The sequence below is a fragment of the Streptomyces sp. NPDC048057 genome, assembly GCF_040653095.1.
GTDB lineage: Bacteria > Actinomycetota > Actinomycetes > Streptomycetales > Streptomycetaceae > Streptomyces.
The window spans coordinates 1-55,369 of record NZ_JBEZNF010000001.1 but is presented as its reverse complement, the minus strand read 5'-3'; the positions used below and the strand labels follow the sequence as shown (position 1 = coordinate 55,369).

The 55,369-nt window shown below is 72.1% G+C and carries 53 protein-coding genes, 1 rRNA gene and 1 pseudogene (1 of these 55 cut by a window edge); 26 read left to right on the top strand and 29 right to left on the bottom strand.

Features of this window, described 5'->3' with window-relative positions:
* Window positions 1-117 carry the 3' end of a Mut7-C RNAse domain-containing protein gene (locus AB0E05_RS00275; RefSeq protein WP_361956259.1) on the top strand. It extends 618 nt beyond the left edge of the window, so the window shows 117 of its 735 coding nt (coding positions 619-735); the start codon falls outside the window, past its left edge; it ends in the stop codon at window positions 115-117.
* Window positions 118-157: 40 nt separating this feature from the next.
* On the opposite strand, the gene AB0E05_RS00270 is transcribed toward AB0E05_RS00275, so the two are convergent.
* The gene (locus tag AB0E05_RS00270; RefSeq protein ID WP_361956256.1) at window positions 158-712 is read right to left on the bottom strand and encodes a hypothetical protein; all 555 of its coding nucleotides are present in this window, start codon (window positions 710-712) and stop codon (window positions 158-160) included.
* Between the two features lie 79 nt (window positions 713-791).
* Between AB0E05_RS00270 and AB0E05_RS00265 the strand changes: the two genes are divergently transcribed.
* Both AB0E05_RS00265 and AB0E05_RS00260 read left to right on the top strand, forming a co-directional pair.
* Window positions 792-1,127 (top strand): YnfA family protein, encoded by a 336-nt coding sequence (locus AB0E05_RS00265; protein WP_361530773.1) that lies wholly within the window; start codon window positions 792-794, stop codon window positions 1,125-1,127.
* A 131-nt stretch (window positions 1,128-1,258) separates the two neighbouring features.
* Window positions 1,259-2,032, top strand: coding sequence for an SDR family oxidoreductase (locus AB0E05_RS00260; RefSeq protein ID WP_361956250.1), 774 nt, complete (start codon window positions 1,259-1,261; stop codon window positions 2,030-2,032).
* Between the two features lie 24 nt (window positions 2,033-2,056).
* On the opposite strand, the gene AB0E05_RS00255 is transcribed toward AB0E05_RS00260, so the two are convergent.
* The gene (locus AB0E05_RS00255; RefSeq protein WP_361956247.1) at window positions 2,057-3,262 is read right to left on the bottom strand and encodes an RtcB family protein; all 1,206 of its coding nucleotides are present in this window, start codon (window positions 3,260-3,262) and stop codon (window positions 2,057-2,059) included.
* A 181-nt stretch (window positions 3,263-3,443) separates the two neighbouring features.
* Between AB0E05_RS00255 and AB0E05_RS00250 the strand changes: the two genes are divergently transcribed.
* The 3 genes from AB0E05_RS00250 (at window position 3,444) to AB0E05_RS00240 (ending at window position 7,049) form a co-directional block, all read left to right on the top strand.
* Window positions 3,444-4,250 carry a DUF3558 domain-containing protein gene (locus AB0E05_RS00250; protein WP_361956244.1) on the top strand — a complete coding sequence of 269 codons (807 nt, stop codon included), beginning with the start codon at window positions 3,444-3,446 and terminating at the stop codon, window positions 4,248-4,250.
* Between the two features lie 159 nt (window positions 4,251-4,409).
* Complete coding sequence (locus AB0E05_RS00245) at window positions 4,410-5,285, top strand: DUF3558 domain-containing protein (RefSeq protein ID WP_361956242.1); 876 nt, start codon at window positions 4,410-4,412, stop codon at window positions 5,283-5,285.
* A gap of 255 nt (window positions 5,286-5,540) precedes the next feature.
* Window positions 5,541-7,049, top strand: a complete 1,509-nt coding sequence (locus AB0E05_RS00240) for a DUF2637 domain-containing protein (RefSeq protein ID WP_361956239.1) — start codon at window positions 5,541-5,543, stop codon at window positions 7,047-7,049.
* 42 nt (window positions 7,050-7,091) lie between these two features.
* Here AB0E05_RS00240 and AB0E05_RS00235 read toward each other — a convergent pair whose 3' ends face one another.
* Window positions 7,092-7,679, bottom strand: coding sequence for a TetR family transcriptional regulator (locus AB0E05_RS00235; protein WP_361956236.1), 588 nt, complete (start codon window positions 7,677-7,679; stop codon window positions 7,092-7,094).
* Between the two features lie 93 nt (window positions 7,680-7,772).
* Between AB0E05_RS00235 and AB0E05_RS00230 the strand changes: the two genes are divergently transcribed.
* Window positions 7,773-8,813: an NAD(P)-dependent alcohol dehydrogenase gene (locus AB0E05_RS00230; protein ID WP_361956233.1), complete on the top strand. Its 1,041-nt coding sequence runs from the start codon at window positions 7,773-7,775 to the stop codon at window positions 8,811-8,813.
* A gap of 26 nt (window positions 8,814-8,839) precedes the next feature.
* Here the strand turns inward: AB0E05_RS00230 and AB0E05_RS00225 are convergent, their stop codons facing one another.
* Window positions 8,840-9,046: a hypothetical protein gene (locus tag AB0E05_RS00225; RefSeq protein ID WP_361956230.1), complete on the bottom strand. Its 207-nt coding sequence runs from the start codon at window positions 9,044-9,046 to the stop codon at window positions 8,840-8,842.
* Between the two features lie 133 nt (window positions 9,047-9,179).
* On the opposite strand from AB0E05_RS00225, the gene yhfZ reads away from it, so the two are divergent.
* From yhfZ to AB0E05_RS00185, 8 genes are all read left to right on the top strand, one after another.
* Window positions 9,180-10,127 (top strand): GntR family transcriptional regulator YhfZ, encoded by a 948-nt coding sequence (yhfZ, locus tag AB0E05_RS00220; protein WP_361956227.1) that lies wholly within the window; start codon window positions 9,180-9,182, stop codon window positions 10,125-10,127.
* Window positions 10,128-10,234: 107 nt separating this feature from the next.
* Window positions 10,235-10,648, top strand: a complete 414-nt coding sequence (locus tag AB0E05_RS00215; RefSeq protein ID WP_361956224.1) for a transcriptional antiterminator — start codon at window positions 10,235-10,237, stop codon at window positions 10,646-10,648.
* The gene (locus AB0E05_RS00210) at window positions 10,645-11,004 is read left to right on the top strand and encodes a DUF2620 domain-containing protein (protein WP_361956221.1); all 360 of its coding nucleotides are present in this window, start codon (window positions 10,645-10,647) and stop codon (window positions 11,002-11,004) included. Before AB0E05_RS00215 ends, AB0E05_RS00210 begins: the two co-directional genes overlap by 4 nt.
* Before the next feature lie 151 nt (window positions 11,005-11,155).
* Window positions 11,156-12,508, top strand: a complete 1,353-nt coding sequence (locus tag AB0E05_RS00205; protein WP_361957218.1) for a YhfT family protein — start codon at window positions 11,156-11,158, stop codon at window positions 12,506-12,508.
* 86 nt (window positions 12,509-12,594) lie between these two features.
* Window positions 12,595-13,605: a phosphotriesterase gene (locus AB0E05_RS00200; protein WP_361956218.1), complete on the top strand. Its 1,011-nt coding sequence runs from the start codon at window positions 12,595-12,597 to the stop codon at window positions 13,603-13,605.
* Window positions 13,602-14,729, top strand: a complete 1,128-nt coding sequence (locus AB0E05_RS00195; protein WP_361956215.1) for an aminotransferase class V-fold PLP-dependent enzyme — start codon at window positions 13,602-13,604, stop codon at window positions 14,727-14,729. Before AB0E05_RS00200 ends, AB0E05_RS00195 begins: the two co-directional genes overlap by 4 nt.
* 3 nt (window positions 14,730-14,732) lie before the next feature.
* Complete coding sequence (locus AB0E05_RS00190) at window positions 14,733-15,911, top strand: alanine racemase (protein ID WP_361956212.1); 1,179 nt, start codon at window positions 14,733-14,735, stop codon at window positions 15,909-15,911.
* A complete protein-coding gene (locus tag AB0E05_RS00185; protein WP_361956209.1) occupies window positions 15,908-17,086 on the top strand; it encodes a phosphopentomutase in 1,179 nt (392 codons plus the stop codon). Before AB0E05_RS00190 ends, AB0E05_RS00185 begins: the two co-directional genes overlap by 4 nt.
* Window positions 17,087-17,096: 10 nt before the next feature.
* Here the strand turns inward: AB0E05_RS00185 and AB0E05_RS00180 are convergent, their stop codons facing one another.
* Window positions 17,097-17,366: a DUF2087 domain-containing protein gene (locus AB0E05_RS00180; RefSeq protein WP_361956206.1), complete on the bottom strand. Its 270-nt coding sequence runs from the start codon at window positions 17,364-17,366 to the stop codon at window positions 17,097-17,099.
* An 85-nt stretch (window positions 17,367-17,451) separates the two neighbouring features.
* Window positions 17,452-17,775, bottom strand: a complete 324-nt coding sequence (locus tag AB0E05_RS00175) for a hypothetical protein (protein ID WP_361956203.1) — start codon at window positions 17,773-17,775, stop codon at window positions 17,452-17,454.
* Window positions 17,776-18,087: 312 nt separating this feature from the next.
* Here AB0E05_RS00175 and AB0E05_RS00170 point away from each other — a divergent pair, with 312 nt between their 5' ends.
* Complete coding sequence (locus AB0E05_RS00170; protein WP_361956200.1) at window positions 18,088-18,648, top strand: GNAT family N-acetyltransferase; 561 nt, start codon at window positions 18,088-18,090, stop codon at window positions 18,646-18,648.
* A gap of 46 nt (window positions 18,649-18,694) precedes the next feature.
* Here the strand turns inward: AB0E05_RS00170 and AB0E05_RS00165 are convergent, their stop codons facing one another.
* A complete protein-coding gene (locus tag AB0E05_RS00165) occupies window positions 18,695-18,937 on the bottom strand; it encodes a hypothetical protein (RefSeq protein ID WP_361956197.1) in 243 nt (80 codons plus the stop codon).
* A gap of 1,060 nt (window positions 18,938-19,997) precedes the next feature.
* Here AB0E05_RS00165 and AB0E05_RS00160 point away from each other — a divergent pair.
* Window positions 19,998-21,035: a tetratricopeptide repeat protein gene (locus AB0E05_RS00160; protein WP_361956194.1), complete on the top strand. Its 1,038-nt coding sequence runs from the start codon at window positions 19,998-20,000 to the stop codon at window positions 21,033-21,035.
* A gap of 62 nt (window positions 21,036-21,097) precedes the next feature.
* Window positions 21,098-21,522, top strand: a pseudogene (locus tag AB0E05_RS00155) (hypothetical protein).
* Between the two features lie 40 nt (window positions 21,523-21,562).
* Here AB0E05_RS00155 and AB0E05_RS00150 read toward each other — a convergent pair.
* Entirely contained in the window at window positions 21,563-21,982 is a 420-nt protein-coding gene (locus AB0E05_RS00150; RefSeq protein WP_361956191.1) for a hypothetical protein, read from the bottom strand.
* Between the two features lie 232 nt (window positions 21,983-22,214).
* Here AB0E05_RS00150 and AB0E05_RS00145 point away from each other — a divergent pair, with 232 nt between their 5' ends.
* The gene (locus AB0E05_RS00145) at window positions 22,215-22,658 is read left to right on the top strand and encodes a GNAT family N-acetyltransferase (protein ID WP_361957215.1); all 444 of its coding nucleotides are present in this window, start codon (window positions 22,215-22,217) and stop codon (window positions 22,656-22,658) included.
* A gap of 158 nt (window positions 22,659-22,816) precedes the next feature.
* On the opposite strand, the gene lysS is transcribed toward AB0E05_RS00145, so the two are convergent.
* Window positions 22,817-24,553, bottom strand: a complete 1,737-nt coding sequence (gene lysS, locus AB0E05_RS00140; RefSeq protein WP_361956188.1) for a lysine--tRNA ligase — start codon at window positions 24,551-24,553, stop codon at window positions 22,817-22,819.
* 212 nt (window positions 24,554-24,765) lie between these two features.
* Here lysS and argS point away from each other — a divergent pair, with 212 nt between their 5' ends.
* Entirely contained in the window at window positions 24,766-26,544 is a 1,779-nt protein-coding gene (gene argS, locus AB0E05_RS00135; protein ID WP_361956185.1) for an arginine--tRNA ligase, read from the top strand.
* A 143-nt stretch (window positions 26,545-26,687) separates the two neighbouring features.
* Here argS and add read toward each other — a convergent pair whose 3' ends face one another.
* The 4 genes from add to AB0E05_RS00115 form a co-directional block, all read right to left on the bottom strand.
* Complete coding sequence (gene add, locus AB0E05_RS00130) at window positions 26,688-27,653, bottom strand: adenosine deaminase (RefSeq protein WP_361956182.1); 966 nt, start codon at window positions 27,651-27,653, stop codon at window positions 26,688-26,690.
* Window positions 27,654-27,729: 76 nt separating this feature from the next.
* Window positions 27,730-28,920: an adenosylhomocysteinase gene (locus AB0E05_RS00125; RefSeq protein WP_361956179.1), complete on the bottom strand. Its 1,191-nt coding sequence runs from the start codon at window positions 28,918-28,920 to the stop codon at window positions 27,730-27,732.
* A gap of 318 nt (window positions 28,921-29,238) precedes the next feature.
* Window positions 29,239-33,459 carry a glycosyl hydrolase family 18 protein gene (locus AB0E05_RS00120; RefSeq protein WP_361956176.1) on the bottom strand — a complete coding sequence of 1,407 codons (4,221 nt, stop codon included), beginning with the start codon at window positions 33,457-33,459 and terminating at the stop codon, window positions 29,239-29,241.
* Window positions 33,460-33,582: 123 nt separating this feature from the next.
* Window positions 33,583-33,852, bottom strand: a complete 270-nt coding sequence (locus AB0E05_RS00115) for a DUF1876 domain-containing protein (protein ID WP_361956173.1) — start codon at window positions 33,850-33,852, stop codon at window positions 33,583-33,585.
* A gap of 184 nt (window positions 33,853-34,036) precedes the next feature.
* Here AB0E05_RS00115 and AB0E05_RS00110 point away from each other — a divergent pair, with 184 nt between their 5' ends.
* Window positions 34,037-34,930 carry an NAD(P)-binding domain-containing protein gene (locus tag AB0E05_RS00110; protein WP_361956170.1) on the top strand — a complete coding sequence of 298 codons (894 nt, stop codon included), beginning with the start codon at window positions 34,037-34,039 and terminating at the stop codon, window positions 34,928-34,930.
* 298 nt (window positions 34,931-35,228) lie between these two features.
* Window positions 35,229-36,146 (top strand): chitinase, encoded by a 918-nt coding sequence (locus tag AB0E05_RS00105; protein WP_361956167.1) that lies wholly within the window; start codon window positions 35,229-35,231, stop codon window positions 36,144-36,146.
* Between the two features lie 102 nt (window positions 36,147-36,248).
* Here the strand turns inward: AB0E05_RS00105 and AB0E05_RS00100 are convergent, their stop codons facing one another.
* The 3 genes from AB0E05_RS00100 to AB0E05_RS00090 all read right to left on the bottom strand — a co-directional run bounded on the left by AB0E05_RS00100 (window position 36,249) and on the right by AB0E05_RS00090 (window position 38,767).
* The gene (locus AB0E05_RS00100) at window positions 36,249-37,112 is read right to left on the bottom strand and encodes an NAD(P)H-binding protein (RefSeq protein ID WP_361956164.1); all 864 of its coding nucleotides are present in this window, start codon (window positions 37,110-37,112) and stop codon (window positions 36,249-36,251) included.
* A 98-nt stretch (window positions 37,113-37,210) separates the two neighbouring features.
* Entirely contained in the window at window positions 37,211-38,200 is a 990-nt protein-coding gene (gene hemB / locus AB0E05_RS00095; protein ID WP_361956161.1) for a porphobilinogen synthase, read from the bottom strand.
* Window positions 38,201-38,230: 30 nt separating this feature from the next.
* Window positions 38,231-38,767 carry a DinB family protein gene (locus AB0E05_RS00090; protein ID WP_361956158.1) on the bottom strand — a complete coding sequence of 179 codons (537 nt, stop codon included), beginning with the start codon at window positions 38,765-38,767 and terminating at the stop codon, window positions 38,231-38,233.
* 170 nt (window positions 38,768-38,937) lie between these two features.
* On the opposite strand from AB0E05_RS00090, the gene AB0E05_RS00085 reads away from it, so the two are divergent.
* Window positions 38,938-39,162 (top strand): hypothetical protein, encoded by a 225-nt coding sequence (locus tag AB0E05_RS00085; RefSeq protein ID WP_361956155.1) that lies wholly within the window; start codon window positions 38,938-38,940, stop codon window positions 39,160-39,162.
* 304 nt (window positions 39,163-39,466) lie between these two features.
* Here the strand turns inward: AB0E05_RS00085 and AB0E05_RS00080 are convergent, their stop codons facing one another.
* The 5 genes from AB0E05_RS00080 to AB0E05_RS00060 form a co-directional block, all read right to left on the bottom strand.
* Window positions 39,467-41,137 (bottom strand): uroporphyrinogen-III synthase, encoded by a 1,671-nt coding sequence (locus AB0E05_RS00080; RefSeq protein ID WP_361956152.1) that lies wholly within the window; start codon window positions 41,135-41,137, stop codon window positions 39,467-39,469.
* Entirely contained in the window at window positions 41,134-42,093 is a 960-nt protein-coding gene (gene hemC / locus AB0E05_RS00075) for a hydroxymethylbilane synthase (protein ID WP_361956149.1), read from the bottom strand. Before hemC ends, AB0E05_RS00080 begins: the two co-directional genes overlap by 4 nt.
* Window positions 42,090-43,733, bottom strand: a complete 1,644-nt coding sequence (locus AB0E05_RS00070) for a glutamyl-tRNA reductase (protein WP_361956146.1) — start codon at window positions 43,731-43,733, stop codon at window positions 42,090-42,092. Before AB0E05_RS00070 ends, hemC begins: the two co-directional genes overlap by 4 nt.
* On the bottom strand, window positions 43,730-44,473 hold the full coding sequence (locus tag AB0E05_RS00065) for a redox-sensing transcriptional repressor Rex (protein ID WP_361956143.1): 744 nt from the start codon (window positions 44,471-44,473) through the stop codon (window positions 43,730-43,732). Before AB0E05_RS00065 ends, AB0E05_RS00070 begins: the two co-directional genes overlap by 4 nt.
* A 440-nt stretch (window positions 44,474-44,913) precedes the next feature.
* Window positions 44,914-45,189 carry a glutaredoxin family protein gene (locus AB0E05_RS00060; RefSeq protein WP_361956140.1) on the bottom strand — a complete coding sequence of 92 codons (276 nt, stop codon included), beginning with the start codon at window positions 45,187-45,189 and terminating at the stop codon, window positions 44,914-44,916.
* Between the two features lie 162 nt (window positions 45,190-45,351).
* Here AB0E05_RS00060 and AB0E05_RS00055 point away from each other — a divergent pair, with 162 nt between their 5' ends.
* The 3 genes from AB0E05_RS00055 to AB0E05_RS00045 all read left to right on the top strand — a co-directional run bounded on the left by AB0E05_RS00055 (window position 45,352) and on the right by AB0E05_RS00045 (window position 49,065).
* Window positions 45,352-46,338, top strand: a complete 987-nt coding sequence (locus AB0E05_RS00055) for an HAD-IB family hydrolase (RefSeq protein ID WP_361956137.1) — start codon at window positions 45,352-45,354, stop codon at window positions 46,336-46,338.
* Window positions 46,339-46,690: 352 nt separating this feature from the next.
* On the top strand, window positions 46,691-47,548 hold the full coding sequence (locus AB0E05_RS00050) for an ECF subfamily RNA polymerase sigma factor, BldN family (RefSeq protein WP_361956134.1): 858 nt from the start codon (window positions 46,691-46,693) through the stop codon (window positions 47,546-47,548).
* A 293-nt stretch (window positions 47,549-47,841) separates the two neighbouring features.
* Entirely contained in the window at window positions 47,842-49,065 is a 1,224-nt protein-coding gene (locus tag AB0E05_RS00045) for a DUF5667 domain-containing protein (protein WP_361956131.1), read from the top strand.
* A 114-nt stretch (window positions 49,066-49,179) separates the two neighbouring features.
* Here AB0E05_RS00045 and AB0E05_RS00040 read toward each other — a convergent pair whose 3' ends face one another.
* The 8 genes from AB0E05_RS00040 to rrf form a co-directional block, all read right to left on the bottom strand.
* Window positions 49,180-50,262, bottom strand: a complete 1,083-nt coding sequence (locus AB0E05_RS00040; RefSeq protein WP_361956128.1) for a lysophospholipid acyltransferase family protein — start codon at window positions 50,260-50,262, stop codon at window positions 49,180-49,182.
* Window positions 50,263-50,296: 34 nt separating this feature from the next.
* On the bottom strand, window positions 50,297-51,379 hold the full coding sequence (locus AB0E05_RS00035) for an NAD-dependent epimerase/dehydratase family protein (protein ID WP_361956125.1): 1,083 nt from the start codon (window positions 51,377-51,379) through the stop codon (window positions 50,297-50,299).
* Window positions 51,380-51,607: 228 nt separating this feature from the next.
* Window positions 51,608-51,706, bottom strand: a complete 99-nt coding sequence (locus AB0E05_RS00030; RefSeq protein ID WP_003948845.1) for an AURKAIP1/COX24 domain-containing protein — start codon at window positions 51,704-51,706, stop codon at window positions 51,608-51,610.
* A gap of 143 nt (window positions 51,707-51,849) precedes the next feature.
* Window positions 51,850-52,062, bottom strand: coding sequence for a helix-turn-helix domain-containing protein (locus tag AB0E05_RS00025; protein ID WP_003958488.1), 213 nt, complete (start codon window positions 52,060-52,062; stop codon window positions 51,850-51,852).
* 128 nt (window positions 52,063-52,190) lie between these two features.
* Entirely contained in the window at window positions 52,191-53,006 is an 816-nt protein-coding gene (locus AB0E05_RS00020; RefSeq protein ID WP_361956122.1) for a phosphatase, read from the bottom strand.
* Between the two features lie 79 nt (window positions 53,007-53,085).
* Window positions 53,086-54,261 (bottom strand): acetoin utilization protein AcuC, encoded by a 1,176-nt coding sequence (locus tag AB0E05_RS00015; RefSeq protein ID WP_361956119.1) that lies wholly within the window; start codon window positions 54,259-54,261, stop codon window positions 53,086-53,088.
* A 111-nt stretch (window positions 54,262-54,372) separates the two neighbouring features.
* The gene (locus AB0E05_RS00010; protein WP_361956116.1) at window positions 54,373-55,023 is read right to left on the bottom strand and encodes an HAD family hydrolase; all 651 of its coding nucleotides are present in this window, start codon (window positions 55,021-55,023) and stop codon (window positions 54,373-54,375) included.
* Window positions 55,024-55,103: 80 nt separating this feature from the next.
* Window positions 55,104-55,220 (bottom strand): 5S ribosomal RNA (gene rrf / locus AB0E05_RS00005).
* Window positions 55,221-55,369: the final 149 nt, after the last annotated feature.

Sequence of the window (55,369 nt, the reverse complement as noted above, 5' to 3'; positions counted from 1 at the left end):
GACGTGTTCGCGCAGTGCTCGGCGTGCGAGCGGGTGTACTGGCGCGGGGCGCACCACGCGCGGCTGGTGAAGATCGTGGAGGACGCGGTGGCGGAGTTCGGCGCACCGGCGCAGTGAGCGCCACCGCGCAGTGAACGCGCAGCGGGCCCGGCAGGCGTCAGAAGACGTACGGGTCGCCCGTCGCCGGGGCGAGCACCTCGTGCTGGTTGTTGCGCGGATCGCCGTCCCGGGCGCCGCCGTTCCAGTGCGTGCCGACCGTCACGACGACCTCGTCCGGGGCGCCGGAGGTCCGCAGGTCCAGCTGGGTGACGTGGGCGTCGGCGCCGGCCCGCAGCGGCCCGGTCGCGCACAGCACCACCTGGTCCGAGCCCCAGACGCAGGCGGCGGGCAGTTCTTGGTCCGCGGCGAAGCGGGTGGAGAAGGCCAGCCGTACGGTCGCGTTCGGCAGGCTCGCCGGGCCGAGGCTGCGGGACTCGACGGTGACGGCGAGGCGCCCGTCGGCGAGGGTCACCCAGCCGTGGTGCGTCACATCGGCCACGGGCGAATCCACCGAACCCACGGCACCCACCAAACCGACCGAACCCACCAAACCCACCGAACTCACGGAGTCGGCCGAGCCAGGCGCGTCCGCCGCGCTGACGACACCGGCCGGGCCCACCGCGATCAGCGTCGCCACCGCGGCCCCCGCCACTGCGTTGCGCATCACATGCATGCCGATAAACATACCTTTTGCCCATATTTACTGCTGATTGCCCGTCAGTTCGGCGCGTCTCCCGTGGCACTCTGTGACCATGCTGATCGCCCGTTCCGTCGCCCTGTTCGCCGTCGCCGCGCTCTTCGAGATCGGCGGCGCCTGGCTGGTCTGGCAGGGCGTGCGGGAGCACCGCGGCTGGATCTGGATCGGCGCCGGCGTGATCGCCCTGGGCGCGTACGGGTTCTTCGCCACGCTCCAGCCCGACGGGGAGTTCGGCCGCATCCTCGCCGCGTACGGCGGCGTCTTCGTCGCCGGCTCCATCGCCTGGGGCATGGTCGCGGACGGCTACCGCCCCGACCGCTGGGACGTGATCGGCGCACTGATCTGCCTGGTGGGCATGGCCGTGATCATGTACGCGCCCCGGGCCCGCTGAGCCCGCCGGCAGGAACCGGCCGCCGAGCCCGCCCGCCGAACCCACCTGCCGAAACCTTCACGCGCCTGCCTATCCTGACCGCGCCCGACACACGACACCCGACGCCCACCGACGTACGAGGAGAGCCCCGCATGCCCACCCCCGCCGACAGCACCACCCCCGTCGCCGTCGTCACCGGGGCCAGCAGCGGCATCGGCGCGGCCACCGCCCGCCGGCTCGCCGCCGAGGGGTACCACGTGGTGCTCGCCGCCCGCCGCACCGAGCGGATCGACGCCCTCGCCGCGGAGCTGACCGCCGCGGGCCTCAGCGCCACCGCCCGCCCCCTCGACGTCACCGACCGGGCCGCCGTCGACGCGCTGGCCGCCGCGCTCGACCGCTGCGACGTCCTCGTGAACAACGCCGGCGGCGCGCTCGGCGCGGATCCGGTGTCCGCCGGCGACCCGGCCGAGTGGCGCTGGATGTACGAGGTGAACGTGCTCGGCACCCTCAACACCACCCAGGCCCTGCTGCCCGCCCTCACCGCCAGCGGCAACGGCACCGTCGTCGTCCTGACCTCCACCGCGGGCCACGCCACCTACGAGGGCGGCGCCGGCTACGTCGCCGCCAAGCACGCCGAACACGTCCTCGCCGAGACCCTGCGCCTGGAGATCGTCGGCACCCCCGTGCGCGTGATCGAGGTCGCCCCCGGCATGGTGCGCACCGACGAGTTCGCCACCACCCGCTTCCGCGGCGACGCGGCGAAGGCCGCGAGCGTGTACGACGGCGTGGGCGCGCCGCTGACCGCGGACGACGTCGCCGACACCGTCGCCTGGGCGGTCACCCGCCCGCCGCACGTCAACATCGACCTGCTGGTCGTCCGCCCCCGCGCCCAGGCGTCCAACACCAAGGTCCACCGAGAGCGGTGACCCCGGCACACGCCCCAGGGCGCGTCAGCCCTTCACGCAGACGACCTGCTTGAGCTTGGCGACCACCTGCACCAGGTCCGTCTGACGCTCGATGACCTGCTCGATCGGCTTGTACGCGGCGGGGATCTCGTCCACCACCCCGCTGTCCTTGCGGCACTCCACGCCCCGCGTCTGCTCCGCCAGGTCCCGCTCGGAGAAGCGCTTCTTCGCCTGGTTCCGGCTCATCCGGCGCCCGGCGCCGTGGGACGCCGAGTTGAAGGACTTCTCGTTGCCCAGACCGCGCACGATGTACGAGCCGGTGCCCATGGACCCCGGGATGATCCCCAGGTCCCCCGCGCCGGCCCGGATCGCGCCCTTGCGGGTGACCAGCAGCTCGACCCCGTCGTACGTCTCCTCCGCCACGTAGTTGTGGTGGCAGGAGATCACCGGGTCGAAGCCGACCGTCGCGCGGCGGAACTCCCCGCGCAGCACTTCCTGGAGCAGCCCCATCATCACGGCGCGGTTGTAGCGCGCGTACTCCTGCGCCCAGAACAGGTCGTTGCGGTACGCCGCCATCTCGGGCGTCCCGGCGAGGAAGACCGCGAGGTCACGGTCGACCAGGCCCTGGTTGTGCGCGAGCTGCTGCGCCGCGCCGATGTGGTGGTCGGCCAGCTCCTTGCCGATGTTCCGCGAGCCGGAGTGCAGCATCAGCCAGACGGCGCCCTCGTCGTCGAGGCAGACCTCGACGAAGTGGTTGCCCGAGCCGAGGGTGCCCATCTGCTGGAGCGCCCGCTCGCGGCGGAACTTCACCGCGTCGGCCACCAGCTCGAAGCGGTCCCAGAAGTCGCGCAGCCGCGCCGGCGACGCGGAGTCGCCGAACCCGTACACCCCGTCGGCGTCCACGGGCTCGGCGTGCATGCCGCGGCCCACCGGGATGGCCTGCTCGATCCTGCTGCGCAGCCGGGACAGGTCGCCCGGCAGGTCGTTCGCGGTGAGCGAGGTGCGCACCGCGGACATCCCGCAGCCGATGTCGACACCGACCGCGGCCGGGCACACCGCGTCCTTCATCGCGATCACGGAACCGACCGTGGCGCCCTTGCCGTAATGAACGTCGGGCATCACCGCGAGTCCCTTGATCCACGGAAGGGTGGCGACGTTCTGGAGCTGGCGCATCGCGACGTCCTCGACGCCCGCGGGCTCCGCCCACATGCGGATGGGCACCTTCGCACCCGGTACCTCTACATACGACATGGTTCCCCATTCCCCCGAAAGGCCCTCAAGATCAGTGAAGCGCAAAACTGGAACAAATGCCCGCGAAAGCCCCTGCGGGCCGGCGTTCCCTGCTGCGCGTGCGATACACATTGTTTCCGTCGGCCGTCATGGTGCGGCAATTGCTTTTCCCGTGGACCCCGTCCGGAAGGAGCCCGGAACCGTGCGACGCAGGACGTACGCCGCCCGCCTCACGGCGGCGACCACCGCGGTGACGGCGCTCTTCGCCGCCGGCTGCACCAGCGACGGCGCGGGGGCGACCGGCGCCGTGGACACCAAGGCGGGCGCGGGGACGACGGCCGCGGCCCAGCCGGGTAAGTACCGCACCCTGCCCGAGCCGTGCGGCTCCGTCGCGGGCTCCACGCTGAAGGATCTGCTGCCGGGCGTGACCGAGCTGGCCGACGAGCAGCAGAAGCAGCTGCTGCGCGGCCAGCCCGTGAGCACGTACGACACGGACCGCCGGGTGGGCTGTAGCTGGGAGGCGAAGTCGCCGGACGCCGCGCACTCGCTGAGCCTGGACTTCGAGCGCGTCGTCTCGTACGACCGGGCCGTCAGCGACGACAACCGTGCGCAGCAGGTCTTCGAGAAGAAGCAGACGGCGGCCGGTGTGCCGCTGGAGTCCGCGGCCGGCGGGCAGGCGTCGAAGCCGCCCACGACGTCGTCGGGCTCCCCGACGGGCACGGCCGGCACCTCGGGCGCGGCGGGTTCGACGGACGCCGGGGACCTGGAGCCGCGCGTGCTCGACGGCCTCGGGGACGCCGCGTTCCTCGATGACGTCGTCGCCACCGCGGGCGCCGGCTCGAACGCCCAGCGCCGCACCGTCAGCGTGGTGTTCCGCACATCGAACGTCGTCGTCACGGTCGTCTACGTGGCGCAGCCGGGCGTCGCCGCGGAGCCGCCGGACGGCAAGGAACTGCAGGAAAAGGCCCAGAGCGTGGCGCGCGGCCTGGTCGACGAGTTCGGCCGCTGAGGCCGCCGCGGCACCGGCAGCCCCGGTCCTGCGTCCTCCTGGGAGCGGCACCTCGCCCCGCTCGTTGCGCGTACGGTGGCGTGGTCGGTTGCCAGAGCGCGACCGTACGGCCGCGTGATGACCGTGCGACACGAACGTTGCCCGACCAATGAAGGAACCATGCACCGAACTAGCCCGCGACTCACCCGCATACTCGCCTGCGCCGCCCTTCCGCTCGCCCTCGTCCTCGCCGGCTGCTCGTCGGACTCCGGCGACGGCGACAAGAAGGCCAAGGACGACAAGGAGAAGGGCGCGTCGTCGTCCGCCTCGCCGGGCGGCGACTCGGCGGGCTCCGGCTCCGGCTCGGGCGTGGAGCAGCCGCAGAACGTGGAGGCGGCCAGGTTCGCGAAGCTGCCGGACGCCTGCGGGTCCGTCTCGAAGCGGACGGTGGGGAACCTGCTGCCCGCCGCGAAGCCGAAGGGCGGCACCCCCGGGAAGTCCTCCGACCTGCTGGCCCGGGCCAACTGCTCGTGGAACAGCCTGGACGACGACGGTGTGAAGGGCTCCCAGTACCGCTGGATGGACGTCTCCTACCTGCGGTTCGAGTCCGAGCAGGCGCTGAACCTCAGCGGTGAGCAGCGCGCGAAGGAGAGCCTCGGCAAGGAGCTCGCCAAGGCGCAGTCGACCAAGGGCGCCACGGACCTGAGGACCTCGGTGGCGAGCGGCGTCGGCGACGAGGCGCAGGCCGTGGTCTACAAGCTGCGCAAGACGGACGCGGACTTCTCGTACGCCACGGTCGTCGCGCGCACCGGGAACGTCGTGATCACGCTGACGTACAACGGCACCGGGTACGCGGGCGCGAAGAACCCGACGGTCGAGGACATCACCAAGGGCGCGGTCGAAGCGGCGAAGACCGCCGTGGCGTCGGTGGCCGCGGTCAACAAGGACGCGGGCACCGCGCCGAGCAAGGGTGCGAGCCCCAACCCCTCAACGAACGCGACGAAGGCGGCGAAGTCGTCCACGTCGTCGAAGTCGACGGGCACCAAGGCGAGTTGATCGATCGACCTGCCCGACGCCGGGGCGGGTCCGCAGAGTCCCGTCTGCCGCGCTTCCGGCCGGAGCCGCCGTAGCCCTGCGGAAGCGTTCGTCTCCACCGGCCGGTGGGTGGCTCGCCGCGCAGTTCCTCCCCTTGCGGAGCCCGTGGTCCCCCGAGGGACGCGGGCTCCGCGGTCATGTGCCACGCTGTGCCCCTGGCCCAACCGGTAGTCGTGTTCAGGCCAGTGCCTTGCGCACTAGGGAAGGAGATCGCGGGTGGCCGCGATGCAGCTGACACGGACACACCGCATACTCATCGGCACGGTCGTGGCCGGTGCGGTGGTCATCGCCGGCATCGGTTTCGCCGGTTCGTACGCCGCGGTGCGCGACCTGGCGGAACGCAAGGGCTTCGGCGATTTCGCGCTGGTCTTCCCGATCGGCATCGACGCGGGCATCTGTGTGCTGCTGGCGCTCGACCTGCTGTTGACGTGGATGCGGATCCCCTTCCCCATGCTGCGTCAGACGGCGTGGCTGCTGACCATCGCCACGATCGCCTTCAACGGCGCGGCGTCCTGGCCGGATCCGCTCGGTGTCGGGATGCACGCGGTCATCCCGGTGCTGTTCGTGGTGACGGTGGAGGCGGCGCGGCACGCCATCGGGCGGATCGCGGACATCACCGCCGACAAGCACATGGAGGGCGTGCGGCTGACGCGGTGGTTGCTGTCGCCGGTGCCGACGTTCAAGCTGTGGCGGCGGATGAAGCTGTGGGAGCTGCGGAGTTACGAGCAGGTCATCAAGTTGGAGCAGGAGCGTCTGATCTACCAGGCGCGGCTCCAGGCCCGGTACGGGCGCAGTTGGCGGCGCAAGGCGCCGGTGGAGTCGCTGATGCCGCTGCGGCTGGCGAAGTACGGCGTACCGCTGGCGGAGACCGCGCCGGCGGGGCTCGCCGCGGCCGGGGTGGATCCGGTGCTGTTGCCGCCGGCGCCGCGGGTGGAGGTCGAGGCCGACGCACAGGCGCCCGGCCCGGCGGCGGTGCCGGTGGTGCTGGAGAAGCGTCAGCTGACACAGGCGCCCCAGCCTCAACCCCAGCCGGAGCCGGAGGCGCAGGAAAAGCCCGTGGCGTCCACGGAGTTCGCCGACCCCCAGCCGTACGAACCGGAGTACGAGCCGGAGTACGAGGCCGACGAGCGGCAGCGCTACGAGGAGTACCAGCGCTTCCTGGAGTACCAGCGCAACGCCCAGGAGGGGCCCGAGACCAACCCCTGGTTCCGCCAGGGCGTGCAGCGCGGTGCGTACGAGGGCGGGTACGACCCGCAGCAGCAGGCGCAGGCCCCGCAGCAGATCCCCCAGCAGGCCCCGCAGCAAGTGCCGGCCCAGGTGCCCCCGCAGGGCGCCGAGCCCGAGGCGGAGCCGATCCGGATCCCGGCCGGCCCCGGCGGCCGTACGCGCATCCTCGGCGACCCGGACCACGAGCGGCCGGAGGAGCCCGAGGGCGAGGACCACGGGAACGCACCCCGCGGGGACGAGCCGCGCGCGGTGGAGCGGTTGGTGGAGCAGCCGGTGGGCGAGTCCTCGGACGTGGACGCCTTCTACGACGCGGCGTACCCCGTCTACGTCGCGTACGCGCACGAGCACGGCAACTACCCGAAGGCCGACGTCCTCGACATACACCTCGGTGACGTCCACGGCATCACCCACCCGCGCAGCGCGACCCTGCTGCGGCAGGTCATGCCGGCCTTCCGGCAGCGCATGGAGGCGGAGCTGGAAGCCGAGCACATCGCGTGACGCGTACGGGCCCGGGACCCGCGCGTCAGGGGCCGGTTCCCCTCAGTCGATCGCGGTGGCCCTTCGGACGCAGTCGCGCAGCAGGGCACGGCGCCGCTCGTGCACGTCTTCGGGTTCCTGACTGCTGGCCGTGTAGACGTTGCTGACCGGTGACCAGGCCATGGACATGGCGATGACCAAGGCCATGATGTCGAACGGGTCGCCCGCGCGGACCCGCCCGGCGGCCTGCGCCTCGGCGATCGCGGTGAGTTTGCGGTCGTCGTAGTGCTGGTGGGTCTCGACGAGGTGCCCGACGGGCCGGCGCTCCAGCCGCGTCCAGGTGGCGAGCCGGATGAGGTCGGGGCGGCGCAGGTATTCGTCGTAGAGGCGCACGGCCCAGTCCGAGAGGTCGTCGGCGTCGATGGGCACGACGTTGGTGATGCGCTCCAGCGAGCTGAGGAAGATCGCGTCGAAGAGCTGTTCCTTGTCGCCGAAGTAGGCGTAGAGCTGCGCCTTGTTGGTGCGGGCCGCCGTCACGATCCGTTCGATGCGCGCCCCGGCGATGCCGTGCCGGGCGAATTCCTCGGTGGCCGCGTTCAGGATGCGCTGGTACGTCGCGGCGCCGCGCGAGGTCTGGGGTTGTTCCGGCATGCCGGCAGGCTACCAAACAGAACAGTTGGTTTACTTGTCGCGCCGATGCCCCTACCCTCCAATAGACCGAACAGTCTGTTTAGGGAGTCGGCTGTGCGAACGACCACGGGATGGCAGGCGGACGGCCCGGGCACGCTCCGGCGCACTTCGTTGGAGCGCCGCGATTTGCGCCCGGACGACGTCGCGGTGCGCGTCGACCACTGCGGCGTCTGCTCCACCGATCTGCACGCCCTGAACGGCTACGACCAGCAGGCGAACGCCCCCCTGGTGCCCGGCCACGAATTCACCGGCGTGGTGACCGAGACCGGCCCCGAGGTGACCGCCTTCTCGGTCGGCGACCGCGTCGCCGTGGGGAACATCGTCGACTCCTGCGGCTCGTGCGCCATGTGCACGGCGGGACAGGAGAACTTCTGCCGCTCCTTCCCGACCCTGACCTACGGCGGCACCGACCGACAGGACGGCTCGACCACTCTGGGCGCCTACTCCCGCGAGTACGTCGTGCGCGCGGCGTTCGCCCACCCGCTGCCCTCCGGCCTGGATCCCGCCGAGGCCGCCCCGCTGCTGTGCGCCGGCGTCACCGTCTGGGAACCCCTGCGCGCCCACGGGGTGGGTCCGGGCAGCCGCGTCGCCGTGGCGGGGCTGGGCGGTCTGGGGCACCTCGCGGTCAAGCTGGCCGTGGCGCTCGGCGCCACCGCGACCGTCGTCAGCCGTACGCGGGACAAGCGCGAGGACGCCCACAGGCTCGGCGCCCACGACTTCCTCGACGCCACGGACCCCCGGGACACGGCCGCGGCGCGCGACAGCTTCGACCTGCTCATCGACACCGTCCCCGCGCCCCACGACCTCGCCCCCCACCTGAAGCTGGTGGCGATGGACGGCACGCTCAGCCTCCTCGGCCACCTGGGCCCGCTCACCGTCGAGGTCATGGACCTGCTCGTGGGGCGCAAGAAGCTCAGCTCCGCGGGGAGCGGCGGGCGCCCCGCGACGGCCGCGATGCTCCGGTTCTGCTCCGACCACGGCATCGCCGCCGACGTCGAAGTGCTGCCCTCGGCACAGGTGGCCACGGCGCTCGACCGCCTCGCGCGCAACGACGTCCGCTACCGCTTCGTGCTCGACCTGTCCGACCTGGACTGACGAGGACAGCGACCAAGTCGGGTCGTTCAGAGCTTGCCGCGCTTGCGCACGACCTCGGTGGGGAGCGCGATCGCCAGGCCGACGACCATGATCACGACATACGCGGGCACCGACAGGTCCCACAGCTTGTGGAGCAGCCCCCAGGGGCCCTCGCCCCAGATCTGGCCGCCCGCCCCCAGGGCGCCCTGCACGGCGGTGACCCATCCGACGACCGACAGCACCTCGTTCTTCATGCCTCCACGGTCCCGTGCCCGCCCGGCGAATGCGTCGTGCTCACGACGGAACGGCGGGTACGTCGAAAGATGCAGTCCCGCTCCGAGCTGCCGACCTCTTGTCAGTATCCAGAATCCTGGTTACTGTCCAGGCGTGAACCGTTTTGACGAGCGCTTCCTCACCCGGAACGGCCTCGCCGCCCGACAGCTCGCCGTCCTGCTGCTCCACCAGGAGGCGGACACCCGACTGCCGCGCGTGCGCGACTTCGCCGAGAAGCTGGGGTGCGGGAACGGCACCGTACAGGCGGCCCTCCAGCTCCTGGAGGAGGCCGGTGCGATCGAGACGACCGCCCGCGGCCACCTCGGCACCTTCCTGGTGCGCTCGGACCGCGCCGCGCTCTGGAGCCTGTCCGGCCTCGGCACCCTGCTGGCCGCGATGCCGCTGCCGTACTCACGGCGGTACGAGGGCCTGGCCACCGGGTTGCGCGGGGCCTTCGAGGCGGCCGGAGCGCCCTTCGCGATCACCTTCATGCGGGGCGCGGGCGCCCGGACCGCGGCGCTGCTCGAAGGCAAGGTGGACCTGGTGGTGCTGTCGCGGTTCGCCGCCGACCGACTGCTGGAGGACCACCCCGCCGGCTCCGTCGAGCTGGTGGCCGACTTCGGCCCCGCGACGTACGTCGGCGCCCACGGCGTCCTGCTGCGCGAGGGCGCGTCGCTGACGGCGCCCGGGCTGCGGGTGGCGGTCGACCCCTCATCGGACGACCAGCGGATTCTCACCGAGCGGGCGTTCGCCGGGCGGGACGACGTCCGGTGGGTGGAGTCCTCGTACATGCAGCTGCGCGACCTGCTCGCCCAGGACCAGGCGGACGCGACCGTGTGGAACCTCGACGAGGTGGAGGGCCTGATCGGGCCGGGCGTCGAGGTGCTGCCGCTGGGTGACGAGGTCACCCGCGACCTGGCCCTGCGCAACTCCAGCGCCGCGCTCATCGGCCGCGCCGGCGGCGCGACGGCGCTGGACGCGGTGCGCGACCGGCTGGACCTGTCGCTGGTGACCTCCCGACAAGCCGAGGTGGTACGGGGCGAACGCCTGCCCTCCTACTGACCCCGACCCCCGCCCTCCTTCGGACGCACCGTCAGCAGCCTTGCGGAACACACCAACTGACGGTCTGAAAATACAGAATCCTGTTTACTGTTGAATGAGAGGACCGCATGGACGACCAACTCGCCCGGCGCCTCGCCCTCTTCCGGGAGGGCGGTTCCGTACGGCCCGAGGTCACCGACTTCGTCGCCGTCGAGCTGGACGCGCTCGCCGCCGAGGGCCGGACCGTCACCGAGGCCACCGCCGGCATGCTGACCAGCCATCTAGTCATGGCGCTCACCCGGCTCCTCGACGGCGAGGCCATCGCCGCGTCCCCGACGGACGCGGCGGTCGCCGCCGAACTCGCCGACCACCCCGAGGCCGTGGGCCGCGCCCGCGCCGTCGCCGCCCGCGCCCACCGCGAACTGGGCGCCGCCCTCCCCGACTCCGAGGTGAACTTCCTCGGCATGCACCTGGCCGTCCTCGCCGGACGGCCCGCAGCAGCACACAACGCAGCAGCACACGACAAGGAGCAGCAGTCATGAGCAGGATCCTCACCGGTGGCGTCGGCAAGGTCGAGGTCGCCGACACGGTCAAGCAGCTCGCGCTCGACGGCGTCGAGGTCACCGTCTCCAGCGACATGGACGCGGCGATGAAGCTCCGCGCCGGCCAGGCCGACTACTACCTCGGCACCTGCCACACCGGCGCCGGCGCCTCCCTCGGCGTCCTCGTCGGCCTGCTGGGCAGGGACGCCTGTCACACCTTCGGCCGCTCCGTCCCGACGGCCGACCAGGTGGTCGCGCTGCTCGACGAGGGCAAGAAGGTCTTCGGCTTCGCGCTCGACCAGATCGACGCCGTCACCCCCGTGCTCGCCCGCGCGATCGCCGCCCGCGCGGCCTGAGGCCCGTAGGACAAGGCCCTCAACAGGCCCTGGACAGGCTCTTTAGCGCGCCCGCCCGCGCCGTACGCACCCCCCTGCGAGCCGCTCCCGCCGCCGTACGGGCCGGGCCGAACTCTCCCCCCGGGCACGAAGGAGTGACCCCGTGAGCACCATCCTCGCCGCCGCCCCGGCGAACGCCGGCAGCCTGGACTTCTCGCTGGCGCAGCAGCTGACCGTCATCGCGCTGTGTGCGCTGACCGCCTTCATCTCGCATCTGGCCCTCGCCGTCTTCAACGACGGCGTGCGCCCCTTCCTCCTCGACTTCATCCAGGGGCGCACCACCCGCAGCGCCACCACCGCCGTCTCCTTCGGGCTCTCCGCCGGCTTCATCTTCGGCCTGGGCGCCCCGATGGCGCTGTCCACCGGGGTCCTCAACCCCTGGCTGCTCTTCCTGCCCACCGACATCCTCGGCCTGCTGTCGCCGAAGAAGTGGCTCGCGCCGATCCTGGGCGGCGCGTGGGGCGCGGTCGTCGTCTTCGGACTGAACGGCGCGAACGACATCGCTGGCGACCTGCCGGTGGACTTCCTCACGGCGATGCAGCAGATGTCGACGCCGATCCTGTTCCTCTTCACCCTCTTCCCGGTGCTGGCGATCACCAAGCAGTTCGGGCGGGGTTGGGGCGCGGTCGCCGGCGTCCTGGAACTCGCCCTCGTCGTGACGACGATGAAGGTCTGGCCGAACATGTTCGCCGGGGCGCTGGCGATGGCGGTCGGCGTGCTGATGCTGATCGCGCTCGCCGTCTCCAAGGACCTCAAGCAGCGCAAGCTCGACGCGGAAGCGGCGGGGCACACCCCGCCCGTCGACCCCGCGGAGGCCGCCGACGACCCGATGGCGTCCCTCTTCAGCGCCAGCGCGGCCCGGCTCCGCCGCCATCTGCCGCTGTTCATGCTGCTGGGCGCGGGCGTCGCCGTCCTCGCGCAGAGCCACATACTCGGCGGCGGCGAGGCCACCAGCTTCCTGATCGCCAAGGGCGACTACGCGGAGGCGGCGCAGGTCGACTTCTACCGGGTCTTCGGCTTCATCCCGCTGATCGCGACGACGGCGCTGGCGTCGGGGGCGTACGGCATCGCCGGCTTCACCTTCGTGTACCCCATCGGCTATCTGATGCCGAACCCGTACGTCGCGGCGCTCGCCGGTGCCGCGGTCTTCGCGATCGAGGTGCTGGCGCTGTCGTACATCGGCCGGTTCCTCGGCAAGCTGCCGACGGTGCGGGACTCCTCGGAGCACCTGCGGAGCGCGATCACCGACACGCTCCAGCTCGCCATCCTCTTCGGCTCGTTGATGGCCGCGAACGCCATGGGCGGCGGCCTCGGGATCCTCGTCGTCGGCGGGCTGTACCTGCTGAACGAGGCGATGGGGCGGCCGGTGGTCCGGATGGCCGCGGCGCCGGCCGCGGTGCTCGTCGGCGGCGTCGTGCTGAACGTCCTGTACTGGCTGGACCTGTTCACCCCGATCAAGAGCTGACGGCCGGCGGGCCCGGCGCGCGCCCACCCGCGCGCGCCGTGCCCGCCCCCGTACCAGCGGAAGCGGAACAGGAAGGACCCCCGCCCATGCGGCCCCATCGGACCGAGCAGTCCGCGCTCCTCCCCCACCTCCAGACGGTCACCGGCCCGCTCCCCCACCACGCGGTGACGGGCCCCGTCCTCGCCCACGAACACCTCGTCCTCGACCTCGACCGGGCCGGCGACCGCGCCGCCGTCCTCGACGCCGAGCGCCACGGCCCGGCCGTCGTCACCGAACTCACCCAGCTGCGGGAGGAGTACGGCCTCGGCCTGGTCGTCGAGCTGACCTGCCGCGGCATGGGTCGGGACGCCCCCGCCCTGGCCCGCGTCTCGCGCGCCGCCGGCGTGCCCGTCGTCGCGGCCACCGGCTGGTACTACGAGCCCTTCCACACCCCCGACGTCGTCGGCAGCAGCGTGGAGCACCTCACCGGCGTCCTCGTCCGGGAGGTCACCGACGGGATCGCCGGCACGGACGTGCGCCCCGGCGTCATCGGCGAGGTCGGCAGCCACGGCGAGCAGCCCAGCGAGCCGGAGGTCCGGGTGCTGCGCGCGGCGGCCCGCGCCGCCGTCACCACCGGCCTGTCGGTGGCCACCCACGCCCACCTCGGGCGCGGCGGGGCGGCGCAGCTCGACGTCCTCACCCGCGAGGGCCTGCCGCCGGAGCGGATCAGCATCGGCCACCAGGACCTGCTGGACGACCCGCGCGTCCACCGCGAGTTGGCGGCCAGCGGCGCGTACGTCGCCTTCGACACCGTCGGCAAGGAGGGCTACCAGTCGGACGCGACCCGACTGCGCCTGCTGCTCGCCCTGTTGGAGGCCGGCCACGCCGACCGGGCGCTGCTGAGCTGCGACGTCTCGCGCCACGGCTATCTGCGCACCGAGGGCGGCCAGGGGTACGGCCACCTCTTCACCGGCTTCCTGCCCGCGCTGCGGTCCGCCGGTGCCGACGACGACCTGCTGGACCTGCTGCTGCGCCGCAATCCCCTGCGCTTCCTCACGGGCGGCGCCGAACCCCCACCGGGACCGCACGCCCCACTCCCCGCGGAGACCACCCCATGACCACCGCCCCCGCCCTCCCCCGTACCCACCCGCTGTCGACGGTCGCGCTGCCCGACGCCGTCGCCCGCCAGTTCCGGCTGCTGGAGTGCACCGCCGCCCACTTCGAGGGGCCACAGTTGTTCCGCGCGGACGCAGGCGTCGTGCCCGGGCTCGGCCGACCGCACACCACCGCCCGCGTGGAGGCCGTCCTCGCGGACTTCTTCGGCGGCGAGGACGCCGCCCTGGTGCAGGGCGCCGGCACCGGCGCCATCCGCGGCGCGCTCCAGGCGACCGACCTGGGCGCCGGCCCGCTGTTGATCCACCGCGCGCCCGTGTACCGCACCACCGCCGCCACCCTGCGCGCCCTGCGCACCGACGTCGTCGAGGTCGACTTCAACGACCCGGCCGCGCTGCGCGCCGCGCTCGCCACCGGCCGGTTCCGCTGGGCGTACGTCCAGCACACCCGTCAGCGGCTGGCGGACTCGTACGACCCGGCCGACGTGATCGCCGCCTGCGTCGCCGCCGGGGTCCGCACGGTCGTGGACGACAACTACGCCGTGCTGCGCGTCCCGGCCTGCGGCGTCGAACTCGGCGCCGACGCCTCGGCGTTCTCCCTCTTCAAGCTGCACGGCCCGGAAGGCGTCGGGGTCGTCGTCGGCGCCCGCGACCTGGTGGAGCGCATCCGCGGCGACAACTACTCCGGCGGCGGCCAGGTCCAGGGCCACCAGGCGCTGGACGCCCTGCGCGCCCTGACCCACGTGCCCGTCATGTGGGCGATCCAGTCGCAGGTCGGCGCCGAGGTCGCGGAGCGCCTCACGGCCGGCGAGGTCCCCGGCGTCGCCGAGGTGCGGATCGCGAACGCGCAGGACCGCTGTCTGCTGGTGCGCCTGGACCGGCCCGGGGCGCGCGAACTGCCGGCGGTCGCCGCCACGTTGGGTGCGGCGCCGTATCCCGTCGGTTCGAACTCCCGGTACGAGATCGCGCCGCTGGTGTACCGGATGTCCAGCTCCGCCCTGGACGACGCGCCCGAACTCGCCGACTGGACCGTGCGCGTGAACCCCATGCGCGCGGGCGCGGACCAGGTGATCGACCTGCTGCGACGCTCCGTCGGCCTGCTGAACGACCCCCCGCACCCCAAGGACTGACCCGTGTTCCTCGACACCGTCATCGCCCGCAACCCCGAGCTGGTCGACGTCGCGGCCACCCTCCATGAACGGGGCGCGATCCCGCCCGACACGTACGTCGTCGACCGCGACGCCGTCGCCGCGAACGCCGCCCTGCTCGCCGCCGAGGCGGACCGGCTCGGCCTGACCCTGTGGTTCGTCGTCAAACAGCTCGGCCGCAACCCGGAGCTGATCCGGGCGATCGCCCGCCACATCCCCGCGTACGCCGCCATCGACGCCGGCGAGGCCCGCACCCTGCACGCCACCGGCGCCGCCCGCCCCGGCAACCTCGGCCACCTGGTGCAGATCCCGCACCGCGCCCTGCCCGAACTGCTGGCCTGGCGCCCGGAGACGGTCACCGTGTACGACGCGGCCAACGCGCGCGCCGTGTCGGACGCCGCCGTGGACCTCGGGCTCGTCCAGGACGTCCTCGTCCGCATCGAGAGCGCACCCGGCGCCGGCTACCCCGGGCAGGAGGGCGGCGTACCGCTTCCCGCACTGGACGCCTTCGCCGCCGAAGCCGAAGCGCTGCCCGGCATCCGCATCGCGGGCGTCACCGCCTTCCCCTGCCTGCTGTGCGACCCGACGACCGGCGCCCCGCACCCCACCCCCAATCTGACCCTGGCGATCCGGGCCCGGCAGGCACTGGCCGCCCGCGGCCACCACGGGCTGAAGCTCAGCGCCCCCAGCGCCACCTCCGTCGCCGCCCTGCCGCTGCTCGCCGAACACGGCGTCACCCACGCCGAACCGGGCCACGCGCTGACCGGCACGACCCCGCTGCACGCCGTCGATCCGCACCAGCCGGAGAAGCCGGCGTACGTGTACGTCACCGAGGTTGCCCACACCCTCGCCGACGGCCGCCCCGCCCTCTTCGGCGGCGGCTTCTACCCACGGGCCCGCATCGACAGCGCGCTGCTGCCGCGCACCGGCCAGCGGCTGCACGTCGCCGACGCGCCCGCCGAGAACATCGACTACTACCGGCTGCTCGACGCCCCGCCGCCGCAGGCGCCCGCGCCGCGGATCGGCGACACCGCGGTGCTCTCCTTCCGCACCCAGATCTTCGTCACCCGCTCGACGGTCGCCGTCGTCGCCGGACTGTCGTCCGGCGCACCGCGCCTGACCGGCCTGTACGACGCGCAGGGCCGCGCCCTGGAGACCCCGTGACGGTCATCGTGCTGGTCATCGACGGTTTCGGCATCGGCGCGATGCCGGACGCCGGCGCCCTGCGCCCCGGCGACGTCCGCGCCGACACCTGCGGCCACGTCCTGGACTCCCGCCCGTTGCGGCTGCCGGCGTTCGGCGCCCTCGGCCTCGGCCTGGTCCGCCCGCACGCCTCGCTGGCGTCGGCCACCCCGCTCGGCGTCCGCGTCGGCCGCGCCGCCCTCGGCTACGCCGGCGCCGACACGTACGCCGGTCACCAGACCATGATGGGCGCGGACTTCGGCCGCGTCGCGCTCGCCCGGCTCGCGGACCACGTACCGCAGGTCACCGCGGCGCTGACGGCCGCCGGCCACCGGGTCGCCGAGCCCCGCCCCGGGGTGCTCCTCGTCGACGGCCGCGTCCTCGTCCACGACAACCTGGAAGCGGATCCGGGCGTGAACTGGAACGCGTCCGGCCGGCTCGCGGACGTCTCCTTCGACGGCGTGCTGTCGGTGGCCCGCACCGTGCGCTCGATCGCCCCGGTCGCCCGGGTCATCGCCGTCGCCGGCCACTCCCCTGAGCCGCTGACGGCGTACGTACGGGACGGCGACGGCGGCACCGTCGGCCTGGACACGCCCGCGTCCGGCTTCTACCGCGGCGGCGACCTCGCCGTGCGCCACCTGGGCGCCCCGCTGGACCACACCCGCCAACTCCCCGACGTCGCCGCCCGCGCCGGCGTCCCCGTCACCCTGGTCGGCAAGGCCGCGGACATCCTGGCCTGCGACGCGGCGGTACGGCGCCCCGCGGTGGCGACCGCCGACGTCCTCGACCACACGGCGAAGGCCGCCCGGGAAGGCGGCCTTGTCGTCGCGAACGTCCAGGAGACCGACCTCGCCGGCCACCAGCAGGACACCGCCCGCTACGCCCGACTGCTGGAACAAGTCGACGCGGGCCTGGCCGAACTGATCCCGGCGCTGGCCCCCGGGGACCGGCTGATCGTCACCGGCGACCACGGCAACGACCCGACGATCGGCCACGCGTACCACACGCGCGAGTACGTCCCCGTCCTCGTCCACGCCCCGGAGTCCCGAGACGTCGAACTCCTTTCGGACGCACCGTCGTTGGCGGACGTGGGCGCAACGGCGGCGGTCGCCCTGGGCCTGAACCCCGGGGCGCTGGCCGCGGGCCGCGCGCTGTAGCCGGCGTGCTTCAGGCCGCCCGCCAGTACGTGCACCCGTCCCGATGCCGCCGCAGCTTCCCGGCCTCCACCAGGTCCCGCCGCAACAGCGCGTAGTCGTCGTACACGGCCGACAGCCGCTCGTTGACCTCCGCCTCCCCGTACTCGGCGTCCGCCTCGAACAGCGTCTCCGCGAGGTGCGTCAGCAACTGCTCCCGCCGCGCCGCCTTCCGCGGCATGGTGACCAGCCGCCCCTGGGAGAAGAGGTCCTGCACGTCGCGTCGTCGTGGTGTCTCGTCCATCCGGCGACCCTCCCCCGCCCGCCGCGATCAGGGCAACGCGTTTTCGGAGCCGCCCGCCCGTCGGCCGGGCGGCTCCGCCCTCACCTCAGGGAAGGACCCGCACCGACTGCGGCCCTCCGCCGTAGGCCAACGCACGGCCCGGAGCCAGGTCCGTCACCCTGGTGTTGCAGTTCGTACCGAGATAGACGCGTACCGTCTTGTTCGTCTCGTTGGACACCAGGCTGGCCCGGATCTGGAGGGTGAGGCAGACGTTGTCGGGTGGGTTGTCGATCCGGAACTCGTCACCGTCGATGTTGAAGTACCGAATCGCCCCGGTGGCGGCCTCAGCGCTGCCGGACAGTCCGGTGACCAACACGGCGACCATCCCGGCGGCGAGTCCGACCTTGCGCAGGCGAGCGAGTACGGGCATGAGGAGACCCCTTTCCTTCGCGGAAGCCCCCGCGACGTGACGCGGGGGCTTTGTCCGCAGAGTCCTCCCGCCCCGGCCGCGCCCAGAAGTGGTGCGGCACGCGAATACCTCGGGTGGGTGAAGTAGTCACGCAATCTCATTTCCCGGCATGCGCCCCAGGCCACGCGCGCGTGCGACGCGGAGCGGCGCGCAGCCGCCGCGCAGGGGGCGGGCCGGGCGGCGCCCGTCCGGCCTGGATGCGCACCGACGGGAAGCCCTGCGAACCGTCCCAACCGGTCGATGGCACCGCGCTCCGTGGGTAGGGTCCCGAGCATGCATCCCGTTCGCCGCACCGGACCGCGCCTCGCCCTTCGTGAGCTGGAACCCGGCGACGTGGAGGCGGTGTTCGCGATCTACGGCAGCCCCGAGGCGACCCACCACCTCAGCTTCGAGCCCCGCACCCGCGACCAGGTCGCGGCGATCGTGGCACGGTCCATGGCGTCCGCCCTCGCGGACCCGCGCTCCGAACACGCGCTCGCCGTCGTCGAGCGGGCGGGCGGCGACCTCGTCGGCTTCGGCCGGCTCGCCGCCGACCCGCACCAGCAGCGGGCCGCCACCTTCGGCTTCGCCCTTCGTCCGGACGTCTGGGGAAGGGGCTACGGAGTCGAGACCGTACGGCTCCTCCTCGGCTTCGGGTTCGAGGAGTTGGGACTGCACCGGGTCTGGGGTGCCCGTTCACCACGGAACGAGGCGTCCGCCGCGACGATGGCCGCCGCCGGGTTGGTGGAGGAGGGCCGGATCCGCGAACACGTCCACAAGGCCGGTAGCTGGCGGGACTCCGTCGTCCACGCCATGCTCGACCGCGAGTGGCGGGCCGCGGGGCGGGGGGTGTGAGCGCGCCCGCGCTCTGTGCCGGGGGTACGCCGGGTGTCGGTGCCGGTCATGGTGGGTGTGGGGTCTGCTTGCCGGCTTCAAGCCGGCGTTCGGTGAGGCGGTAGATCCCGAGGGGCGGGAAGAGTTCGACGCGTACCGGGTTGCCCTCGGTGGCGCAGGTGTCGCACAGCAGGTCCCGGACGCCGGGTGCGGTGCGGATCGTGGTGACGCGCTGGCGCCAGCACGCCTCGCACGTCGTGACGTCGGTCGCGGTCAGCCTGGCGGCGCCGGCGGGGGTCAGGGTCAGCATGTGGTGCTCCTCCAGGTGGGAGGCCCCGGCCCTGTCGCGGGGGATCGGAAACCAGGGCCGGGGCCGGTCGGACCCGTGTGCCAGCGCGATGGCCCCTTGCCCGTGCGCCGACACACGGAGATCAAACGCTGTGCCGCGGCTTACGCCCCGTGTACATGAGCAGCGTCCTGACGAACTCGGCCAAGAGCAGCAGCTCCTCATCAACGCGTACGCCGGGCTCGACCCCGATCGCCGCCTTCCGCGCACTCGCGACACAGGCCAGCACGTGCTGCCCGTACCACTCGCCGCTCAGACTGCGCGTACGCCTCAGCAGGTACGACCAGCATGGCGATGTGCGCCCGCAACCGATCCCGGAGCGCTTCAACAGCAGCGCTCGGCGGCCGGCTCAGACACACCGCACCCGCGAGACGTACGTCACGGGTCACGTCCACCAGACTCACGCGCGGGCTCACCGGACCCTCCGCGCACAGCGCGGGCAGGTGCACAGCGGGAACTTCATCGGCTCGGCCGGCACGTCCTTCCCCGCCACCACACAGACCTCACGCTCCACCGGCCACCGCGTCCCATCCACACCGACGCGATACACCCGCATCGTCATCGCGGGCACGGGTCCTCGATCGGGGCTCACTTGGTCAGTCACACCTGCACTCCTCTCCCTCCCGCTGAGCGGGGTGGAATGCAGTCAAGTCCCTGACGGCGGTTCCGGGGAGGACCCACGATGTAACCCCGTGTAGTCCTCCGTAACCCATGAATCGGGAGGAGCCTCATGACCGACTCAGGCCCGCCCCTCGCGGACCTCATCCGCCAGGCATGCGCAGACCGAGGCTGGGGCCCCTCCAAACTCGCCCGCGAACTGGGCGTCGCCGCTGGGCGGGGCCCGGGAGGCATGACCCGGCAGTACGCACGCAAGCTTCTCAGCGGAGACCGTGTTCCCGGCCCTCAGTGGCGGTCCACCGTGATCCGCGTACTGGAGCTGAACTTGCACAGGGCACCTATGGGAGAGCCCGCCGGCGTGCAGATCGATACGGTGGCCTCAGTGCTGGCTCTCGGGAGGAGTGACGTGGATCGTCGGAGCTTCCTGACCGTCTCGGGCGGCGCCCTCGCCTTCCTCGGAGTGCCGGACGCCGAAGCGATCACCCGCCGCGTCCACACCGCGTCCCCCGACGCCGTTCGAGTCGGGCAAGGGGAAGTCGCAGCCATCCAGACCATGGTGAAAGCACTGGGCGACAGCGCGGCCGAATACGGCGGAGGCCACGTGCGGAGCCTCGCCGTGCGGTACCTCACCGACAACGTCGGACCGTGGCTCCACGGCCAGTACACCGAGCCCATCGGGCGGGCACTGTACGCGGCAACGAGCCAACTCGTGCACCTCATCGGCTGGATGGCCAGCGACGAAGGCGCCGACTCCCACACTCAGGCTCTAGCACGGCACTACTACGCACACGCCTGCCGACTCGCCGACGAAGCCGGTGAACCCGAGCTGGCGGCAACGGCACTCCGCGGGATGGCCGTCCAGGCGATCGCCCTCGGCCCCCGACACCGAGCCGAAGCAGTCGCCCTGGCAGACCGGGCCATGGGGTACGCCCAACATCTCAGCGACCCGCGAGCAGTGGCCTACTACCAGTCGACCCTCGCCGACGCGGCTGCGCTTGACGGCGACCACCGCCGGGCGACCAACGTCCTGTCCGCGTCCCAAACGCAGATCGAGCGGACCGCCAGCGCTCCGGCCGGCGAGTCGTGGGCGTCGCACTTCTCCATCGGTCGATGGGCGCACGCCTCCGGGATGACCCTGGCCCGCATGGGCGACCTCGAAGGCGCACAGACCCAGCTCGATCAAGCGCTGTCCGTCCACGGGCTCAACCGACGCCGCACCCGCGCCAACGTGCTCGGCGACCTCGGTGAGATCCGCCTGAGACAGGGCGACTTCGACGGCGCGCTGGAGGCGTGGACGGAGTTCCTGGACTGCGCCGAGGGCATCAGATCCTCCCGGGTCCGCGACGCCGCGGAGGACATGCAGATCCGCCTGGCCAGGTACCCCGGGGACGCACACGCACGCGACCTCTCAGCCCGGGCCGGACGGCTACTCACCCTGTCGTGACGTCTCAATGACGGACGGACACCACAGTCGCTGCACCAGGGAGTCACCGCGTGAAGGACGACATGACCACTGTGACCCTCGGCGTCGTCGTACTGACCATGGGCGACCGCGAGTCCGAACTGCACGCCCTCCTGGAATCCGTGGCCGCGCAAGAAGGCGACCCCGCCACCGTCGTCGTACTCGGGCAGGGCACCAAGCTGCCCCGACTCCCCACCGGGACGCACGGCGTCGAACTCCCGGAGAACCTCGGCGTCCCCGGCCGCAACCGCGTCTGACTCGCCAAACGCCACCTACCCGCATTCCTGGTGCCCCTGTACCTGACCACATGGGCTGCGTACACCATCAAACAGAGCCACCACTGAGCGGGCTCACAGCATGGTGGGCCGGCTTCCTCGAAGGACTGCGCGTCCCCTGCCCACCCAGGAGACCCATCCAATGGCGCACGGTCTGGCGCGTGACCCGACTGGGACGACCACCAGTGATCTGACCCGCGCTCAGCCCGCACCGCGCAGGAGCTGTGCGCCTGCTCACGGCGCGGGTGCCCCGCTCACCCGCCGCTGGCAAGCCGTCGGCCCGACGTCGAGCAGGGCCCACACCCGGCGCCCGTCCGGCGCCGCGTCCGTGCCGCAAGAAAGCACGCCGTTGATGGTGCCAATGCGGCGAAGGACCGCGGCTTGGTCGTCGGCGGGGGTGCCGGCGCGGTGGCTGAGGGCTGCGATCGCCGCCACCGCGGCCTCGTCGGCGACGTGGACGCTGACGCGCCGGCCGCCGTCGGCAACGGCAGAACCGACGAGGAGCGTCACGACCGCGGCCACGCTGTCGCCGTCGGGTCGATAGCCCCAGTCCCGGAGGGTTTCCGCCACGCGCCGGACCGCCGTCGCGGTCACCCAGGCGCCGGTCTCGGCCGGGAGGCTGAAAGTGGAAGCTCTCCGGTTGCGGATCTGCATGCGCGGACGCGACCGCACGGCCGGGGGCGCCTGCTCGTCGGGGCGCGGCAGTTCAGGAGGGCGCTTCGGAGGCGGAGGCGTCCGCGGCGGGTACGTGGGCGGCAGCCTCGGGCCCTTTGCTTCCATGCGCATCACCTTCGAGCGGCGCTCGGCCGGGCGCAATCCTCCGCACGGGTACCGTCGAGCACCGGAGTTCGACCGGGCCTTCCTCGAACGGGGGACCACGGGCGCCGTGGGTAGGTCCCGGGCATGCAGACCATCCACCGGTCCGGTCCGGCCCCGCCTCGCCCTGCGCGAGCTGCAACCCGACGACGTGAACGGGGTGTTCGCGATCTACGGGAGTCCCGAGGCGACCTTGCACGTCAGCTTCGAGCCGCGCAGCCGCGAGCAGGTCGGGGCGATCGTGGCGCGGTCCATCGCGTCGGCGTCCGCCGACCCACGGAGCGAGTACGCGCTCGGCGTCGTCGAGAAGGAGGGCGGCGGGCTCGTCGGGTTCGGGCGGCTCGCCGCCGACCCGCACCAGCAGCGGGGCGCCACGTTCGGGTTCGCCCTGCACCCGGACGTGTGGGGCCGGGGGCGGATCGGGGAGCACGTGCACAAGGGCGGTCGCTGGCGGGACTCCGTCGTCCACGCCGTGCTCGACCGCGAGTGGGAGCGGGCCGTGCAGGGGCGGTGAGCGTCAGCTGGGAACGACGCGCGGCGGCGGAGCCGCCGCGTGCAGAAGGGTCGGGGGACGGAGTCCCCCGACCCCCACGGGGCGGGCGGGAAGGGCCCGCGCCACGGGGGCCTCGGCAGCGGAGCCGCCGCGCAAAGCCGAAGCCCCAGCAGCGGCTCTTACACCGTCACCAGCTTGCGCACCCGCTCCGCGCCCACCGCCAGCAGCAGCGTCGGCAGGCGCGGGCCCGTCTCCCGCGTCACCAGCAGCCGGTACAGCAGCGCGAAGAACTCGCGCTGGGCCACCTTCAGCTCCGGCGTCGGCTTCGCCTCCGGATCCAGGCCGGCCATGACCTTCGGGACGCCGTACACCAGGGTCGTCAGGCCCTCCAGGGACCAGTGGGTGTCCAGGCCGTCCAGCAGCAGCCGCAGGGACTCACGGCCCTCGTCGTCCAGGGACGACAGCAGGTCCTTGTCCGGCTCGTCGCGCACGACCGTGCGCGCGTCCGCCGGGACCTGGGTGGTGATCCAGTTCTCCGCGCGGTCCAGCCGGGGCCGGACCTCGTCCAGCGAGGCGACCGGGTTCGCCGGGTCCAGCTCGCTGAGGATGCGGATCGTCTGCTCGTCGTGGCCGCCGGTGATGTCGACGACGGACGCCAGCGTCCGGTACGGCATCGGCCGCGGCGTGGTCGGCAGCTCGCCGGCCGCGGTGCGCACCGCGCGCCCGTACGCCGCCGCGTCCGCCGGCAGCACGGACCCGTCGGCCACCTTCGCGCCGAGCTTGTCCCACTCGTCGTACAGCCGCTGGATCTCCTGGTCGAAGGCGATCTTGAACGCCTGGTTCGGGCGGCGCCGCGCGTACAGCCAGCGCAGCAGCGGCGCCTCCATGATCTTCAGCGCGTCGCCCGGGGTCGGCACGCCGCCCTTGGAGGACGACATCTTCGCCATGCCGCTGATGCCCACGAAGGCGTACATCGGGCCGATGGGCCGCTCGCCGCCGAAGATCGGGCAGATGAACTCGCCGACCTGGAAGGAGGAGCCGGGCGAGGAGTGGTCGACGCCGGAGGGCTCGAAGACGACGCCCTCGTACGCCCAGCGCATCGGCCAGTCGACCTTCCACACCAGCTTGCCGCGGTCGAACTCGCTCAGCCGCACCGTTTCGGTGAAGCCGCACGCGCCGCACCGGTACGTCAGCTCGGTGGTCTCGTCGTCGTACCCGGTGACCACGGTCAGGTCGCGCCCGCAGCCGCCGCAGTACGGCTTGTACGGGAAGTAGCCGGCCGAACCCGTTCCGTCGTCCTCGGCGGCGGCGCCGGAGCCCTCCGCCGCCTCCAGCTCCGCCTCGTCGACCGGCTTCTGCGACTGCTTCTGCTTCGCGGGCGCCTTCTTCGTGCGGTAGCGGCCGAGGATCTCGTCGATGTCGGCGCGGTGCTTCATCGCGTGCAGCACCTGCTGGCGGTACGCGCCGGAGGTGTACATCTCGGTCTGGCTGATGCCCTCGAACTCGACGCCCAGCTCCGCGAGGGACTCGACCAGCGCCGCCTTGAAGTGCTCGGCCCAGTTCGGGTACGGGGAGCCCTCGGGCGCCAGCACCGACGTCAGGGGGCGGCCGATGTGCTCGGCCCACGCCTCCGGGTCGACGCCGGGCACGCCGGCGGGCACCTTGCGGTAGCGGTCGTAGTCGTCCCAGGAGATCAGGTGCCGCACCTCGTACCCGCGGCGCCGGATCTCGTCCGCGACCAGGTGCGGGGTCATGACCTCGCGGAGATTGCCCAGGTGGACGGGGCCGGATGGGGAGATGCCGGACGCGACGACGATCCGTTTGCCCGGCGCACGCCGCTCCGACTCCGCGATGACCTCGTCTGCGAAACGGGAGACCCAGTCGGTCTCGGTGCTGCTCTGAGCCACGGTCGGCACGTCCTTCTTCCTCGTTCGGATCACACCATTGTCCCAGACGGAAGGTCCCCCTCCGGGGTTGCCTGGCGCAAGCCGATAACGCACCCCGTCACGGAGCGCCGGTTAACCGGCGGAAAGGGCGCCCCTGCCCGTGGGACACTTGACGACCGGAACACCATCCGTCCGGATCCGCTCGAATCCCAGTCCGCTCGAATCCCAGAAACGGCAATTCCATGGCCTCGGTCCCCTCCCTCGCGTCGAATGTGCAGCAGCGCCTCGCGGACGCCCTCACGGCAGCCCTGCCGGAGGCCGGTTCCGCAGACCCGCTGCTGCGACGTAGCGACCGGGCCGACTTCCAGGCCAACGGGATCCTGGCGCTCGCCAAGCAGCTCAAGGGCAATCCGCGGGACCTGGCGATGCGGGTCGTGGCCGCACTGCCGGTCGACGGCGGCGACCTGCTGCGGGAGGTCGAGGTCTCCGGCCCCGGCTTCCTGAACATCACCGTCTCGGACGCCGCGATCGTACGGACCCTGGCCGCGCGCGCCGCCGACGACCGCCTCGGCGTCCCCCACGCGCCCGCCCCGGGCACCACGGTGATCGACTACGCACAGCCGAACGTCGCCAAGGAGATGCACGTCGGCCATCTGCGCTCGGCCGTGATCGGCGCGGCGATGGTCGAGATCCTGGAGTTCACCGGCGAGCAGGTGGTCCGGCGCCACCACATCGGCGACTGGGGCACCCAGTTCGGCATGCTCATCCAGTACCTGCTGGAGCACCCGCACGAGCTGGACCACGAGCACGCCGAGGGCGAGCAGGCCGGCGAAGAGGCGATGTCCTCGCTGAACCGGCTGTACAAGGCGTCCCGGAAGCTCTTCGACGCCGACGAGGAGTTCAAGGCGCGCTCGCGGGACCGGGTCGTGGCCCTCCAGTCCGGTGACCCCGAGACCCTGGCGCTGTGGCAGCGGTTCGTCGACGAGTCGAAGATCTACTTCTACTCCGTCTTCGACAAGCTGGACATGGAGATCCAGGACCCCGACATCGTCGGCGAGTCCGGCTACAACGACATGCTGGCGGAGACCTGCCGGATCCTGGAGGAGACCGGGGTCGCGGTCCGCTCGGACGGCGCGCTGTGCGTGTTCTTCGACGACGTGAAGGGCCCTGACGGCAACCCCACGCCGCTGATCGTGCAGAAGGCGAACGGCGGCTTCGGCTACGCGGCGACCGACCTGTCCGCGATCCGCGACCGGGTGCAGAAGCTGGGCGCGTCCACCCTGCTGTACGTGGTCGACGCCCGCCAGGCGCTGCACTTCAAGATGGTCTTCGAGACGGCCCGCCGGGCCGGCTGGCTGAACGACGAGGTGACCGCCGTCCAGCTCGCCTTCGGCACGGTGCTGGGCGCCGACGGCAAGCCGTTCAAGACCCGGGAGGGCGAGACCGTCCGGCTGGTGGACCTGCTGGACGAGGCCGTCGAGCGCGCCACGGCCGTGGTGCGGGAGAAGGCCGAGAAGGTCGGGCTGAGCGAGCAGGAGATCGGCGAGAACGGCCGGTACGTCGGCATCGGCGCGATCAAGTACGCCGACCTGTCGACGTCCGCCGTGCGGGACTACAAGTTCGACCTGGACCAGATGGTCTCGCTGAACGGCGACACGTCCGTGTACCTCCAGTACGCGTACGCCCGGATCCGCTCCATCCTGCGCAAGGCGGGCGAGGTCCGGCCGGTCGCGCACCCGGAGCTGGAGCTGCACCCGGCCGAGCGGGCGCTGGGGCTGCACCTGGACCAGTTCGGCGAGGTGATCGCCGAGGTCGCCGCCTCGTACGAGCCGCACAAGCTGGCCGCGTACCTGTACCAGCTCGCCTCGCACCTGACGACGTTCTACGACAAGTGCCAGGTCCTCAGCTCCGAGAACCCCCCGGAGCTGGTGGAGAACCGCCTCTTCCTGGTCGACCTGACCGGCCGCACGCTCCACCAGGGCATGGCCCTCCTGGGCATCCGCACCCCCGAACGCCTCTAGGCGCCCTGCGTCTGCCGCGGTTCCCGCGGGGTGCGTTGGTCTCCGCGGCCCGGTGGTGGGCTTGTCGCGCAGTTCCCCGCGCCCCTAAATACCTCCGCCTCGGCCCGCAGACAAAGGCGGAGGGCCCGCCGGATTGCGTGGGGCTACGCAGCCAGCGACCTGCCGTGAGGGGTGAACGCCGCTGTCGCCGCGTGGTGGGCGACGGTGCGGACGTCGGCGTCGCTGAGGCCGGCCTCAACCGCCGCCTTGTGGTACTCCGCAGACGTACGCGTCGCGCTGACCGTCGGGTTGTCGGTGTTGAGGGTGACCGGCACGCCGGACCTCAGGAGCAGCCGGACGGGGTGCTCGCGCAGGCTGGGGGCCGCCCGGGTGTGGACGTTGCTGGTGAGGGCGAGTTCGAGAGTGACGCCGTCCTCCGCGAGCTTCCGCATCAGCGCGGGGTCCTCCGCGGAGCGGACCCCGTGGCCGATGCGGTCGGGGCGGAGCGCGGTCAGCGCCGCCCAGACGCTCTCCGGTCCGGCGGCCTCGCCTCCGTGGATGGTGACGTGCAGCCCCGCGTCCCGGGCGCGGGCGAACGCGGGGGCGAACAGGTCGGGCGGGTAGCCCGCCTCGTCACCCGCGAGGTCGACGCCGCAGAAGTGGTGTGCCCGGCTGAGGATGCTGTCCATCTGGCTCCCCGCGGAGTCCGGGCCGAGGTCGCGCACGAGGATCCCGATGAGGCCCACGGGCAGGCCGAAGTCGGCGGAGGCCCGGCGAATCGCCTCCGACACCACGTCGATGACGTCGACGGGGTCGAGCCCGGTCTGGCTGTGGATGAACCAGGGGCTGAAGCGGAGTTCGACGTAGTCGAGGCCGTCGTTGAAGCAGTCCTCGACGGCCTGACGGGAGATCAGCGCCCAGTCCTCCAGCGCGCGTGCGGTGGAGCAGGCGACGTCGATGTGGCGCAGGTAGTCCAGCAGACCGGTCGTTGCCGACGGGTCGGTGACGACGACCCGGCCCAACGGGCGCTGCTCGGCGGCGAGCCAGTGGTCGTGCCGTCGGGCGAGGTCCAGGGCGGTGGAGGGGCGGATGGAGCCCTCCAGATGACGGTGCAGGTCGATCAGGGTCATGTGGGTGTCCTCTTGCTCTTGAAGAGTGTGGTTCTCGAAGCGTGTTGGTGTCGAAGCCCGTGATGCCGCGGGAGCGTCAGCGCCGTCCGCTGCGGTCCGAGCCGCTCAACAGGTCCACCAGGTCGGACGCGATGCGCTGCTCGATGTGCGTCGGGACGGACTGGACCCCGGCGGCCAGGTCACCGGTGCACACCGCGGCGAGGCTGCGCGCCTGGAGGGTCAGCCCCAGGTCCATGGCCTGGATGGGGTTGCCGTTCGCCGCGGTGAGGTTGAGCATCCGGCCGTCGTCCAGCAGGACGACCTCGCGGCCGTCGGCCAGCACGTGTCCGCGCCGCCGGGACGTGTCCCCGTACTCGACCGTGCGCAGCGTGCTCGCCGTCAGGGCGTCGCGGTCCAGCTCCCACGGGAAGTGGCCGACGCCCGCCAGGACGGTGCCGTCGGGCAGGGCGTCGAGCTCGGCGGTGCCGATCACCCCGGGATGGCCGGTCGCCATGAAGACGACCTGGGCGTCGGAGACGACATCGACGGACGAGCCCACGCGATGGCCGCTCATGATCGCGTGCAGCGCCCTGATGGGGTCGATCTCGCAGACCGCGACCCGGGCGCCCAGGTGGGCGAGGGTGTCGGCGACGCCCTTGCCGCACGGCCCGTAGCCGAACACGGCGGCGCGCACGCCCGGGATCATCAGGTTGGCCGCGTTCATCAGCCCCTGCACCACGGTCTGGCCGACCCCGAACTCGTTCTCCACCAGGAGTTTCAGCGCGGAGTCGTTGATCACCACGATGGGTTTGCCGGTCTGGTCGGGGCTCTGGCGCAACCGCAGTCCGCCCGTCGTGGTCTCCTCGGTGCCGCCGGCGTATCCGGCGGGGGCTCCGGTCGCGGCGAGGGCCAGGGTCAGGTCGCCGCCGTTGTCCAGCGTCAGGTCGGGGTCGCACGCCAGGACGTCGGCGATGTTCCGTGCGTGGTCGGCTTCGTCGTCGCCGCGCCGGCCGAAGACGGCCACGCCCTCGCCGCGCAGGGCGTCGGCCACGTCGTCGTGGGTCGTTCCGGGCGAGCCGGTGAGGGAGATCCGGGTGCCGGCTCGTGCGAGCAGCGTCACGAGGGCGGCCGTTTTGGGCTCGATGTGCAGGCACATGGCCAGCCGTTTGCCGGCGAGCACCGGCGCCAGTTCCTCGACGGCCCGTGCCGTCAGCGGCATGTGCTTGATGGCCCAGTTGACGTCGGGGTGGGGCAGACGGAGATCCGCCCCGGAAGGGGTTCCGGGCATGACGGAAGGTCCTCATTTTCGGGTGACAGCGGGCGCGTGGCCGACGGATGCCCGGTGTGGTCGCAGGCGGAAGCGGCCGGCCACGGCAGGGATGAGGAGGAAGGGCCCGCTCAGCGGGCGCGGCTGCTGTCAGCCGTAGAAGTCACACCGGTAGGAGTGGTCGCCGAAGACCGGCACCACTACCTCACTCCGATGAAGGGACATGCGGCCAAGGTAACCGGTGGGCGTGCCGGAGGGAAGATCCGGACCGGGATCCCCGGACGACGAGGGCCCGGGCCTCCCCCACGGGGGAGGCCCGGGCCCTGCGCGTGTCCGGGCTCAGCCCACCGGGCCGAGCTTCGTCCACGGGTTCTTCGGATCGGCCGCGTCCGGCCGGTTGCCCTTCGTCCAGAACTTCGCCCGCCAGTAGGAGCCGCCGTACGAGACGACGGTACGGGTGGCTCCGCTCGGGTCGCCGGCGACGAGCTTGCTGCCGGCCGTGGCGGCGCTGTTCCTCGGCTCCAGGACGTGCCCGTTCGCGGCGAGCAGCCCGTGGGGCTTGCCGTCGGCGGGGATGCCGGCGACCGGCGCGCCCTTGTCGTCGGTGAACCGCCACGACTGGCCCGTACTGCCGTCGCAGTCCTTCACGGACAGCTCGGCGAGCCGGCTGTCGGCGCCCAGGCACTGGGCGCGTCCGCCGCTGGCGGAGGTGATGGTGAAGCGGCCGGTGGCGCCGTCGGGGGCGATGTTCCACACCTGGTTCCTGTTGCCGTCCTGCGAGCCGACCAGGTGGGAGGTGGTCCAGGTGCCGGGGCGGTCGAGCACCAGGGAGCTGTTGACGTCCTGGACCTTCCAGCCGCCGTCGACCTTCCACAACTGGAAGGGCGCCCACGCCGGGTTGTACGTGCGCGCCGCGTCCCACGCCTCCGCCCGGCAGGCGGGTCCGCCGCCGGCCGTCGGGGGCTCGACGGTCTCGGTGCCCTTGCGGCGGTCCTGGGTGAGGCCGTACGTGGCGTCCCCGATCTTCATCGTGAAGTTCGCGGGCCCGGTGACCGGCAGGAAGTACTTGAGCCCGATGTCCCGGGTGCCGCCCGCCGGCACGCCCTCGCAGTAGCCGAGCTTGAGGGTGACCCGGTGGAAGTCACCCTTCAGGCCGCCCGCGTTGGGCCCGGTGTGGCCGGGCTTGACGGCGTCCTTCAGCTCCTGCCAGGTGTCGTCCTTCAGCAGCGGCGGGGCGCTGGTCGGGATGTCGAAGGACAGCTCGGTACCGGCCGGCAGGGGCTTGCCGCTGTTGTTGGTGATCCGCAGCTTGGGCTGCTGCGGCCACAGGTCCTTCTCGCCGGTCGGGTAGTCGGCGAACTCCACCGACACGTCCACGACCTGTGCGGGCGGTTTGACGGCACCGGCCCGCTCGTTGGCGTAGCCGCCGGCGCCGCTGAGGCCGCTGGAGATCCGGGTGGTCAGGTCGTGGCCCATGCCGTACGTGCCGTCGGGCCCGCGCGTCAGGTCGCCGCCCAGCTCCCACATCATCACGCCGCCGATGCCCCGCTCCCGTACGTAGCGCACCTTGGCGTCCACGGTCTGCTCGTCCTCGGCGGTGAGGAACACCTTCTTCTCCGCGTTCCACAGCCAGCTCGCGCCGAGCGCCGCGCTGTGCTTGCGCTGGTAGGTCCCGGTGAGCCGGTTCGCCGGCTGGTCGGGGTCGAGGCCGTACGCGCCCAGGTAGCGGGGCGCGGTGCCGTTCTGGAGGTTGCGGGCGTGCCACAGCGGGTTGGAGCCGGCGGCGACCTCGCGGCCCCGGCTGGTGTCGTGCCAGAGGTTGTCGATGCCGACGGCGCCGTTGCCGCAGGGGCTGCGGGTGCCGGTGCCGGGCTGGCACTGCCCCTGGTCGGGCAGCGGCGCGGTGCCCCACAGCCCGTCGGTACCGCCCTGCACGTCGCGCCAGCCGCGGGTGTAGTACGGGACGCCGAGGTTGATCCGGCCGGGCTGGAGCGCGCCCCGGTAGTAGTGGTAGGCCCAGTCGACGTTGAAGTAGCCCGTCCTGCCGTACTCGGGGTTCTTCGCGTCGTCGTACACGCCGGCGGCGGCGAGTTCGGCGTCCTTGCCGTCGTCGTACAGCGGTGCCTGCGGGCCGACGTACTGGTTCCAGGAGCCGTGCAGGTCGTACGTCATGACGTTGACGAAGTCCTGGTAGGCGAGGGCCACCCCGCCGTCGTGGCCGCGGACCAGGTGGCCGGAGGCGGACGCGGCGGACGTCAGCAGGTAGTACCGGCCGCGGGCGTCGCCGGCGCGGTCCAGCTTCTCGCGCAGGGTCTTCATCAGCGCGTTGTAGCCGGCCTGGAGGCCCTTGCGGCGCGGGTTGGCGAGCGCCCAGTCGTCCGGGTTGCCGCTGTCGGGCATCGCCGTGGGGTACTCGTAGTCGATGTCGACGCCGTCGAAGGCGGCCCCGTAGCGGTCGAGGAAGGCCACGACGGAGTCGGCGAAGGTGTCGATGCCGGCCTGGTTCACGCTGCCGTCGGCGTTCGTCGTCATGGCGTAGAAGCCCTTGGTGTCGGACCAACCGCCCACCGCGATCAGCGGTTTCACCTGCGGATGCCGCTTCTTGTACTTGGCCAGCTGGTTGAAGTGGCCCTTGTACGGCAGCCCGGGGTCCATCTCGGCGCCGTCGACGCCCGGCCAGGTCAGGCCGGTGGCGGGGTTGTTCGCGGCCCCTTCGTCCCCGACGGAGATCCGGTCGCCCTCGACGCGCGCGAAGGCGTAGTTGATGTGGGTGACCTTCGACCAGGGGATGTTCTTGACCAGGTAGCGCGGTTTGCCGTCGGTGCCGTTGCGGGTGGCGTTGAAGTAGCCGACCACGCGCCGGTCGGTGCCGTTGCCACCCAGCCACTCGCGGCCGTCGGCGCCGTACACGTCGCAGTAGCGGGCGTCGGTGCCGGCGGTGGGGGTCATGCCTTCGGGGCGGCACCCGGCGTGCGGGACGCCGGCGGCCGGCTTGGGGCCGCGGCGGTCGGGCGCGGTGTCGAAGGGGTCGCCGACGGGGGCGGCCGGGTCGGGCTGTTGCCCGTCGCCGGGCGCGGGCTGCGCCTGGTACCAGTACGCGTTCATCTTCTGGATCTGCGGGAAGAGGTCCCCGTCCTTGTACTGGTCGACGGCGACGAAGTTCGGCTTGCGGCGGGCGGCCGTGGTGCACACGCCTTCGGCGCGCTGCGTCATCTTCTGGTTGTCGGTGGTGTACGTCGGGGCCATCGGCACGTCGCGGAAGTGGTTCATGAAGAACAGCGGCCGGAAGTTCCCCGAAGGACGGGTGCCCAGCGGGCGCTCGCTCCAGCGCGAGTAGCAGGCCCAGTCGGAGTTGCCGAGCCCGAGCCCCATGCTCCAGTGGTTCTCCACCCGCCAGCGCTTGTCGGCGAGGAAGCCGATGGCCTCACGGTTGTTCTCCTTGGCGACCTGTCCGGAGAAGACCAGCAGCCGCTTGTTCTTCGCGACCATGTCCTTCAGCAGCGGCCAGCCGTTGACGTGGACGTTCCAGCCCTGTTTGAGGGCGGGGTCGGCGACGACGGCGTCGTCCGGGACGAACAGCAGGTCACGGATGCCCGGCACCAGGTCGAGGCCGTGCTTGGTGTAGTCGTCGTTCGTCAGGGAGCCCTGGTCCTCGATGAAGATCGAAACGATCTCGCCGGGGTTGGCGTCCAGGAACTCCTTCACCGTCTTCAGCATGCCGTCGAGGGTGTTGGTCGGGGTGACCACGCCGCCGCAGCCGCCGCCGTGGCACAGCGGAATGCGCCCGTCGACGACGGTCCTGTTGACGTCCGGCATCAGCGCCCGCACGCCGTCGGCGAGTTGGCGCTTCATCGAGTGCGGCTGGTTGGGCGCGAGGGTGTCGTACCCGTCCTCGGTGTTGATCATCGCGTTGTGCGCGGTCAGGTACGTCATGTGCTCCAGCGTCCGCCGGTCCTTCGGCGGCACGGGCTGGCGCGGCCAGTCGACGGGGGTGAAGAGCCAGGTGGCGGGGTCCGTGCCCGAAGCACCCAGGGCGAGGTCGGCGACCTTGTTGCTCTTGCTGATCGGCTTGGTGCTGGTCAGATGGCGGTCGGCGCCCGGCTCCTTGATCCAGTGGCCGTCGCCGCCGACGGAGCGCACGTCCCAGACCGCGCCCGCGCCGGCGCAGTCGCCCGCAACCAGTTCGGGCTCCCGCACCAGGCAGTTCGACGGCAGTTCCGTGTTGCGCAGCCGGTGGCCGCCGGAGACCTCCTCCAGGGTCCAGGACTGGTGCCGGTCGTCCCCCTGGGGCGCCGCGCTCTCGATCGGCCAGGCGCCCAACGACGCCTTGGTGATGCCCAACTGGCCGCCGTTGTGGACGTTCTGGATGCGGACGGCCTTGCCGACGGGGAGGGCGGCGGCGGCCGGCTCGGGCGGAGCGGGGGCGGCCGAGGCCGCACCCGCTCCCGCCGCACCCGTCTCGACGAGGAGCGCGGCGGCGAGCAGCAGCCCGCGCCATCGGTGCCGGGCGCGCTGCCCGCGTGCCGTGCGTCTGTCGCGTCTTGGTCGCTGGTGCGTCACGTCGTGACGTCTCCTTCACCGGTTCGTGGCCGGTGCGCCCCGGTTCGGGGCGCACCCGCCCGAACGGTGCGTCAAAGACGTCTGCGACGGATCAACGACCGATCAACGCGCGCGCATCAGGGCTCAGCCCAGCGGGTACGAAGTGCGCCCGGACGCGTCGTCGATCTCGTGGTGCGCCTTCTGCAGGAGCTGCGACGCGATGTCCATCAGCGCGCGGGCGCCGGCGATCTCCTCGCCGACCCGCAGCTGCGGCGAGTCCGTGGGATGGCGTTGCGCATGGCCGTGCCCGCGGACCTCCGTACCGTCACTGAGCCGCACCATCGCGGCGGCCCGGGTGCGGTCGCCGTCCTCCCGGAACTCCATCTCGACGTGCCATCCGACGAGTGTCTGCATGGCGGATCACCTCCAGCGGTCCCACCTCCAGGGTGCGCCGCGGGCGCCGGATGCGCACCCTGTTACCCACCTTCCGGTAAGTACCTCACTTAAAAGTCCGTACTTGTGAAGGTTTGAACCACCCCAGAGGATGAAGGTCGCCGGCCGGAACTTGATCACCCCTTCCTTTCCAAGGAGCACCTCCATGTCTGCGTCTCCCACGCCCACGTCCCCGAAGCCCGCCGTGTCCGTCCTCGGCCTCGGCATGATGGGCACGGCGCTGGCCGCCGCGTTCCTGGATGCCGGCCACCCGGTCACCGTGTGGAACCGCACCGCGGCCAAGACGGGCCCGCTGGTCGCCCAGGGCGCCACCCCGGCCGCGACCCCCGCCGACGCGATCGCCGCCAGCGAGCTGGTCGTCTTCTGCCTGATGGTGAACGACAACGTCCGCGAGGTCCTGGACACGGCGCCGGAGCTGCTCAAGGGCCGTACGGTCGCCAACCTCACCAACGGCACCCCGGCGCAGTCCCGCGAGCTGGCCGCCTGGGCCGCGGTGCACGGCGTGCGCTATCTGGACGGCGGCATCATGGCCGTGCCCCAGATGATCGCCGGCCCGCACGCGTACGTCTTCTACAGCGGTGACAAGGAGGCGTTCGCCGAGCACGAGGAGACCTTCCGGGTCCTGGGCGGCGCCCGGTACGTGGGCGAGGACGCCGGCTTCGCGTCGCTGTACGACTTCGCCTTGCTGATCGGCATGTACGGGATGAACATCGGCGTGCTGCACTCGCTGGCGCTGGCCCGCTCGGCCGGCATCCCGGCGAAGGACATCGCGGGTCCGGTGCAGGAGTGGGTCACGGCGATGGCGGGCGCGCTGCCCACCTGGGCCGAGGAACTGGACTCCGGCGAGCACGTCACCAACGTCTCCAGCATCGCGGTCAACCACGCCGCACTGCCGAACCTGATGAACACCCTGGCCGGCCAGGGCGTCTCCACGGAGTTCTTCCAGCCGCTGACGGCGCTGCTGGAGGAGGCGATGGCCGCGGGCCACAGCGCGGACAGCCAGTCCCGGCTGGCCGTGCTGCTCTCCGCGAACGGATGATTCCAGGCACCAACCTGTCTGCTGACCCCTCGAACGGGGAGCGGGGACCGCTCGACGCGGCCCCCGCTCCCCGTTTTTCCGACCGTCAACCCACCCGTTCCATAGGTGAGTTGACGGACCAAATGCACAACCGCGATCCCCTCGGACAATCACCGTCATCGAATGGTCTATACCTTGACGCGGGCGGGACAACACGGTTCAGTGTGAGCACCACCCCCCACCACGGCAGCCCAGGACACCCCCCACGAGCCCCCACGCTCCGCTCCGGGCCCCGCCGTTGACGCACGAAGGAGGACTCGTGCTCACACTGCGCACGCGAGAGCGCGTCAAGGCACTCGTCGTTGCCCTCGCCGCAGCCACCGGACTCGCCGCGGCGAGTCTCGTGCCGACCGCGTCCCCCGCAGCGGCTGCGGACGAGAAGTGCACCAACGCCCCCAACTGGCAGCAAGGCGCGTCGTACTCCGCCGGCAACGTTGTCAAGTACCGGGACGGGAAGTACTACATCGCGGAACACGACAACCCGGGATACGACCCCACCGTGAGCACCTGGTACTGGGACCCGTACAACTGCAACGGCGGCGGCACCCCGAACCCGGGTGACTTCGTCGTGAGCGAGGCCCAGTTCAACCAGATGTTCCCGAACCGGAACTCGTTCTACACGTACTCCGGCCTGAAGGCCGCGCTCAGCGCCTACCCGGGCTTCGCGAACACCGGCAGCGCCACGGTGAAGAAGCAGGAGGCCGCGGCGTTCCTCGCGAACGTCAGCCACGAGACCGGCGGCCTGGTCCACATCGTGGAGCAGAACCAGGCCAACTACCCGCACTACTGCGACCGGACGCAGCCCTACGGCTGCCCGGCCGGCCAGGCGGCGTACTACGGGCGCGGGCCGATCCAGCTCAGCTGGAACTTCAACTACAAGGCCGCGGGCGACGCCCTGGGCATCGACCTGCTGAACAACCCCTGGCAGGTCCAGAACAACGCGGCCGTGGCCTGGAAGACGGCCCTGTGGTACTGGAACACCCAGAGCGGACCGGGCACGATGACGGGCCACTCCGCGATGGTGAACCAGCGCGGCTTCGGCGAGACGATCCGCTCCATCAACGGCACGCTGGAGTGCAACGGCGGCAACCCGGCACAGGTCCAGAGCCGGGTGAACAAGTACACCCAGTTCACCGGGATCCTCGGGGTGCCGACCGGTAGCAACCTGTACTGCTGAGTGAGGCAGCGGCGGCCAGCCGCCGCACGCCACCACGAACGCCGCGGGCCGGGGACGATCTCCCCGGCCCGCGGTGCGCGTGCACCCGCCCTTCGCCCGCGGTCAGCGGAAGTCGGCCGCGTGGTCCCGCGCCCACTCGGCGAAGGTGCGCCCCGGCTCGCCGATGGCGTCCTTCAGGCTGGTGAGCTCCCCGTAGCCGGAGATGTCGAACTCCGCCGCGTCGGCATCCACCGGCTGGCCGTCGTAGTCGGTGAAGCCGAGCATGAAGTCCGCCACCTCGGGCGGGAAGCCGCCCTCCGTGACGTAGCGCTCCCGCGCCTCCTCCCGGCCCACCTCCACCAGCGCGACCTCCTCGCCGAGCGCCGCCGCGATGGCCGCCGCCTGCTCCCGCCGGCTGATCGTCTCGGGGCCGTGCAGGGTGTACGCCGCGCCCGCGTGGCCGTCCTCCAGCAGTGCGGCGACCGCCACGTCCGCGATGTCGCGCTCGTGCACCGGCGCCCAGGCGGAGTCCGGGAAGGGCTCCCGCACCAGCCGCTCCGCCCGGACGGACGCCCCCCACAGCGCGATCTTGTTGCCCATGAACTCGCCCGGGCGCACATGCGTCCACTCAAGACCCGACTCCTCCACCGCGCGCTCCACCGGAGCGTGGTGGGTGGTGTCGGAGCCGTCCGCCGCGGCGGCGGAGGACAGCACGACGACGCGCCGCACCCCCGCCTCCTTCGCCAGGGCCACGACCTCGCCCACCGTGTCCGGGTGCGGGAAGAGGTACATCCGCCCCACCCCCGCCAGCGCCGGCCGCAGCGTCTCGGGCCGCGCCAGGTCGCCCGCCGCCACCTCCACGGCGTCGGGGAAGTCGGCCGCGGCCGGGTTCCGGGTCAACACCCGTACCTCCGCGCCGCGTTCCAGCAGCGCCCGCGTGACGTTCCGCCCCACGCTGCCGGTCGCCCCGGTCACCAGGATCTTCATGCCTCGCCCCTCCAAGCCGTCGTCGTACGCCGTACGCCATTGAGAGTACACCGTACGCACAGGGGTGGGGCGGGGCCGCCACGGGCCCCGGGACCGGGTCAGAGCTTGCGCGCGACCTCCGTCGCCCAGTAGGTGAGGATCATCTGCGCCCCGGCGCGGCGGATGCCGGTCAGCGTCTCCATGATCGCCGCGTCGCGGTCGATCCAGCCCTTCTCGGCCGCCGCCTCGACCATCGCGTACTCACCGCTGATCTGGTACGCGGCCACCGGCACGTGCGCCACGTCGGCGACCCTCGCCAGCACGTCCAGGTACGGCCCGGCCGGCTTCACCATCACCATGTCCGCGCCCTCCTCCAGGTCGAGCGCCAGCTCCCGCATCGACTCCCGGACGTTCGCCGGGTCCTGCTGGTAGGTCTTGCGGTCGCCGCGCAGCGAGGAGCCGACGGCCTCCCGGAAGGGCCCGTAGAAGGCCGAGGAGTACTTCACGGCGTACGCGAGGATCGACACGTCCTCCTTGCCGATGGTGTCCAGCGCGTCCCTGGCCACGCCGACCTGGCCGTCCATCATCCCGCTGGCGCCCAGGACGTGGGCGCCAGCGTCCGCCTGGACCTGCGCCATCTCGGCGTACCGCTCCAGCGTCGCGTCGTTGTCGACCCGCCCCTCGGCGTCCAGCACGCCGCAGTGCCCGTGGTCCGTGTACTCGTCCAGGCACAGGTCCGACATGATCACCAGGTCGTCCCCGACCTCGGCCCGCACGTCCCGGATCGCCACCTGGAGGATGCCCTCCGGGTCGGTCCCCGCGGTCCCGACCGCGTCCTTCTTCTCGTCCTCCGGCACCCCGAAGATCATGATCCCGGCCACCCCGGCCTGCCGCGCCTCCACGGCCGCCTTCCGCAGCCCGTCCCGGGTGTGCTGCACGACGCCCGGCATCGCGGCGATCGGCACCGGCTCGCTGATCCCCTCGCGCACGAACGCCGGGAGGATCAGGTCGGACGGGTGCAGCCGCGTCTCGGCGACCATGCGGCGCAGCGCGGGGGTGGTCCGCAGCCGCCTCGGCCGGGACCCGGGGAAGGAACCGTAGGTACTCATGTCCCCCACGCTACGCCCCGCGCCGCACCGCTATCCGAGCGCCCGTCGCAGGCGCGCGGTGACCCCGATCTCGGACACGTTCTTGGCCAGCTCGAAGTTCACCCAGGAGGCGATGTCGACGAGCGTCAGCTCCCCGCCCCACGGCAGCCCGGCGACCCGCTCGGTCGAGTCGAGGTCGCCGTCGTCGAGCCGCACCAGCTCCGCCCGCCACTCGTCCTTGAGCCCGCGCAGCCACGCGGCGCCCGCCTCGGCGCTCCCGGGCCAGACGATCTCCTCCCGCTCGGGCGCACCAGGCCCGAAGCAGTGCCGCAGGGTGGTCGTCCACCAGTAGCCGATGTGCCAGGAGAGCCAGGCGATGGACGTGGTGGGTACGGGGTCGGGCTCCGGCACCTGCCAGTCGGCGACCCACTTCCCCCGTTCGTCCTGCCGCACGCTCCACGCCCCGGGGGCCGGCTCCCAGAAGACGGTGTCGTCGTCGATCTCCTGGAGGTGGTACTCGAAGAGGGACCAGATGAGGTCGAGCTGTGAGGCGAGCAGTCCGGCGCGCGGAACGATGGCAGATTCCATCGCCCGACCCTCGCACCGCGCGATGCCCCCGGCAACGCGATTTAGTTGAGGGACGCGCCCCTCCGTGCTTCCATCGTCACCAGGCCCCGACCCCACTGACACCACGTCAGTTCCGCGTCGGGAGCGGCCACTTGTCCTGACGCTCCACGACGCCCTCCGGAGGCGCCACCATGTCCCACGAGAACGAGTTCCGCGGCAACACCATGCACACCAACCCCAACACCCCGGGCACGATCAACTTCACCTTCACGATCGTCGACATGCCCATGGAACCCACGACCCCGCGGGTCACCCCGCTGGAGGTCGCCAACGCCATCACCGCGATCGCCCAGGCGAAGGGCTACGAAAAGGTCCTCTTCACGGGCCCGGGCCCCCGGCTCCCCGTGAACCCGTAGCCCCTTTCAGGGCCGTCGCCTCAGCCGACGCGGTAGCGCCGTAACGAGTGTGCAGTGACGGCGTCTGCGGTCGTTCGCGCAGTTCCCCGCGCCCCTAAACTCCCTCCCCCAGCCCGCAGACAAATGACGGGGGCAGCGAAACAGGGGCGCGTGGGGGTACCACCACGCCCTCTGGGCGTAGGGGGAGAACGGAGCGACAAGCCCACCACCGGCCCGGTGGAGACCAACGCACCCCCGGGCGCAACGGCGCAAACGTCAAAGGGGCCCGCGGGGGCAACCACCCCCGCGAGCCCCACACCCACCGTCAGGTGGAGCGGCGGCGCCGGCCGCCCGGCCGCCGCTCACTCGGCCGGGTCACGTGCTCCCCCGCCTCCACCGCCGCGGCCCGCCGCCCCGCACCGAACTCCGCCAGCGCCTCCGCCAGCCGATGCACCGACGGCTCGGGCGACAGCACGTCCACCCGCAGCCCGTGCTCCTCCGCAGTCTTCGCCGTCGCCGGCCCGATGCACGCGATCACCGTCACGTTGTGCGGCTTGCCCGCGATCCCGACCAGGTTCCGCACCGTGGACGACGAGGTGAAGAGCACCGCGTCGAACCCGCCGCCCTTGATCGCCTCGCGCGTCTCCGCCGGCGGCGGCGACGCCCGCACGGTCCGGTACGCCGTGACGTCGTCCACCTCCCAGCCCAGCTCGATGAGCCCGGCGACCAGCGTCTCCGTGGCGATGTCGGCCCGCGGCAGGAAGACCCGGTCGATCGGGTCGAAGACGGGGTCGTACGGGGGCCAGTCCTCCAGCAGCCCCGCCGCCGACTGCTCCCCGCTGGGCACCAGGTCGGGCTTGACCCCGAAGTCCACCAGCGCCTTCGCGGTCTGTTCGCCCACCGCCGCGACCTTGATCCCGGCGAAGGCGCGCGCGTCCAGCCCGTACTCCTCGAACTTCTCGCGCACCGCCTTGACCGCGTTCACCGAGGTGAAGGCGATCCACTCGTACCGCCCGGTGACGAGCCCCTTGACCGCCCGCTCCATCTGCTGCGGGGTCCGCGGCGGCTCGACCGCGATCGTCGGCACCTCGTGCGGCACCGCGCCGTAGGAGCGGAGCTGGTCGGAGAGCGACGCGGCCTGCTCCTTGGTGCGCGGCACCAACACCTTCCACCCGAAGAGCGGCTTGGACTCGAACCAGGCGAGCTGGTCCCGCTGCGCCGCCGCGCTGCGCTCGCCGACCACGACTATCACCGGCCGGTGACCCTCGGGCGACGGCAGCACCTTGCCCTGCTTGAAGGTCTGCGCGATGGTGCCGAGCGTGGCGCTCCAGGTGCGCTGCCGGGTCGTCGTCCCGGCGACGGTCACGGTCAGCGGGGTGTCCGGCTTGCGGCCCGCGGCCACCAGTTCGCCGGCCGCCGCGGCGACCGCGTCCAGCGTCGCGGAGACGACGACCGTGCAGTCGCTCGCCCCGACCTCGGTCCAACAGCGCTCGCTCGCGGTGCGGGCGTCGACGAAGCGGACGTCCGCGCCCTGCGCGTCCCGCAGCGGAACGCCCGCGTACGCCGGCACCCCCACCGCGGCGGCGATGCCCGGCACGACCTCGAAGGGGACGCCCTCCGCGGCACAGGCGAGCATCTCCCGCCCCGCGTCGGCGTCCAGACCCGGATCGCCGCTGACCGCACGGACGACCCGCTTGCCGCTGCGCGCGGCCTCCATGACAAGATTGACCGCGTCCCTGAGTACGGGGATTCCGGCGGCTGTTGACGCATCGTCAACGACCGTCAGCTCAGGCGTGCTGACGCCCGCCCGCGCATGGCCGCGAACGACGTCGAGCACATCCGGCTCGGCGATCACCACATCGGCCCCCGCGAGCGCATCGACGGCGCGCAGGGTCAGCAGCCCGGGATCACCGGGTCCGGCTCCGAGGAAAGTGACGTGCCCGTTAGCCGAGTTGGCCGAGTCGTACGCCGGGGTCGGGTTGGTGGTGGGGCTCAAGACGCTCGCTCCCCCATAAGACCGGCCGCACCCTTGGCGAGCATCTCGGACGCGAGTTCGCGACCGAGCGCGACGGCGTCGCCGTGCGACATGGGTACGGGACCGGTGGTGGACAGCTGCACCAGCTCGGAGCCGTCGGTGGTGCCGACGACGCCCCGCAGGCGCATTTCGGTGACAGCCTGGCCGTCGCCCAACAGGTCGGCGAGCGCACCCACGGGTGCGCTACAGCCGGCCTCCAGGGCGGCGAGCAGGGAACGCTCGGCGGTCACGGCGACCCGGGTCTCCGGGTCGTCGAGCTCGGCGAGTCGGGCGGCGAGCTCCACGTTCTGCGCGGTGCACTCGATCGCCAGGGCCCCCTGGCCGGGGGCGGGCAGGACGGAGTCGACCGAGAGGAAGTCGGTCACCTCGGAGCTCCTGCCGATGCGGTTGATGCCGGCCGCGGCGAGTACCACCGCGTCCAGCTCACCGCTGTGCACGTATCCGATCCGGGTGTCGACGTTGCCCCGGATCGGCACGGTCTCCACGCGGGTGTTGCGCTCCCGCGCGTACGCGTTCAGCTGCGCCATCCGGCGCGGCGAGCCGGTGCCCACCCGTGCGCCCGCGGGCAGTTGCTCGAAGGTGAGCCCGTCGCGGGCGACCAGCACGTCGCGCGGGTCCTCGCGCGGCGGCACCGCGGCGATGACCAGCTCGTCGGGCTGGGTCGTGGGGAGGTCCTTCAGCGAGTGAACGGCGAAGTCCACGTCACCCGCGGCCAGCGCCTCGCGCAGCGCGGCCACGAAGACTCCCGTGCCGCCGATCTGCGCCAGGTGCTCACGGGAGGTGTCGCCGTACGTGGTGATCTCCACCAGCTCGACGGGTCGGCCGGTGATCCGGCGCACCTCCTGCGCCACCAACCCGGACTGGGCCATGGCGAGCTTGCTCTTCCTGGTCCCGAGCCTCAGTGCCCTCTCGGTCATCGTCGTCCCTGCTTCTCGGCGCTCTCGGCGTCCGCGTCGTTCGTGTCGGCCCGGCTGACTGACGCCACCGTCTCCGGGTCGAGGTCGAAAAGGGTGCGCAGGGCGTCGGCGTACCCGGCACCGCCGGGCTCGCTCGCCAACTGCTTCACCCGCACCGTGGGGGCGTGCAGGAGCTTGTCGACCACCCGCCGCACGGTCTGCTTGATCTCTCCGCGCTGCTTCTCGTCGAGCCCGCTGAGCCGGCCCTCCAGCCGGGCCATCTCGCCGGCGACCACGTCCGCAGCCATCGTGCGCAGGGCGACGACGGTGGGCGTGATGTGCGCGGCGCGCTGGGCGGCGCCGAAGGCCGCGACCTCGTCGGACACGATGCCGCGCACCTGGTCGACGTCGGCGGCCATGGGCGCGTCGGCGGACGCCTCGGCGAGGGATTCGATGTCCACCAGCCGTACGCCGGGGATCCGGTGCACGGCGTGGTCGATGTCGCGGGGCATCGCGAGGTCGAGCAGGGCCAGGCGGACGGGTCCGCCGGCGCCGTTCGCGGGGCGCCCGGCGGGCCGCTGGGACGTTCCGGCAGCCGCGGCGCCGGCAGCGTTGTCGACCCAGACGCCGTGCTGGGTGAGGTCGGCCGCGCTGTGCGCCTCGTCGAGCCCGACCGGGCAGCCGCCGTCGGTGGCGGTGGCCGTCTCGGCGAGCCGGGTGCCCCGGTCCCGTACGCGGCCGTCACGGGTGGCGGTCTCGGCGAGCCGGGCGACCAGGCTGCCATCGGGCGCGCGCAGGGTGCCGACGGCGGCCGGGGCCGGCGCCTCGGGCACGGCGAGGGCGTCGGTGACCGCGTCGGCGGTCAGCACGAGACCGGTCGCGCCGGTGCAGGACACCACCGCGCTCACACGTGTCAGTTCGGCAGCGACGTCCGTCATGGGCACCGCTCGGACTCTCTCCGCGCCGGCCTCCACCAGCGAGGCGGCCAGCCGCTCGGCCCGGTCCAGCGTGCGGTTGGCGATGGCCAGTTCGCGTACGCCGAGCCGGGCGAGGGTCGTCGCGGCGAGCGAGGACATGGAGCCGGCGCCGATGACGAGGACGCGCTTGTCCGCGGCCCAGTCGGCGACGGGCGCCCCGCCCGCGAGCTGCTCAAGACCGAAGGTGACGAGCGACTGCCCGGCCTGGTCGATCCCGGTCTCGCTGTGCGCGCGCTTGCCGACCCGCAGGGCCTGCTGGAACAGGTCGTTGATCAGCCGTCCCGCGGTGTGCTGCTCCTGGCCGCGGGCGAGGGCGTCCTTGATCTGGCCGAGGATCTGCCCCTCGCCGACGACCATGGAGTCCAGCCCGCACGCCACCGAGAAGAGGTGGTGGACGGCCCGGTCCTCGTAGTGCACGTAGAGGTACGGGGTGAGCTCGTCGAGGCCCACCTCGCTGTGGTGCGCCAGCAGCTGCGACAGCTCGGCGACGCCGGCGTGGAACTTCTCCACGTCCGCGTACAGCTCGATCCGGTTGCAGGTGGCGAGCACCGTCGCCTCGGCGGCCGGCTCGGTCGCCATGGTGTCCTGGAGGAGCTTGACCTGGGCGTCCGCGGAGAGCGACGCCCGCTCCAGCACGCTGACCGGCGCGCTGCGGTGGCTCAGTCCGACGACGAGAAGGCTCATGCCGGCATCACGGCGGGCATGTCCCCGTCAGGTCCCTTCCGCTCGGCAGCGGTGTCGAGCGCCGGCGCTTCGGCACCCTCCCCGGACTTCCGCTGCTCGTGGAAGGCGAGGATCTGCAACTCGATCGACAGGTCGACCTTGCGCACGTCGACGCCGTCCGGCACGGACAGGACGGTGGGGGCGAAGTTCAGGATGGAGGTGACACCGGCGGCCACGAGCCGGTCGCAGACCTGCTGCGCGGCCCCCGCGGGCGTCGCGATGACACCGATCGACACACCGTTGTCGCTGATGATCGTCTCCAGCTCGTCGGTGTGCTGGACCGGAATCCCCGCGACGGGCTTGCCGGCCATCGCCGGGTCCGCGTCGATGAGCGCCGCGACCCGGAAGCCGCGGGAGGCGAACCCGCCGTAGTTGGCGAGCGCCGCACCGAGGTTGCCGATGCCGACGATGACCACGGGCCAGTCCTGGGTCAGCCCCAGCTCGCGGGAGATCTGGTAGACGAGGTACTCCACGTCGTACCCGACGCCACGGGTGCCGTAGGAGCCCAGGTACGAGAAGTCCTTGCGGAGCTTGGCGGAGTTGACCCCCGCCGCCGACGCGAGTTCCTCGGAGGACACCGTGGGCACGGACCGCTCGGACAGAGCGGTCAGCGCCCGCAGGTACAGCGGAAGCCGGGCGACGGTGGCCTCGGGGATTCCTCGGCTACGGGTCGCCGGTCGGTGATTTCGGCCAGTTGCCACGGTGCTCCTGCGGGATGAGCGAAGCTCTAGGCGGCCGTGTGTCCCAAGACCGCCCCGTCGACAGCAGGCTATGTCTTTGTGAACGCGTGCACAAAGATTGTGTCCGATTTGTCCGAGCAAAGTGATCGGGGTCACGCGCATAGATCGCGCAAATCTGGAACCAGACGCCGCGTAGCCCCGTTGCAGACCGGAAGGCCGCAAAACCGCACACACTCCTCACGCGTCACCCCCGAGACGCCTCCACTGTGCCTCGCCCAGACGCCGGGGGATAGTGCCGTGCGCCCTCCGAACCGGGCCCCGCCGGCCTCTGCGGCTTCCTCAGCACTCGCGCTCGCGCCCCCAGGGGCGCGGGGAACTGCGCGACCAGCCACAGACGGCCCGCAGAGACCAGCGCACCCGCAGCGAAACGGCGCGCAGGTCAAGCCACGAGCAACCTCGCGCTACCCCACCAGAGCCCGCCGCAGGCGCTCCGCGTCCACGCGCCAGAACGTGTGCTGCTCCCCGTCCACCAGCACCACCGGGATCTGCTCCCAGTACTCCCGGTGCAGCGCCTCGTCCTGCGTGATGTCCTTCTCCTCCCACGCGGCGCCGGTCGCCCCGCACACCTCCTGCACCACCGCACGCGCGTCGTCGCACAGATGGCACCCCGGCTTCCCGATCAGCGTCACCACCCGCTCCTCGGCCTTCTTCTTCCTGCGCCGCAGCAAAGGACTCATGCGCCCATTGTCCGCCGCCGCACCCGCCGCCCCGCCCGGCACCCCGCCGCCGACTCGCCCGCGGGCCCGGCCCGGCCCGTGTCACACGAGCGAACCCCGGTGTTCACCCAGCCGCATCCCCGCAGGTCGGGAACGACCGAACAGACTGGCTATGCTCGCGGTATGGCCGCACTGGGATGGCTCACCCCCCGAAGGCGCTCCGCGACCGCGCGCAGCGTGCTCGCCGGCGAGGCCGCGGCCGAAGCGGCGCGCAAGGCGACCCAGGACGCAGACGCAGAGGCAGAAGCACAGGTCGAGGCGGAGGCCGACGCGGTCGACACCACGTCGCCCCCCGCAGCAGCAGACGCACCCGCGCCGCCCGACTTCCCCGTCCCCGGCGACCACCACGCCGCCGCCTTCTTCGACCTCGACAACACCGTCATGCAGGGCGCCGCCCTCTTCCACTTCGGCCGCGGCCTGTACAAGCGGAAGTTCTTCGAGCGCAGCGAGTTGTTCCGGTTCGCCTGGCAGCAGACCTGGTTCCGGCTCGCCGGCGTCGAGGACCCGGACCACATGCAGGACGTCCGCGAGTCCGCCCTCTCCATCGTGAAGGGCCACCGCGTCTCCGAGCTGATGAGCATCGGCGAGGAGATCTACGACGAGTACATGGCCGACCGCATCTGGCCCGGCACCCGGGCCCTCGCCCAGGCCCACCTGGACGCGGGCCAGAAGGTCTGGCTCGTCACCGCCGCCCCCGTCGAGACCGCGACGATCATCGCCCGCCGGCTCGGCCTGACCGGCGCCCTCGGCACGGTCGCGGAGTCCGTCGACGGCGTGTACACGGGCAAACTGGTCGGCGAGCCCCTGCACGGCCCCGCGAAGGCGGAGGCGGTCCGCGCTCTCGCCGCCGCCGAGGGCCTGGACCTCGCGCGCTGCGCGGCGTACAGCGACTCGCACAACGACATCCCGATGCTGTCGCTCGTGGGACATCCCTACGCGATCAATCCGGACGCCAAGCTGCGCAAGCACGCGCGCGAGCGCGACTGGCGGCTGCGCGACTACCGCACCGGCCGCAAGGCGGCCAAGGTCGGCATCCCGGCCGCCGCCGGCGTCGGCGCGCTCGCGGGTGGCACCGCCGCCGCCGTCGCCCTGCACCGCCGCCGCCGCTGACGGCGCACGCCCGCCCCGCCAGCCGCTCCCCCACCACGGGGCGCACCCGGTCACGCCCCGACTGCGCCGTCGCGCCTGTCGCACAAACGAACACAACTGCGAACCCGACACACCCCACGGCTCGCCAGACGCCCCAATCCGAACGTTTCCGATCACCAACCGCTCATATTCAGCTACCTGATCCGTCGCACAGGGGTAACAGAAGCGACGGAAACGGTGATTTGAGCAACTGGGTGTAGCACTGCCTGTACGAAGCGTTATTCTCCTCAGACGCATACGAGACCCACCCGCCACCACGTTGGGTGAACGGTCTCGCACTGCACGTGATGGAAGCTCTGCCTCTGGGAGTCCCGTGTACCCACACGTCGGGGTTGACGCCTCGGGCCTGGCTACGCTCCGCGCAACGGTCTTCGACCACTTGCGCGGCTTCGTCCCCACCGCGTACGCCGTCCCCGCCCTCAGCATGCCCCGCCTCGCCACCGGCGGCCCCGCCGCCCCCTGCTACGCCCTGGCCGACGCCTACAAGGAGGGGCCGGCGCGCAGCGCCGTCGTCGAGGGGAAGCGGCCCGTTGGGGGCCGTGCGGTCGCCAGACGGAACAGCCGCAGCGCCGGCGGCGCTTCGACCGCCCCGTCGGGAGTCCGCCGCCCCAGCGCGGACAGCGACAGCGCCCGCATGATGGAACTGGTCGAACGCGCCCAAGCGGGCGAGGCCGAGGCGTTCGGACGCCTCTACGACCAGTACAGCGACACCGTCTACCGCTACATCTACTACCGCGTCGGCGGCAAGGCGACCGCCGAGGACCTCACCAGTGAGACGTTCCTGCGCGCCCTGCGCCGCATCTCCACCTTCACCTGGCAGGGCCGCGACTTCGGCGCCTGGCTGGTGACGATCGCCCGCAACCTGGTCGCCGACCACTTCAAGTCCAGCCGGTTCCGGCTGGAGGTCACCACCGGCGAAATGCTCGACGCGAACGAGGTCGAACGCAGCCCGGAGGACTCCGTCCTGGAGTCCCTGTCCAACGCCGCGCTGCTCGAAGCCGTCCGCAAGCTCAATCCCCAGCAGCAGGAGTGCGTCACCCTGCGCTTCCTGCAAGGACTCTCCGTGGCCGAAACGGCCAGGGTGATGGGCAAGAACGAAGGCGCGATCAAGACCCTCCAGTACCGCGCCGTACGCACCCTCGCCCGGCTCCTGCCCGAGGACGCCCGCTGAGCCGCCGCACCGTCCGCCGTACCGCCGCCCCCGGCGGCACCGCCGCCACCGCACCACGACCCCCCACTCGCCCCCCGACCCCAACTCACCTTCGGTGACGCCTCGATGACGCACTGGTCCGATCATCTTTCGCGCGTAACCCAAGTGCCGCGCCGCTCGTTGTGCGGGATGCAGGCTCCCTGTGGTCACGCCCTGCTCGCAGCCGCTCACTCCATCGAGTGGATGCGCGTAGATCGTGCAACCCTCCAGACCCCTTGGGGAGTCGACCGTCATGACGAGAGGAGGTGCCGCCAGTGATCGCGAACGTATCGGCGCACCGGCGGGCGAACGCCTTCGCCCAGGCCCTGGAAGATCAGGCGGCCACGCAGCCGGACGACGGCTCGGTCGAGTCGGCCGGCCCGGCCGGATCGGCCGAGCACGGGCGGCTGTTGACCCTGGCGACCGGCCTCGGCGAGTTGCCCAAGCCGGACCTGGACCCAGAGGTCAAGGTGGTGCAGCGGGCACAGCTCGTGGCCGCCATGGAAGCCATGTTCAAAGAGGGCACGGCGGGCGCTTCCGCCGGCGAGGATTCCGCGGGCCCTATGGTGCCCGAGCAGCGGAAGTCCGGCCGCGGCGCCCATCGGGCCTCCCCGTTCCGGAGGCTGCGGCCCCGCTCCCGCTGGTCCAAGGGCCTCGCGGCGGGCGGCTTGACCGTCGGTGTCGCCGCGGGCGCCTTCGGCGGAGTGGCCGCTGCCAGTTCCGACGCCCTCCCCGGTGATTCGCTGTACGGGCTGAAGCGCGGCATGGAGGACATCCGCCGCGGCATGGCCGACGGCGACTCCGACCGCGGCGAGCTCTATCTGGACCAGGCGTCCACCCGGCTCAGCGAGGCCCGCCGCCTGATGGAGCGGGGCCGGGGCGGCGACCTGGACCACGAATCCCTCGGCGAGATCCGCCGCGCGCTCAACGGCATGCGGCACGACGCCACCGAGGCCCACCGCCTGCTGTCCGCGGCGTACGAGCGGGACGGCACCCTCGGCCCGCTCCAGAAGCTGAACTCGTTCTCCAGCGCCCACCGCGAGGTGTGGATCGGCCTCCGGGACCGCCTCCCCCTCCAACTCGCCGACGTCAGCAACGACGTGACCGACGTCTTCGACGCCATAGAGCAGGAAGTCAAGCCGCTCCAGGCCCTGCTGCCCACTCCGCCGGAGCAGGGCCGTGGATCCGAGCGTCCCGACACCTCCTCGCAGGACACCGCGGACACCCCCGCGGCCGACGGCCGCACCACCCCGTCCGCACCGGGCGCCACCCCGGGCAGCGGCGGCGACAGCAAGCCCCGCCCCTCGGAGCCCGGTTCCCGGACGCCGGAGGAGCAGGGCCTGCTCGGCGGCGCCGGCGACCTGCTCTCCCCGCCCTCGGGGGGCATCACGCCCTCCCTCGGCAAGGACGCGGACGCGCCGAAGCCCGACATCACGCTGCCGCCCCTGCTCCCGGGGCTGCTCCCGGGCCTGGGCCTGAGCGCCGAGGAAGACCGCTAGCGGGCGGAGCCCCGGACGTACGGAAGAGGGGTGTGGTGCTGACTCCGGTCAGCACCACACCCCTCTTCTCCGTCGGACGTCGGACGTCTGGCGTCTGGCGTCTGGCGTCTGGCGTCAGAAGAAGACCGACCGCCGCTGCACCAGCAGCTTGTACAGGGTGTGCTGGATCTGCTCCCGCACCTGGTCCGTCAGATTGAACATCAGCATCGGGTCCTCCGCGGCCTCCGCCGGATACCCGTCCGTCGCGATCGGCTCCCCGAACTGGATCGTCCACTTCGTCGGCAGCGGCACCGCCCCGAGCGGCCCCAGCCAAGGGAACGTCGGCGTCACCGGGAAGTACGGCAGCCCCAGCACCCGCGCCAGCGTCTTCGCGTTGCCGACCATCGGATAGATCTCCTCCGCGCCCACGATCGAGCACGGCACGATCGGCACCCCGGCCCGCAGCGCCGTCGACACGAAGCCGCCCCGCCCGAAGCGCTGGAGCTTGTAGCGGTCGCCGAAGGGCTTCCCGATGCCCTTGAACCCCTCCGGCATCACCCCCACCACCTCGCCGCGCCGCAGCAGCCGCTCCGCGTCCTCCGCACACGCCAGCGTGTGCCCCGCCTTGCGCGCCAGCTCGTTCACCACCGGCAGCACGAACACCAGATCGGCCGCGAGCAGCCGCAGGTGCCGCTGCGCCGGGTGGTTGTCGTGCACCGCGACCTGCATCATCAGCCCGTCGAGCGGCAGCGTGCCGGAGTGGTTGGCCACCACCAGCGCACCGCCCTCCGCGGGGATGTTCTCGATGCCCCTGACCTCGACCCGGAAGTACTTCTCGTACAACGGCCGCAGCAGCGTCATCAGGACCTGGTCGGTCAGCTCCCGGTCGTAGCCGAACTCGTCGACCTCGTACTCCCCGGTGACCCGGCGGCGCAGGAACGCCAGCCCGCTCGCGAGCCGCTGCTCCCAGCCGCCGTCCGCTCCGGCCCCCTCCGCGGGCCGCGGTGCGGGCGCCCGTACGCCGGCCGGCGGCTCCACGCCCGACGCCTGCCCGGGCACGACCGCCGCCCGCCCGTCCGCGTCGCCGGCCGCGCGCACCGCGGCGGGCTCGGCCCGGTCGCGCCGAGCGACTCCGGCCGCGGCGCGGCGTCGCCCCGGCCGCTGCACGTTGCCGCGCGCACGGTCGTCGTCGAAGGGAATGACCTTGGCGTCCGCCATCGTCGATGCGCTCCTCATCCGGATCCGGTGTCCATCATCCGGCGTCGCTCTGTGTCGGTACGGCGGGGGCGCGACCCCCTGCGGCCGTCGGGGCCCCCAGCGCCTCCCCGACCCGGTCCACCGCCCGCGCGAGCGCCTGCGGCGGCACCAGGCCCTCGCCCCGGCTGCGGGCGAAGTCGGCGAAGGTCTCCGCGGTCGTGTACGCGGGCGTGAAGCCCAGGGTCTCCCGCATCTGGACGGTGCTGACCACCCGGCCGTGCGTCAGCAGCCGGATCTGCTCCGGCGAGAAGTCGGTGACGCCCACCGTGCGCAGCGCCGACCCCACCCAGGTGACCGCGGGCAGCGGCACCGGCAGCGTCGGCCGGCCCAGCCGTCGCGAGCACTGCGACAGCAGCAGCACGCCGTCGCCGGCGATGTTGAACGTGCCGCTGTTGAGCGTGGCGCGGCGCGGCTCGTGCAGTGCGATCCGCAGCACGTCGACGACGTCGTCCTCGTGGACGAACTGGAGCCTCGGGTCGTAGCCGAAGACGGTCGGCAGCACCGGCAGCGAGAAGAACTCGGCGAGCGGGGAGTCCGCGCACGGTCCGAGGATGTTCGCGAACCGCAGCACGCACACGGCCACGTCCGGCCGGCGCCGCGCGAAGCCGCGGACGTACCCCTCGACCTCGACGGCGTCCTTGGCGAAGCCGCCGCTCGGCAGCGACTTGGGCGGGGTGGTCTCGTGGAAGACGGCCGGGTCGCGGGGCGCCGAGCCGTACACGCTCGTACTGGACTTCACCACCAGCCGCTTGACCGTCGGCGACTTCTGGCAGGCGCCGAGGAGCTGCATCGTGCCGATGACGTTGGTCTCCTTGACCGACGTGCGCCCGCCGGCGCCCAGCGGCGTCCCGGTGACGTCGAGGTGGACGACCGTGTCGACGGCGTGCTCGGCCAGTACGCGCCCTATCGCGGGCTGCCGGATGTCGGCCCGGACGAACTGGGCGCCGCCGAGGTGGTGCTCGGGCACGACCGCGTCGACGCCGATGACCCGCTCCACCCCGGGGTCGCGCAGGACGCGCCGCACGAGACGGCCCCCGAGCTGTCGGGCGACCCCGGTGACGAGCACGACCTTCCCCAAGATCCGCGCCTTCCCCTCAAACCTGCTGTGTACGGGCCTGGTCCCGGCCTCAAACGTCACCGTAGCGGCTCGCTGTTGCACTGTGACGTCCACGCGGCGCACTTTTACCGTGCCGGTGCCTCCCCACGCCCTCTCAGCCTCTTCGGCCCCGAACGCACCGTGGCCCTCCCACCGGACGGTGGGAGGGCCACGACACACGTGCGACACGTGCAGCTGTCGTTAGAAGCCTTACTTCTTGTTACGACGCTGAACGCGGGTGCGCTTGAGCAGCTTGCGGTGCTTCTTCTTGGCCATCCGCTTGCGCCGCTTCTTGATAACAGAGCCCACGACTACCCTCGCTCACTTCTCTTCACTCGGTGCGGGGCGTCTGGGCCCACACGACCTACGTCGGCCTAGCCTACCCGTCCGAGCTCTGAGCCTGTAATCCGAGGGCGGCCGTCAGATCCGCACCGCGCACCCGCAGCCGAACGTCAAGCGGATTCCACCCCCACGAAGGACTCGCGGAGGTAGTCGTGCACCGCTTGCTCCGGTACCCGGAAGGACCTCCCCACCCGGATCGCCGGCAGGTGCCCGCTGTGCACCAAGCGGTACACAGTCATCTTCGACACCCGCATCACCGAGGCGACTTCCGCCACGGTAAGGAACTTGACCTCGTTGAGAGGCCTCTCGCTGCCAGCAGCCATGACCCACCTGTACCTTCCGCACATGACGCCCACCGGCTTCCCCTCCGGTGACTCTTCGTCGCTGTGCGCTCACTCCCCAGACTAGGGGCGCGTGATACGAGTGGGGAAGAGGAGCAGCCAACGGCCGCCTACTGTGACAGACAGGCGCGTTTGAGTACATAGCGCATGAGCGGCCGGTACACCTCCGCCGACGCCGCGTCCTCCAGCGGGACCACCACCGACACCAGCCCCTCGGCCTCCCCCACGAACAGCGCGGGGTCGTCCACGTCGCCCAGCCCGACGGCGTCAAGACCCAGCTGACCTGCCCCGCAGACCCATCCGTGGTCCCCGACGACCAGGTCGGGCAGCGGCCCGCCGCCCACCGCCAGACCCTCCAGGGCTGCCCGTACGGGCAGCGGGGAATGGGTGTGTGCGCCGGTCACACCCGCGATTCCCCGTGCGCCTCCTTCCCGCACCAGCGCGACTCCCCTTACGTAGGCCAGGTTGTACGTGCGTACGCCGAACCGGGTCGTTATGTCGACACATCTGCCCTGCGCGGGGGTGAGGACGAGACAGCCTGCCGCCGACAAGGCGTCTGCGAGGCCGGCGTAGAACCCCAGCAGCCGGTCCGGATGCCCCGTTCCCAGCAGCACGGCACCGCGCCCGGCAGCCACCCCCGCCAGCCGCCCGGCGAAGGCGTCCAGGGCGTCCAGGGTCCGCTCGGGGTCGATGAGATCCGGCCCGCGGACTCGGCAAAAATCGGCCGGAACCCCACACCTGTCCGCCATCAGCGCGACCAGGTCCCGCTCGTTCCACGGCCGCAGCGGCAGCAGACCCAGCGTCACGCGCGGGTCGCGCGCGGCGAACTGCCGGTACCGCCGCAGGCTCTGCTCCCGCGTCGTGGCCACGACGCCCGCCAGACCGCCCGCCACCAACTGCGCCCGCAGCTCGGTGCGGCTCACCACCGGGGACCCACCATCCGGCGATGCTCCCGCACCTCGGGCCGCCGGGTCCCGGTTTCGCCCGCCCTCCCCACGAAAGGACCTAGGGCAGCAGCCCCCGCAGCGGGTACACCGCGCGCCGGGTCGCCAGCACCGCCTGGTCCAGCCGGTCAGCCGGGTCGTATCCAGCGCTCCACTCGCGCCACCCGGGCGTCCGCCCGTCCGTCATCCGCAGCGGCCCCGGCTGCCGCGTCAGCGCGTACACCTGGTCCCGCCACTCCTGCGGCACCATCGACGTCGGATCGACCGGGGCGTGGGCCGCGATGCCCACGAGGTGCGTCCACGACCGCGGTACGACGTCCACGACCGCGTAACCGCCGCCGCCGAGCGCGATCCACCGCCCGCCGTCGACGTGCTCGTGCGCCAGCTCGTGGCACGCCTCCTGCACCAGCCGCTGGGCGTCGAGCGAGACGGCCAGGTGCGCCAGCGGGTCCTCGAAGTGCGTGTCGGCGCCGTGCTGGGTCACCAGCACCTGCGGGCGGAAGTCGGCCAGCAGCTCCGGCACCACCGCGTGGAACGCCCGCAGCCACCCCTCGTCGCCCGTTCCGCCCGGCAGCGCGACGTTGACCGCGCTCCCCTCGGCGACGCCCGCGGCGCCCGTCTCCTCGGGCCACCCTGTGCCGGGGAACAGGAACCGGGGGTGCTCGTGCAGCGAGATCGTCAGCACCCGTGGATCGCCCCAGAACGCGGTCTGGACGCCGTCCCCGTGGTGCACGTCGACGTCGACGTACGCGACCCGCTCGGCGCCCAGCTCCAGCAACCGCGCGATCGCCAGCGAGGCGTCGTTGTAGATGCAGAAGCCGGCCGCCGAGCCCGCCATGGCGTGGTGCAGCCCGCCCGCGAAGTTCACGGCGTGCGTCGCGTCCCCCCGCCACACGGCCTCGGCGGCGCCCACGGACTGCCCGGCGATCAGCGCGGACGCCTCGTGCATCCCGGCGAAGGCGGGGTCGTCCGTCGTCCCCAGGCCGTACGACTGGTCGGCGCTGCGGGGGTCCGCGGAGGCCGCCCGTACGGCCGCGACATAGTCCTCGCGGTGCACGAGCCCGAGGGTGGAGTCGCCGGCGGGCTTCGCGGCGACGACGTCCACCACGCGGTCCAGCCCGTAGGCCCGCACCAACCCCATGGTCAGCGCGAGCCGCACGGGGTCCATCGGATGGCCGTCCCCGAAGTCGTACTTCGTTACCGCCTCGTCCCACATCAGCATTCCGCGGCCACTCATGCCCGTCACCGTATCCGCCCTGCTCGCACCGGCACGAACCTTCCGGGACCCGTCTTACGGATCGGTCGGACCAGCGGTTCCAGTTCCCGCCGGTCGCCGTCAGTTCCCGAGTCAGTTCCCGAGCAGGAGCGCCGGCAGCTCGGCCATCGCGGCGAAGTGTCCCCTGGCGCCTGCGAGCTCCGCGGCCGGGGTCATCGCTGTGAACCCGTACACGTCCATCCCCGCCGCCAGGGCCGCCCGCACGCCGAGGACGCTGTCCTCGACCACGACGCACCGCTCGGGTGCTACTCCCATCCGCTCCGCTGCGTGCAGGAACAGGTCAGGCGCGGGCTTCCCACGGCCGACGTCCTGCGCGCTGAAGACGATGGGCTCGGGGAACCAGGCGTCCAGCCCGGTCGTACGGTGTCCGAACCTGATGCGCTCGTGACTCCCGGACGACGCGAGGCAGTACGGCACCTCGCTCGCCACCAGTTTCTCCAGCACCTCCTTGACCCCCTCGACGGGCCGCAGCTCGTGCTCGAACGCGGCGAACGTGCGGGCGTGCAGCGTCTCGTCGAAGTCCGCGGGCAGCCGCTGCCCGGTCCGCTCCATGACGAGGTCGTGCACCCGGTGCACGGCGGCGCCCATGTAGTCGCGCAACGAGTCCTCGTACGAGGTCGGGTGCCCCAGCTCGGTCAGGTACGCCGCAAGGACGGCGTTGGCGAGGGGTTCGCTGTCGACGAGGACACCGTCGTTGTCGAAGATCACGAGGTCATAGGTCATGCGGTCAGCCTAAGCAGCCCTGAAACGCAAAAAGGCCGTGGCCCCCGGGGATAAACCCCAGGAGCCACGGCTCAAATATTGTTCGGCGGCGTCCTACTCTCCCACAGGGTCCCCCCTGCAGTACCATCGGCGCTGTGAGGCTTAGCTTCCGGGTTCGGAATGTAACCGGGCGTTTCCCTCACGCTATAACCACCGAAACACTACGAAACCAACAACCCCGGCTGTATTCACGGGTCTGGTTGTTCGTGGTTTCAGAACTAACACAGTGGACGCGAGCAAATATGGACAAGCCCTCGGCCTATTAGTACCAGTCACCTCCACCGGTTACCCGGCTTCCAGATCTGGC

What these genes read in the sequence shown, in the direction of transcription:
- AB0E05_RS00200 (WP_361956218.1), top strand. Translation starts at nt 12,595, where the DNA reads ATGCGGCCCCATCGGACCGAGCAGTCCGCGCTCCTCCCCCACCTCCAG.
- AB0E05_RS00150 (WP_361956191.1), bottom strand. Translation starts at nt 21,982, where the DNA reads ATGCAGATCCGCAACCGGAGAGCTTCCACTTTCAGCCTCCCGGCCGAG.
- AB0E05_RS00235 (WP_361956236.1), bottom strand. Translation starts at nt 7,679, where the DNA reads ATGCCGGAACAACCCCAGACCTCGCGCGGCGCCGCGACGTACCAGCGC.
- AB0E05_RS00040 (WP_361956128.1), bottom strand. Translation starts at nt 50,262, where the DNA reads ATGGCGGACGCCAAGGTCATTCCCTTCGACGACGACCGTGCGCGCGGC.
- add (WP_361956182.1), bottom strand. Translation starts at nt 27,653, where the DNA reads ATGACCCTGATCGACCTGCACCGTCATCTGGAGGGCTCCATCCGCCCC.
- AB0E05_RS00270 (WP_361956256.1), bottom strand. Translation starts at nt 712, where the DNA reads ATGCATGTGATGCGCAACGCAGTGGCGGGGGCCGCGGTGGCGACGCTG.
- AB0E05_RS00255 (WP_361956247.1), bottom strand. Translation starts at nt 3,262, where the DNA reads ATGTCGTATGTAGAGGTACCGGGTGCGAAGGTGCCCATCCGCATGTGG.
- AB0E05_RS00115 (WP_361956173.1), bottom strand. Translation starts at nt 33,852, where the DNA reads ATGCAGACACTCGTCGGATGGCACGTCGAGATGGAGTTCCGGGAGGAC.
- AB0E05_RS00225 (WP_361956230.1), bottom strand. Translation starts at nt 9,046, where the DNA reads ATGAAGAACGAGGTGCTGTCGGTCGTCGGATGGGTCACCGCCGTGCAG.
- AB0E05_RS00245 (WP_361956242.1), top strand. Translation starts at nt 4,410, where the DNA reads ATGCACCGAACTAGCCCGCGACTCACCCGCATACTCGCCTGCGCCGCC.
- AB0E05_RS00175 (WP_361956203.1), bottom strand. Translation starts at nt 17,775, where the DNA reads ATGCCCGTACTCGCTCGCCTGCGCAAGGTCGGACTCGCCGCCGGGATG.
- AB0E05_RS00260 (WP_361956250.1), top strand. Translation starts at nt 1,259, where the DNA reads ATGCCCACCCCCGCCGACAGCACCACCCCCGTCGCCGTCGTCACCGGG.
- AB0E05_RS00165 (WP_361956197.1), bottom strand. Translation starts at nt 18,937, where the DNA reads ATGCTGACCCTGACCCCCGCCGGCGCCGCCAGGCTGACCGCGACCGAC.
- hemB (WP_361956161.1), bottom strand. Translation starts at nt 38,200, where the DNA reads ATGAGTACCTACGGTTCCTTCCCCGGGTCCCGGCCGAGGCGGCTGCGG.
- AB0E05_RS00090 (WP_361956158.1), bottom strand. Translation starts at nt 38,767, where the DNA reads ATGGAATCTGCCATCGTTCCGCGCGCCGGACTGCTCGCCTCACAGCTC.
- AB0E05_RS00195 (WP_361956215.1), top strand. Translation starts at nt 13,602, where the DNA reads ATGACCACCGCCCCCGCCCTCCCCCGTACCCACCCGCTGTCGACGGTC.
- AB0E05_RS00170 (WP_361956200.1), top strand. Translation starts at nt 18,088, where the DNA reads ATGCATCCCGTTCGCCGCACCGGACCGCGCCTCGCCCTTCGTGAGCTG.
- AB0E05_RS00100 (WP_361956164.1), bottom strand. Translation starts at nt 37,112, where the DNA reads ATGAAGATCCTGGTGACCGGGGCGACCGGCAGCGTGGGGCGGAACGTC.
- hemC (WP_361956149.1), bottom strand. Translation starts at nt 42,093, where the DNA reads ATGACCGAGAGGGCACTGAGGCTCGGGACCAGGAAGAGCAAGCTCGCC.
- AB0E05_RS00025 (WP_003958488.1), bottom strand. Translation starts at nt 52,062, where the DNA reads ATGGCTGCTGGCAGCGAGAGGCCTCTCAACGAGGTCAAGTTCCTTACC.
- AB0E05_RS00210 (WP_361956221.1), top strand. Translation starts at nt 10,645, where the DNA reads ATGAGCAGGATCCTCACCGGTGGCGTCGGCAAGGTCGAGGTCGCCGAC.
- AB0E05_RS00055 (WP_361956137.1), top strand. Translation starts at nt 45,352, where the DNA reads ATGGCCGCACTGGGATGGCTCACCCCCCGAAGGCGCTCCGCGACCGCG.
- AB0E05_RS00010 (WP_361956116.1), bottom strand. Translation starts at nt 55,023, where the DNA reads ATGACCTATGACCTCGTGATCTTCGACAACGACGGTGTCCTCGTCGAC.
- AB0E05_RS00215 (WP_361956224.1), top strand. Translation starts at nt 10,235, where the DNA reads ATGGACGACCAACTCGCCCGGCGCCTCGCCCTCTTCCGGGAGGGCGGT.
- AB0E05_RS00085 (WP_361956155.1), top strand. Translation starts at nt 38,938, where the DNA reads ATGTCCCACGAGAACGAGTTCCGCGGCAACACCATGCACACCAACCCC.
- AB0E05_RS00125 (WP_361956179.1), bottom strand. Translation starts at nt 28,920, where the DNA reads ATGCCCGGAACCCCTTCCGGGGCGGATCTCCGTCTGCCCCACCCCGAC.
- AB0E05_RS00015 (WP_361956119.1), bottom strand. Translation starts at nt 54,261, where the DNA reads ATGAGTGGCCGCGGAATGCTGATGTGGGACGAGGCGGTAACGAAGTAC.
- AB0E05_RS00180 (WP_361956206.1), bottom strand. Translation starts at nt 17,366, where the DNA reads ATGGACGAGACACCACGACGACGCGACGTGCAGGACCTCTTCTCCCAG.
- argS (WP_361956185.1), top strand. Translation starts at nt 24,766, where the DNA reads ATGGCCTCGGTCCCCTCCCTCGCGTCGAATGTGCAGCAGCGCCTCGCG.
- AB0E05_RS00070 (WP_361956146.1), bottom strand. Translation starts at nt 43,733, where the DNA reads ATGAGCCTTCTCGTCGTCGGACTGAGCCACCGCAGCGCGCCGGTCAGC.
- AB0E05_RS00060 (WP_361956140.1), bottom strand. Translation starts at nt 45,189, where the DNA reads ATGAGTCCTTTGCTGCGGCGCAGGAAGAAGAAGGCCGAGGAGCGGGTG.
- AB0E05_RS00110 (WP_361956170.1), top strand. Translation starts at nt 34,037, where the DNA reads ATGTCTGCGTCTCCCACGCCCACGTCCCCGAAGCCCGCCGTGTCCGTC.
- AB0E05_RS00265 (WP_361530773.1), top strand. Translation starts at nt 792, where the DNA reads ATGCTGATCGCCCGTTCCGTCGCCCTGTTCGCCGTCGCCGCGCTCTTC.